Source organism: Methanospirillum stamsii (genome assembly GCF_003173335.1).
GTDB lineage: Archaea > Halobacteriota > Methanomicrobia > Methanomicrobiales > Methanospirillaceae > Methanospirillum > Methanospirillum stamsii.
In genome coordinates this window covers 1-41,755 of the sequence record NZ_QGMZ01000013.1, presented here as the reverse complement: position 1 = coordinate 41,755, position 41,755 = coordinate 1, and the positions used below count along the sequence as shown (strand labels likewise).

At 45.3% G+C, this 41,755-nt stretch carries 44 protein-coding genes and 1 tRNA gene; 8 read left to right on the top strand and 37 right to left on the bottom strand.

The features are described 5' to 3' along the window. Window positions 1-57: 57 nt before the first annotated feature. The 17 genes from DLD82_RS06565 to DLD82_RS06485 form a co-directional block, all read right to left on the bottom strand. Window positions 58-801, bottom strand: a complete 744-nt coding sequence (locus DLD82_RS06565; protein WP_109940316.1) for a Fic family protein — start codon at window positions 799-801, stop codon at window positions 58-60. Between the two features lie 177 nt (window positions 802-978). Then, window positions 979-1,227 carry a hypothetical protein gene (locus DLD82_RS06560; protein WP_281267992.1) on the bottom strand — a complete coding sequence of 83 codons (249 nt, stop codon included), beginning with the start codon at window positions 1,225-1,227 and terminating at the stop codon, window positions 979-981. Between the two features lie 223 nt (window positions 1,228-1,450). Continuing rightward, window positions 1,451-1,591 carry a type I restriction-modification enzyme R subunit C-terminal domain-containing protein gene (locus DLD82_RS06555; protein WP_181391291.1) on the bottom strand — a complete coding sequence of 47 codons (141 nt, stop codon included), beginning with the start codon at window positions 1,589-1,591 and terminating at the stop codon, window positions 1,451-1,453. Between the two features lie 160 nt (window positions 1,592-1,751). Further along, window positions 1,752-1,823, bottom strand: a tRNA-Arg gene (locus DLD82_RS06550). Window positions 1,824-1,867: 44 nt separating this feature from the next. Beyond that, window positions 1,868-2,665, bottom strand: coding sequence for a response regulator (locus DLD82_RS06545; RefSeq protein WP_109940313.1), 798 nt, complete (start codon window positions 2,663-2,665; stop codon window positions 1,868-1,870). An 86-nt stretch (window positions 2,666-2,751) separates the two neighbouring features. Further along, on the bottom strand, window positions 2,752-3,450 hold the full coding sequence (locus tag DLD82_RS06540; protein WP_109940312.1) for a glycosyltransferase: 699 nt from the start codon (window positions 3,448-3,450) through the stop codon (window positions 2,752-2,754). Next, window positions 3,447-4,424: a glycosyltransferase family 4 protein gene (locus DLD82_RS06535; RefSeq protein ID WP_109940311.1), complete on the bottom strand. Its 978-nt coding sequence runs from the start codon at window positions 4,422-4,424 to the stop codon at window positions 3,447-3,449. The genes DLD82_RS06540 and DLD82_RS06535 overlap by 4 nt, the downstream gene beginning before the upstream one ends. Before the next feature lies 1 nt (window position 4,425). Next, window positions 4,426-5,730: a protoporphyrinogen/coproporphyrinogen oxidase gene (locus DLD82_RS06530; RefSeq protein WP_109940310.1), complete on the bottom strand. Its 1,305-nt coding sequence runs from the start codon at window positions 5,728-5,730 to the stop codon at window positions 4,426-4,428. 135 nt (window positions 5,731-5,865) lie between these two features. After that, window positions 5,866-6,462 carry an MBL fold metallo-hydrolase gene (locus DLD82_RS06525; RefSeq protein WP_109940309.1) on the bottom strand — a complete coding sequence of 199 codons (597 nt, stop codon included), beginning with the start codon at window positions 6,460-6,462 and terminating at the stop codon, window positions 5,866-5,868. Between the two features lie 3 nt (window positions 6,463-6,465). Continuing rightward, a complete protein-coding gene (locus DLD82_RS06520) occupies window positions 6,466-7,065 on the bottom strand; it encodes an MBL fold metallo-hydrolase (RefSeq protein ID WP_109940308.1) in 600 nt (199 codons plus the stop codon). Between the two features lie 6 nt (window positions 7,066-7,071). Further along, window positions 7,072-7,677: a CheR family methyltransferase gene (locus DLD82_RS06515; RefSeq protein WP_109940307.1), complete on the bottom strand. Its 606-nt coding sequence runs from the start codon at window positions 7,675-7,677 to the stop codon at window positions 7,072-7,074. Window positions 7,678-7,731: 54 nt separating this feature from the next. Beyond that, window positions 7,732-8,685, bottom strand: a complete 954-nt coding sequence (locus DLD82_RS06510; protein WP_109940306.1) for a methyltransferase domain-containing protein — start codon at window positions 8,683-8,685, stop codon at window positions 7,732-7,734. Window positions 8,686-8,716: 31 nt separating this feature from the next. Next, window positions 8,717-9,079 carry a response regulator gene (locus tag DLD82_RS06505; RefSeq protein WP_109940305.1) on the bottom strand — a complete coding sequence of 121 codons (363 nt, stop codon included), beginning with the start codon at window positions 9,077-9,079 and terminating at the stop codon, window positions 8,717-8,719. Between the two features lie 66 nt (window positions 9,080-9,145). Continuing rightward, window positions 9,146-10,285: a molecular chaperone DnaJ gene (gene dnaJ / locus DLD82_RS06500; protein ID WP_109940304.1), complete on the bottom strand. Its 1,140-nt coding sequence runs from the start codon at window positions 10,283-10,285 to the stop codon at window positions 9,146-9,148. Between the two features lie 10 nt (window positions 10,286-10,295). Then, window positions 10,296-12,131: a molecular chaperone DnaK gene (gene dnaK / locus DLD82_RS06495; RefSeq protein WP_109940303.1), complete on the bottom strand. Its 1,836-nt coding sequence runs from the start codon at window positions 12,129-12,131 to the stop codon at window positions 10,296-10,298. Window positions 12,132-12,155: 24 nt separating this feature from the next. After that, complete coding sequence (locus tag DLD82_RS06490; RefSeq protein ID WP_109940302.1) at window positions 12,156-12,707, bottom strand: nucleotide exchange factor GrpE; 552 nt, start codon at window positions 12,705-12,707, stop codon at window positions 12,156-12,158. Between the two features lie 513 nt (window positions 12,708-13,220). Beyond that, window positions 13,221-15,173: a M3 family metallopeptidase gene (locus DLD82_RS06485; RefSeq protein ID WP_109940301.1), complete on the bottom strand. Its 1,953-nt coding sequence runs from the start codon at window positions 15,171-15,173 to the stop codon at window positions 13,221-13,223. A 274-nt stretch (window positions 15,174-15,447) separates the two neighbouring features. Here DLD82_RS06485 and DLD82_RS06480 point away from each other — a divergent pair, with 274 nt between their 5' ends. Then, on the top strand, window positions 15,448-16,701 hold the full coding sequence (locus tag DLD82_RS06480; protein ID WP_109940300.1) for a PEGA domain-containing protein: 1,254 nt from the start codon (window positions 15,448-15,450) through the stop codon (window positions 16,699-16,701). Window positions 16,702-16,784: 83 nt separating this feature from the next. Beyond that, window positions 16,785-16,997: a hypothetical protein gene (locus DLD82_RS18220; RefSeq protein WP_146199713.1), complete on the top strand. Its 213-nt coding sequence runs from the start codon at window positions 16,785-16,787 to the stop codon at window positions 16,995-16,997. Between the two features lie 7 nt (window positions 16,998-17,004). Here the strand turns inward: DLD82_RS18220 and DLD82_RS06475 are convergent, their stop codons facing one another. The 5 genes from DLD82_RS06475 to ilvD form a co-directional block, all read right to left on the bottom strand. Continuing rightward, a complete protein-coding gene (locus DLD82_RS06475; protein ID WP_109940299.1) occupies window positions 17,005-17,463 on the bottom strand; it encodes a YbhB/YbcL family Raf kinase inhibitor-like protein in 459 nt (152 codons plus the stop codon). 13 nt (window positions 17,464-17,476) lie between these two features. Then, window positions 17,477-18,208: a UPF0280 family protein gene (locus tag DLD82_RS06470; RefSeq protein ID WP_109940298.1), complete on the bottom strand. Its 732-nt coding sequence runs from the start codon at window positions 18,206-18,208 to the stop codon at window positions 17,477-17,479. A gap of 3 nt (window positions 18,209-18,211) precedes the next feature. Beyond that, complete coding sequence (locus DLD82_RS06465; RefSeq protein ID WP_109940297.1) at window positions 18,212-18,595, bottom strand: 4Fe-4S dicluster domain-containing protein; 384 nt, start codon at window positions 18,593-18,595, stop codon at window positions 18,212-18,214. Continuing rightward, the gene (locus DLD82_RS06460) at window positions 18,592-20,103 is read right to left on the bottom strand and encodes a homocysteine biosynthesis protein (protein WP_109940296.1); all 1,512 of its coding nucleotides are present in this window, start codon (window positions 20,101-20,103) and stop codon (window positions 18,592-18,594) included. Before DLD82_RS06460 ends, DLD82_RS06465 begins: the two co-directional genes overlap by 4 nt. Before the next feature lie 106 nt (window positions 20,104-20,209). Beyond that, entirely contained in the window at window positions 20,210-21,859 is a 1,650-nt protein-coding gene (ilvD, locus tag DLD82_RS06455; RefSeq protein WP_109940295.1) for a dihydroxy-acid dehydratase, read from the bottom strand. A gap of 7 nt (window positions 21,860-21,866) precedes the next feature. Here ilvD and DLD82_RS06450 point away from each other — a divergent pair, with 7 nt between their 5' ends. Beyond that, complete coding sequence (locus DLD82_RS06450; RefSeq protein WP_245920387.1) at window positions 21,867-22,463, top strand: YkgJ family cysteine cluster protein; 597 nt, start codon at window positions 21,867-21,869, stop codon at window positions 22,461-22,463. A gap of 5 nt (window positions 22,464-22,468) precedes the next feature. On the opposite strand, the gene DLD82_RS06445 is transcribed toward DLD82_RS06450, so the two are convergent. Beyond that, window positions 22,469-23,041: a cysteine hydrolase family protein gene (locus DLD82_RS06445; RefSeq protein WP_109940318.1), complete on the bottom strand. Its 573-nt coding sequence runs from the start codon at window positions 23,039-23,041 to the stop codon at window positions 22,469-22,471. Window positions 23,042-23,119: 78 nt separating this feature from the next. On the opposite strand from DLD82_RS06445, the gene DLD82_RS06440 reads away from it, so the two are divergent. Together DLD82_RS06440 and DLD82_RS06435 are read left to right on the top strand one after the other, a co-directional pair. Beyond that, complete coding sequence (locus DLD82_RS06440; RefSeq protein WP_109940294.1) at window positions 23,120-23,551, top strand: hypothetical protein; 432 nt, start codon at window positions 23,120-23,122, stop codon at window positions 23,549-23,551. A gap of 47 nt (window positions 23,552-23,598) precedes the next feature. After that, the gene (locus tag DLD82_RS06435) at window positions 23,599-23,931 is read left to right on the top strand and encodes a nucleotidyltransferase family protein (protein WP_219968308.1); all 333 of its coding nucleotides are present in this window, start codon (window positions 23,599-23,601) and stop codon (window positions 23,929-23,931) included. 21 nt (window positions 23,932-23,952) lie between these two features. On the opposite strand, the gene DLD82_RS06430 is transcribed toward DLD82_RS06435, so the two are convergent. The 8 genes from DLD82_RS06430 to DLD82_RS06395 all read right to left on the bottom strand — a co-directional run bounded on the left by DLD82_RS06430 (window position 23,953) and on the right by DLD82_RS06395 (window position 32,522). Continuing rightward, window positions 23,953-25,074 (bottom strand): ATP-binding protein, encoded by a 1,122-nt coding sequence (locus DLD82_RS06430; RefSeq protein WP_281267991.1) that lies wholly within the window; start codon window positions 25,072-25,074, stop codon window positions 23,953-23,955. Window positions 25,075-25,358: 284 nt separating this feature from the next. Next, complete coding sequence (locus tag DLD82_RS06425) at window positions 25,359-27,131, bottom strand: thiamine pyrophosphate-dependent enzyme (RefSeq protein ID WP_109940292.1); 1,773 nt, start codon at window positions 27,129-27,131, stop codon at window positions 25,359-25,361. Window positions 27,132-27,199: 68 nt separating this feature from the next. Further along, window positions 27,200-28,408: an NAD(P)-dependent malic enzyme gene (locus DLD82_RS06420; protein WP_109940291.1), complete on the bottom strand. Its 1,209-nt coding sequence runs from the start codon at window positions 28,406-28,408 to the stop codon at window positions 27,200-27,202. Window positions 28,409-28,825: 417 nt separating this feature from the next. Then, complete coding sequence (locus DLD82_RS06415; protein WP_109940290.1) at window positions 28,826-29,215, bottom strand: Zn-ribbon domain-containing OB-fold protein; 390 nt, start codon at window positions 29,213-29,215, stop codon at window positions 28,826-28,828. 1 nt (window position 29,216) lies between these two features. Then, window positions 29,217-30,380: a thiolase domain-containing protein gene (locus DLD82_RS06410; RefSeq protein ID WP_109940289.1), complete on the bottom strand. Its 1,164-nt coding sequence runs from the start codon at window positions 30,378-30,380 to the stop codon at window positions 29,217-29,219. Continuing rightward, window positions 30,377-31,429 (bottom strand): hydroxymethylglutaryl-CoA synthase, encoded by a 1,053-nt coding sequence (locus tag DLD82_RS06405; RefSeq protein WP_109940288.1) that lies wholly within the window; start codon window positions 31,427-31,429, stop codon window positions 30,377-30,379. Before DLD82_RS06405 ends, DLD82_RS06410 begins: the two co-directional genes overlap by 4 nt. After that, window positions 31,423-32,133, bottom strand: a complete 711-nt coding sequence (locus DLD82_RS06400; RefSeq protein ID WP_109940287.1) for a helix-turn-helix domain-containing protein — start codon at window positions 32,131-32,133, stop codon at window positions 31,423-31,425. Before DLD82_RS06400 ends, DLD82_RS06405 begins: the two co-directional genes overlap by 7 nt. A 74-nt stretch (window positions 32,134-32,207) precedes the next feature. Beyond that, window positions 32,208-32,522, bottom strand: coding sequence for a DUF3795 domain-containing protein (locus DLD82_RS06395; protein WP_109940286.1), 315 nt, complete (start codon window positions 32,520-32,522; stop codon window positions 32,208-32,210). Between the two features lie 173 nt (window positions 32,523-32,695). Here DLD82_RS06395 and DLD82_RS06390 point away from each other — a divergent pair, with 173 nt between their 5' ends. Next, a complete protein-coding gene (locus tag DLD82_RS06390; protein ID WP_109940285.1) occupies window positions 32,696-33,166 on the top strand; it encodes an Hsp20/alpha crystallin family protein in 471 nt (156 codons plus the stop codon). Here the strand turns inward: DLD82_RS06390 and budA are convergent. Continuing rightward, window positions 33,163-33,861, bottom strand: a complete 699-nt coding sequence (budA, locus tag DLD82_RS06385; RefSeq protein WP_181391290.1) for an acetolactate decarboxylase — start codon at window positions 33,859-33,861, stop codon at window positions 33,163-33,165. The genes DLD82_RS06390 and budA overlap by 4 nt on opposite strands. A 110-nt stretch (window positions 33,862-33,971) precedes the next feature. After that, window positions 33,972-34,682, bottom strand: coding sequence for a hypothetical protein (locus DLD82_RS06380; RefSeq protein ID WP_146199712.1), 711 nt, complete (start codon window positions 34,680-34,682; stop codon window positions 33,972-33,974). Between the two features lie 158 nt (window positions 34,683-34,840). On the opposite strand from DLD82_RS06380, the gene DLD82_RS06375 reads away from it, so the two are divergent. Next, a complete protein-coding gene (locus tag DLD82_RS06375; RefSeq protein ID WP_109940282.1) occupies window positions 34,841-35,626 on the top strand; it encodes a hypothetical protein in 786 nt (261 codons plus the stop codon). Between the two features lie 66 nt (window positions 35,627-35,692). On the opposite strand, the gene DLD82_RS06370 is transcribed toward DLD82_RS06375, so the two are convergent. Continuing rightward, window positions 35,693-36,913 (bottom strand): serine hydrolase domain-containing protein, encoded by a 1,221-nt coding sequence (locus tag DLD82_RS06370; protein ID WP_109940281.1) that lies wholly within the window; start codon window positions 36,911-36,913, stop codon window positions 35,693-35,695. A gap of 186 nt (window positions 36,914-37,099) precedes the next feature. Next, entirely contained in the window at window positions 37,100-38,401 is a 1,302-nt protein-coding gene (locus tag DLD82_RS06365; protein ID WP_109940280.1) for a condensation domain-containing protein, read from the bottom strand. A gap of 363 nt (window positions 38,402-38,764) precedes the next feature. On the opposite strand from DLD82_RS06365, the gene DLD82_RS06360 reads away from it, so the two are divergent. After that, complete coding sequence (locus DLD82_RS06360; RefSeq protein WP_109940279.1) at window positions 38,765-41,044, top strand: outer membrane protein assembly factor BamB family protein; 2,280 nt, start codon at window positions 38,765-38,767, stop codon at window positions 41,042-41,044. A gap of 76 nt (window positions 41,045-41,120) precedes the next feature. Here DLD82_RS06360 and DLD82_RS06355 read toward each other — a convergent pair whose 3' ends face one another. Further along, complete coding sequence (locus tag DLD82_RS06355; protein ID WP_109940278.1) at window positions 41,121-41,342, bottom strand: helix-turn-helix transcriptional regulator; 222 nt, start codon at window positions 41,340-41,342, stop codon at window positions 41,121-41,123. Between the two features lie 12 nt (window positions 41,343-41,354). Then, on the bottom strand, window positions 41,355-41,755 hold a 401-nt coding region (locus DLD82_RS18890; RefSeq protein WP_219968307.1), incomplete at its 5' end, for a hypothetical protein.

The window sequence follows — 41,755 nt, the reverse complement described above, 5'->3', positions numbered from 1 at the left end:
CAAAAAATTGTTTGAAGAAAAGCGAATTAGTCATTTGTAAGTTATAAATTCATAAACTTAGGTCAAGTAAAGACTTAGATAAAGCAGAGGTTTATGGAGTACTTCCTTTTCACACAGATAGAGTATGATTAGAAGTCTACCTAATCTCCCATTTCCATCCAGAAAAGGATGTATTGTTTCAAATTGTGCATGTATGAGAGATGCTTTAATGAGCGGAGGTAAGGAATCCTCACTATTCCAGAATAATAAGAGATCTCCAAGTAATGAAGTCACTTTTTCAGGAGGTGGAGGAACAAAAACGGCTTCGTATATTGTAGAACCTGGCGGTCCGATATAATTTTGAATATCCCGGAGTATTCCTGGTTTTTTTGATGCCCCTCTTGTACCAGTGATGAGAATTTTATGAAGTAAAAGGATGAGAGAAATGTCTATATCAGAAACTCGGTTTAATCCCTGTTCCATTGCAGAAATATAGTTAATTACTTCGATGATCTCCTTAGGATCATCAGAAGAGGGGAGATCGGCTTCGTATGCAAGAACTCCTTTCAGGGTAGCCTGGGTTCCTTCAATCTGAGTAGAAAGAAGAGCTTCTTTCCGTATGTACATTCGAAGAAAAAGGTCCGGACTAGGAAGAACATAGGTAATACCATCAAGACGAGCAAGAGCTCGATCTGCATGAGAGAGGAGGAAGAGTAATTTGCTACTAAGTTCAAGAGGAGGTTCTGGTGGGAGTGGTTTTGGTATAAAAGCCATGTAGCCCTCTTTTTGCCGAACTGTTACGCCTGCTCTGCTTTCAATCATTCATATGCTCCATATTTGAATTTCTTTTAAGTCCGGAATTCCTGACTTAGAGAGACCTGTAGTAATATGTGTCAGGTTTTCCTGATTAACGTACTGTAATACTATCCATGTTATATGGCGAAAGTGAATAGTAACAAATTAAAAAATAAAAAACATATGAACTTTTTTTAAAACATTTCAAACAGTCCCAAAAACTGCCTGATGCGGTCCGGATAATGCACTCTCCAGAACACTCGATCTGGTCTTCATCCGTTCGTACTCTTCCGGAGTATAACAGAGATAATCAATTGAGTACTCAGTTCTGATTCTTTTTCTGACCAGGGGAAATCGCTCATGCTGGAGAACATCCCGGAAAGACTCTGATACTACTATTCCATCAAGATCTGATTCATCATGAGCAGTTCCCTGCATCCGTGAACCAAACAGGATAACTTCTTCAGGCTAAAAGAGTTCAATCAGTCTTGGAAGTATCTCTGACCGGAATACATCAATGACCGGATCATTCATTCAGAAACTACCCGCCCGATTGAAAGATTCTTTACAGCAATCTGGAGATCATGGACTGCCTGCTTAGTCCACCTGTCTCCAATCTCATCGTAATCTGTCATAGTTCTCCTCCCTGCTGTATTTACTCATTGTTTTTCTGTTCTCAAAGGAATACCTGAAGATTATCCAGATCATCTATCTCAATGCTGAGAGAAGTTCCAATATGGTCCCGGATAATCTCCAGCCACAGGGCCTGCTCATCTGAAAAAACATGACCATTCCCAGCTTTCCATAATTGTATCAATAATCTCTCCGGAACCGGGTTTCTGGATCTATCAATCAGAATAATCCTGCGTTATTCCATGAAAGACAAATTCCGAGATTGGTCTACCCGGAGGTATGAAAAAACGTAACCGTCGTAATAAAATATTATTTTAGAAAAGAAAGCGAAAAAACCGCTCCAACGTCCCGGCTGGGACTTGAACCCAGGTCAAAAGCTCCGCAGGCTTCTAGGATATCCACTACCCTACCGGGACTAACCGTGCCTGCATATGTTATCCCTAATCAGATATGAAGGTATTCATATCTCACTTTTCGTCTTCATATGAAGCCGGACCATCATTCCGATAGTCTCATTTTCAGAGTCCCGGATTGAGGTTGACTGAAGAACAACATGCCGGTAGGAATTATCACTCATCTTCACCGCGATATGGTGCCGGATACCAAGAACCAGACTTTCCCTGATAACATCGTTGAATGTATCCGAAAAAACCGTATTCTGTCTGGTATCATAAAATGTCAGGTATTTACCGATTGGTTTTAAGATGGCATCATTCCGGTCAACATTCAGGAGATGCTCTCCGTAGGGATTGACGAACATGATCCTTCCCCTTTTGTCAAGGATGAAGTACGCATCAAGTTCTGACAATGCAGCCCGTGCAATGCGCCGGATTTTACTCGGCTGGTAATCTTTTGATTTTTTCAGAATCCGGTCATTGTGAAGGGCAATATCGATATTGGAATAGAGATCCTTTGCATTAAAAGGTTTGATGATAAAACTTGCCGGTTCAGCCAGAGTAGCCCTTTCAAGGGTGGTCTCATCATCCTGTCCGGACAGGAATATGACCGGAATCTGAAACATTGCCGTGATAAATTTGGTTGCAGTAATCCCGTCAATCTTTCCTGCAAGATTGATATCCATGAGGACAATATCAGGCAGGTGTTCTGCTGCTTTGTATATGGCTTCTTCTCCTGATGCAACCTTGCCACACACTACATAATCATGCTGAGTGAGAAATCGTTCTATCAGTGTTGCAATGATCTCATCGTCTTCAACAATGAGAATCTCATGCAAAGGATTTTTGTGTGACTCAAACATTATTTTCCTGCCGGATGGAGATATCTGCCAGTCGCGATATTATCTCTATGCGTATTTGGGTTTATTTATTTCCCGGTTATTGAATTTTACCGGTACTCACGTTTCGTATACTGATACTTATCAGCATCTCCTCCGTGAAAAACAATATAAAACCATTCATAAATTGACTTAAGTGCTCCAAACTGGTCATACCTTCGCATTGAAAACCAGACAAACAGTTTACGGTCAAATCTTACCTTTCCGAGAGTTCTCATCCGGTGTGCAACTTCGAGGTCGTCCCCTGCATCAGATACCCGGTACATACCGGCTTTTTTGAAAACATCTGCCCTGAATGCACTGTTGCATCCGAGAGTAAAGAGGACAGTTCCGGTCAGGTACCCGATATGGGCAAAACTGTTTGCCAGGAATAGGTAAAGCCGGTTTTTTATCGTTGCTTCAACCGGTTTTACCGGACCATAGAGCAGTACGACATCAGGGTTTTCAAATCCTTTTTTAATTCTTGACAGCCAGTCAGGCGGAAGGATGGTATCAGCGTCGGTGGTGGCAATTATTGTTCCTTTTGCGCGTAGGGCTCCGTCATTTCTGGCACCTCCGACCTTCGGGCTGGTCTGGATAAAAACCAGATCTGCATACTTCTCTGCAATTTCCCGGGTTTTATCTTTTGATCCGCCATCCACCACGATAATCTCGTACTCGTCTTTGGGCAGGTTCTGTTTTGTAAGTGATATAAGACAACGTTCAATTCGTTCTTCTTCGTTAAATGAGGGAATAACTACAGAAATCATGATGAAATAAGCTCCTTGTAAAGGGAAAGATGGTCGAAGCACACATCTCTGATATCATACCGTGACGAATACTCCCGTGCTTGAGCGGCACAGGTCCGGAGTGACTGATCATCGTGTAACTGTGCATCTGCATCAGAAACAGATGAAAAGTACCTGATGGAATCTTCGTACACTTCGTGGAATTCAGGAATACTCCGGGCAATAACCGGAAGACCGCAGGACTGTGCTTCAAGGACGGATAAGCCGAATGTTTCAGCATAGGTTGGCATTAAAAATACATCCGCTGCATTGTATGCCTCGGCAATATCCCTGACAAACCCGGTAAACAGGATATTATCCGGAAGACTCTGCTTCTTCATCTTTATCTTCAGGTAATCCTTTGAAACCGGACCATACGGAAATCCGCCGACCCAGATAAACCGGGTGTCCGGGTTTTTAAGTGCAAGGTCCAAAAAAGTGTAAATTCCTTTCCGGGGACTTATCTGGGCGACGGTCAGGACAACCTTCTCATCAGGTGAAATATTCCACAAATCCCTGAAATCCTCGCGTTTTTTCTTCGACGGGGAAAAATAATCCCGATCAATCCCATTTGGAATTCTCGTGACCGGAACGTCAGGTACCATCTCTTTTATCTCATCCTCACAGGTCTTTGAAATGGTGACGATATGGTCAAATTTCCGGTAGATCTCCGGATACTTCTTATTGATGGTATTGGTCAGAGCAAGGTTTCCGACATTGACCCGGGGAGTGGAATGAGCGGTCAGGAGTTTCTTACCTGATGCAAATCTTCGGTTTAACAGTGCTATCGGCCCGAATGTATGATAATGAGAGATATCTGCATCGAATTTGTACCGCTCCCAACTGATATTGATCCCATTACTATTCTTCAGCCCACGGTACAGCGATCTAGCAACCGTTGAACACCCGATGTATTTAAAGACAAACATGTCTTCAACGACAAAGTTTACTTTCATGTCAATCCTTGAGAAAATTAAAGACCGAGCGAATAATCCCGTCCATATTCAGATATTCAAACTGCGAAAACCGTCCGACAAGAGAGATGCTCGTATCTTTGAAATAATCCCTGATTATTGCAATGTTATCAAGATATGCAAGATCATAGACGACATATGCAAAGGTATTCCTGGTAACACAGGTTGCCTGTACCTGGTCCGGAGAGAAAAGCCCGATTTTTGTGAGTGACGCAAGGATATGGTCAAGAATCTGTTCGTCTGACATCTGTGAGACCTTGTCACCGTCATTGTAGGTAATCTCTGCAAGAACCGAAGAGCAGCCTTCAGGAGACACCGAATCTGAAAAATTGGATGGGAATGAGATCCGGTTTGCATACGTTGCATCTGCATCCGGAATATATGCCCAGGAATATGGTGGCATCTCTCCTTTTATGCCTACACCCACAGAAACGACTGAGTTGTATCTGAGGTCTGCTACCGCCTTTCGAACATTCTCCGGAACACTTTCAAGGCAGGGAAGCAGGTTCTGGAGCGGGATGGTACTGATAATCCGGTCTCCTGTGTATGTGTCTCTTCCATTACTGACCTTAAATTCCTCATCATGTCTGGTGATGGAAGTAACCGTAAATCCGGTGATAATCCGGTCCCGGACTGGTTCTGCCATGGCATGGATAAGCGATTCTATTCCGCCGGTTACCGGATAGGAAAATATTGCCTGATGGGTGTATCCCTCGGTTGGAATGCCCACCGCAGATTTTAATATGTCTTCAACGGGGGGCCGGGGAACCCTGCCTTCCATCCAGTGTGCAGACATCAGTTCCGGAGGATAATTCCATATCTTTGTATTGTAAGGAATCAGGTAGGCATCAGCAATCCCTCTGCCGAATGTCTGGACTATCCAGTCGTGAAAGTTTTTTGGGTCTGAAAACTCCCCTTTCTCTGATGCAATGAGGGTTTTTATATATTCGTGGAGGCAGTGGTAACAGTCCTCCGGAGGGAGCTCTGCAAGGGCATTTTCAAAGGGGTATTTTACATATTTTCCTTTGTATAAAATCTTGGTATTTCGTGCCCGCTCTGCCCGGTTCGTGCCGAGTACTTCGTGAATAAAGGATAAGACTTCAGTGTCCCGTGAAAAGATGATGTGGGATCCGCCGGTATCAAAGGTGAATCCCTGTATCTCCTGTGATCTGCACAGGCCACCGGGAATCCTCTCCTGCTCAAGAACGACAGTTTCCTCGCCCCGCTTTGAGAGGAGACGGGCAAGAGTGATTCCGGTAAGTCCTCCTCCGAGAATAATCGTTTTCATAATGTGAATGGAAGGGAAATGATGGTAAACCTGCTATGCTTTCTGGATAGTATCATAGTATAAATTCCGGGTTTGCGTTTACATGTTTGGCCGGCTAACACAAAAATGTCTGCAGGCAAAATCAGAAAATTACTCTCAAAAGATTCGGCTGTTTTTCAGGTTTTCCAAAGATTGACGCATAATGGCAGGGATTTCATTATATATAACCTCTCCATGGCCCGGATATATGGCCTTGATTTTTTTCACGGCGATGTATTCAAACCCCTTGACAAATGATTTTTCATAGGTATTTTCGGTGCCCCAGATAATGACCGGTGTATCGCCGGAAAAAAGAATCTCTTCTTCTGGACAATAAATGCAGACCGAATCTGATGTATGCCCGGGTATTGCGATTATCTCAAAGTGACAGTTCCCACACTCAATAACATCACCATCACCAAGGATATGATCTACTCCGGCAGTGTATTGGGATGATGCATGGATTACCGGTTCGTACTCCTCCTTTACCGGTCCGAGGAGTCGTGAATGATCATAATGATTATGAGTCAGGATGATGTGATCCACCGGCGTTCTTCCGCTTCTAATCTTAATTTCCCTGAGGATATCAAGAATTGCTGGATCGCATCCGGTATCAATGAGGATTTTGCATCGTGTATCCGGTGAATTACACGAACACAGCCAGGCATTTGATGTATAGATGATACTCTCTTCTGTAAGGTTTTTGATATGCATGTCTTATACAATTTGACTGTGGTGGATATTCCGAAGTGATTCGTCGATGAGATGGGGAACATTATACGTGATTGGATCCCCGTGTCCCGGATACACTACCTTGAGTTCTGAAGCTGCAAAGAGTTCAAATGCATCAACAAAGAGCCGGGTAAAGGTGCTATCATCAGAATATACCCGGATTGGAATATCACCGGAGAAAAGCAGGTGTTCTTCCTCACAAAGAACACAAATCGAATCCTCACTATGCCCCGGAGTGAATACAATGGTGCATTCCTGTTCACCCACCTGTATCTTCATCCGGTCAGAAAGGGGGATAATACCCTCAATTCTGCTTGCCGGATGGGCATAGACGTTGGGATGATAGGAATTGACAAGTGCAGATAACATACCTGCATGGTCAAAATGTGAATGAGTCAGGATTATCTGTTCAACGATATGTTTTCCAAGACCGCACCTTGCTGAAGTGAGCAAATTCAGGATCTCCGGGTCCCTTCCGGTATCAATGAGAGTATTACAATCAGTCATTGTATTGTACTGCCCGCAGATGTGCCATACATTTGAGGTATAATACTCACTTTGTTCAGTAAGGTTATGAATGATCATGGATTTTTAAATTTTCCTGAATATCTGTGCATTCATCACTATCCGGGTAAAGCAATCATTCAGTTCTTCCGGAAGTTTTTGTGTGTGCTCATGAAGCATAAAACCGCCGGCCTCAAGTGAATCATAGAACATCTTCCAGACCTTCAGCCGCTCTTCTGCGGAAAAATGAAGGAGCACATTTTTACAAATAATCATATGAACTCCGGTCCGGATTGGCTCAAACGTGAGTAGATCATGCTTTTTGAACACAACTGACGTTCTTATTTCATCGGAAATATATACATATCCGGGATCGGCTGGATCTGTTCTGAAGTATTGGCTGAAGATCTCCGGGGGTATTCGCTGCAGATCTTTCTCCGGGTACCGTCCGGTTCCGATTACCTGGACGTACTGGTTGTAGGTATCAATATCGGTTGCATAAATCTTTACGTTCCGAAAGAGGTTTGGTCCCATACGTTCCCGGAGGAGAATTGCAAACGTGTATGGTTCCTGGCCCATGGCACAGCCTGCACTCCAGATGGTAATGGTCCGCCTGCTTTGGATAAAGGGAAGAAAGTGGTCGATGGCAAGATCCAATGTCTGGGCATCCCGGAAAAAGAAGGTAAAAGCCATGGTGTCTTCTCTTTGTAGAGATTTCTTTTCTTGCTTAAAGAGTATACCTGATACTTATTGGACGATCAGGACTCTTCTGGTCAGGCTTTTATGAACTCGTTGTTCATAAAATCCGGCAATGGAGAAAAATCGTTCAGCCAGGGGCCGGATGTCCTGGTGAGTCACCAGAACTGACTTTTTACCTGGTTTTACTATTCTTTTAATCTCCCTCAGTGAGTCAAGATACAGGTCGGTGAGTCCGGACCCGATAATGACCACCGATTGCCCGTATGGAAGGTCGGATACCACGTGATCAATACTCCCATCAGGGAACGGGAGATGGCGTGCATCTGCCACTCCTGCCATTGCGGCCGGAAGGTTCATTCTGCACCCGGTGATCATCTCATGATCTGCATCGGTTCCAATCCCATGGCACCCGATTATCGCGGCTTCGATGAGCGTTCCCCCGGTCCCGCAGAAGGGATCCAGTATCCATTCCCCGGGCAGTGCTCCGGAGATATTGACAAGGGCCCGGATCATTCTCGGCATCATGACACCCGGATGAAAAAAGGGGCGGTTTCCGGGTTTTCTCATGTGGTACGGGTTCCGGTCTATCTCCCAGAGCACCTCTCCCAGATAACAGCGCCCTTCTGCTATGATTACTCTGAACACCCGTTCCGGCGATGAGACAGAGACCTGCCCGGAGATGTGGTATCCGATAAGTCGTTCAAGATCAGCAGACGGGGTATTCATCCCATGATCTACCATCTTTTTTATCCTGCCGCAGAATGGTCTGTCACTGTGTAATGCAAGCCCTTCAAGCATCCGGACAAATGAGTCTTTGTCTGCATCACACTCCCCGATATACCGCATGGCAAGATGGGTGTATGAAAACCTGTCAATGATTGTAGTGTCCGGAGCTTCAGTAATCAAAACCTGGGTGCTGTGATGAGAAACCGGCAGAATTGCTGCTACTTCAGCATAGGGGATCTCCGGATGCTCACCTGACAATTCCAGAATGAGTTTCAAGCAGTCTCCTTAAAAAAATGAAATAAAAGAATCAGTCAGTAAAAGCTTTCTCGATTGTACTCAGGATTGCTTCTTTTGTGAAAGGTTTCACAATATACCCCTTTGCACCAAGAGAGAGTGCTTCCTGTACATGCGATGACTGTTCTGAAGCGGTGCACATGAGAACCCGTGCATCCGGGTCCATCTCTCTTATCTTTCTTAATGCTTCAAGCCCGTTCATATCAGGCATCAGGATATCAAGAATTACCAGATCGGGTTTGGTCGTCTTATAGAGATCTATTGCAATCTGACCGGTTTCGGCTTCTCCAACTATTTCGTGACCTCCTTTGGTGGCCATGATACCAACAAGCCGCCTCATGTAACCTGCATCATCAACAAGGAGGATCCGCGCCATGTACTTTGTACATTTCCTGCAAAAACAATTAAGTGTTGTGTTACTGTACGGAGGGGGGTAAAAAAATCACCCTCCCAGGATGGATTCAAAAAACCCTTTCTTTTCATTATTTCCCTGTCCTGATGCGGATTTTCCGCCTTCCAGTTCAAGGATTTTTTCATAGAGTTCTTTTATCTCTCCGGATACATGCTTCGGGATGACGACTTCCACTTCAACGAGGAGATCTCCTGGTCGTCCCCGCTTTCTGACACCCTCACCGGCAACCCGCAGTTTCTTTCCTCCCTGTGTTCCGGCAGGGACTTTTATTTCAAGGTGTCTGGTGTCTATGGTGATGACTTCCACGGTTGTTCCAAGGATTGCCTGGGCTGGTGTCACATGTATCTTTGTCAGGAGGGTATCCCCGTCACGGCGGAACCTAGGTTCTGGTTTGACATGGATTTCGATGTAGAGGTCACCGTTCGGAGCACCATGATCTCCCGCTTCTCCATATCCCTCAAGACGAAGTCGCATTCCGGTGTCAACGCCGGGTGGAATGTGAACCGATACCTTTCGTTTTATCTTTTCATGGCCGGTTCCCTTACATTTTCCACAGGGCTTCTCGGCAACTTTTCCCTTGCCATGGCACATATCACAGGTGGACTGTCTGACAAAATTTCCAAAGGGGGTCTGTGTTGCCTGCCTTACCTGGCCGGACCCCCCGCATTTCGGGCAGTTTTTTGTCTTCTTCGTCTCTGATCCGGTGCCGTCACAGGTGGAACATGCTTCGGCATGCATCACTTCGATATCACGGTCTGCACCAAACACGGCATCTTTGAGAGTTATCTCAAACCGCATGAGAAGATCGTCGCCGCGTCTCGGGCCGCGTTGTCTCCCAAAACCCCCAAAGATATCTCCTGCGAAATCGAAAATGTCTCCGAATCCGGAGAAGTCAGCGTTGAACCCGCCGCCATACCCGCCTCCGCCGTAGGATCCTTTTGAAGCATTTGTGAAGGCATCATGTCCCATATGATCATACTGCTGCCTCTTCTGTGCATCAGAAAGGACACTATATGCCTCGTTTATCTCTTTGAACTTGTCTTCTGCTCCCGGATCCTTATTGACGTCTGGGTGAAATTTTCTCGCAAGGCCCCGATATGCTTTCTTTATCTCGGTATCATCGGCATTGCGGGACACGCCAAGGATATCGTAGTAATCTCCCGCAGCCATTCGTTAAATCTCACTCCTTCTTCTCGGTAAAGTCAGCATCAACGACATTGTCATCCGGTGCAGAGGATGAATCTGCACCTTCAGTCTTCTGTGCTGCCTGTTCTGCCTGGACCTTCTGATAGATCTTGGTAGTTACTTTGAACACCGCTTCAGTGAGTTCTTCCATCTGCTTCTTGATTGCCTCTGAATCGGTTCCTTCAAGAGCAGTCTTCATCTTGGTAATCTGGTCCTGGATGTTGGTCTTGTCTTCTTCTTCTATCTTGTCTTCACTCTCTTTCAGAAGTTTTTCAGCGGAGAAGACTGCCATATCTGCGTTGTTTCTGATCTCAATCTCTTCTTTCTTCTTGTTGTCTTCTTCCTCAAACTTCTTGGCGTCGTCAACCATCCGGTTAATCTCATCATCGGAGAGTTTCTTGCTTCCCTTGATGGTGATGGTCTGTTCGTTTCCGGTTCCAAGGTCTTTTGCCGCCACATGGATGATACCGTTTGCATCGATATCAAAGGTAACCTCAATCTGCGGAATACCCCGGGGTGCCGGAGGAATACCAGTCAGCATGAACTTTCCAAGGGTAAAGTTATCATTTGCGAGTTTTCTCTCACCCTGGACAACATGGATCTCAACAGAGGTCTGGTTGTCTGCGGCGGTAGAGAAGATCTGGCTCTTCTTGGTTGGGATGGTTGTGTTCCGGTCGATGATGGGGGTTGCAATGCCTCCGAGCGTCTCAATTGAGAGGGTCAGCGGGGCTACATCAAGGAGCACAATATCGCTTGTGTCACCGGCAAGCACTCCTCCCTGGATAGCTGCACCGACTGCGACGCATTCGTCAGGGTTAATTCCCTTATCCGGTTCCTTTCCAAGCAAATCTTTTACTTTCTGCTGGACGAGGGGGACTCTTGTCGATCCACCGACGAGAAGAACCCGGTCAATCTCGGATGCTTTCATTCCGGAATCGGAGAGTGCCTGCTTTACCGGCCCGATGGTGTTCTCAACAAGGTCAGATACCAGTTGTTCGAACTGTGACCTGGTAAGGTCAATGTCCAGGAACTTCGGACCTGACTGGTCGGTGGTGATGTATGGCAGGTTGACATTTGTCTTCTGCTTTTGTGAAAGTTCGATTTTTGCGTTTTCCGCTGCATCACGAAGACGCTGCATTGCCATCGGATCTTTTGTGAGATCTATGCCCTCTTTCTTCTTGAACTCGGTGACCAGGAAATCGATGATACGCTTGTCAAAGTCATCTCCACCAAGATGGTTGTTACCGGAGGTTGCTTTTACTTCAAAGACTCCGTCTCCAAGAGTCAGGATGGAAACATCAAAGGTTCCGCCACCAAGGTCATAGACCAGAACGGTGTGATCCTCTTCTTTGTCAATACCATATGCAAGGGCGGATGCGGTTGGTTCATTGATGATACGAAGAACTTCAAGTCCCGCGATGGTTCCTGCATCCTTGGTTGCCTGACGCTGTGCATCGTTAAAGTATGCCGGAACGGTGATGACTGCTTTTTTTATCTCCTCTCCAAGGTATGCTTCGGCATCCGTCTTCATCTTCTGCAGGATCATTGCAGAGATTTCCTGGGGAGTAAAGTTCTTTCCTGAGATCTCAATCTTTTTTGCAGTTCCCATATCACGTTTTACTGATATGACGGTATTCTGATGATTGGTAATTGCCTGACGTTTTGCAAGGCTTCCGACAAGCCGCTCTCCTTCTTTAGTAAACGCAACTACTGAAGGGGTTGTCCGGCCACCCTCAGCATTCGGGATGACGACTGCCTTTCCTCCTTCCATAATTGCCATACAGGAGTTCGTTGTTCCAAGATCGATACCAAGAATTTTTTCGCTAGCCATGATTTTAGTTCCTTAATATGAATGTTAATGTCGTTCTTCTGAAACGCTACCCTGGGAGACTACTACCTGGGCCGGACGGATTATCTTGTCCTTCAGGCAGTATCCTCTGCAGACCTGATCGCAGATGATGCCCTCTTCTTTAGGAGACGGAATCATTGCAATCGCTTCGTGACGGGTCGGGTCAAATTTTTCCCCTACTGATTCGTAAGATTCAATTCCCTGTCTTTTCATCACCTGGACCAGTAGTTTCTGAATCTGGGTCAGCCCCTCATGAGATCCGCCCTCGGCCTGGATGGCACGGTCAAGGCTGTCAGCAACTTCCAGCATGTCTTTGGCAAACTGGCCAAGGGACTGTGTGATTCGTTGCTCAACATCCCGGACAGATCGTTTTCGAAAGTTTTCAAAGTCAGCTGCAAGCCGCAGATATTTTTCATTGAGTTCATCATATTCTGCTTTTAACAGTTCTAATGGGGATTTTTCTTCTTCCGGAGGTGATCCTTCCGGAATCAGGTTTCCTCCATCTTCCTGATTCATTTCTGATTTCTGCTCATTCGGAGTATCTGCGGAGTCGTTCATAGAGGTTCACCATTATTGTTGTAATGTGGTTCTATATATATTTTATCCAAATGCAACATCCGCCTCTAATTAAACTATCACCTTATCCGTTAAAATAATTCTCTATTCGGCGTTAAAAATAAATTTTATGCCGAATAATTTGGTTTACCGTTCTGCTCCTTTTAGTAACTTCAGGTTAGTGTTGTGTCAGGGATCGGATCAAAACGGGTACCGCTTAACGCGCAGGATTGAACCCAAAAAACCGGTTATCTTTTTTCCAAAGGAATTTTATTCTGAAAATCAGCCATAATAGTTTTAATCTGCGGTGAGAGTGAGCAGATATGTGGCACCCGTATACTCCGGATTTTCTATAGATAAATGATTCGATTTGATTTTTGTAAATCCCGAAATTAGTTGTTTAAATTTGAATTATCCTCTGAAATTATTCGCGCTCCAGTGGAAATAAAGGGGTTCAGAACAATATCGGAACACTCAAAAAGGTACGTGCAGGTAAACTGATACCGATGTTATGGGTTATAAGATACACCGGGGAACGTAACGCCATTTATAAACTGGTGAATTCTCAATCTGCGAGTCTCGAATATTCTCTATTTCTCCTCTCTCTTTAGAAAAATTCCTGATTCTTTCTTCCGCTGTCATGTCCTGGTTTTCCGGCCGGATAACCTTTGATATGAAATCATTCCATGTGGTTTTGTTCAGAAAACCCTCCTCCTGAAACCTCTGATATATATCTCTGGCAAACATATCACCCGCCGGATAGATCCAGTACGTGCCTGCTGTACTACCGGAGAAATGTGGGTGCGTGAGCAGGTATCCTCCCTGGTCACTGGGGGGTATTCCGGTAGTATTGGTATAGATATCAGTATACCATTCCCCGAATCGCACGTTATCTGATGCTCCGGCTATTTTAAAGTCGAGTGCTGCTATGATGGTATCCCTGGCAAGAAACCATTGATACTCATAAGACTTGGGATCATGTGCTGAAGGGGGCGAATAGCCATTCCTGGAGATTTTTCTTACCGAAGTACCCCCTTCCGGATTGAACAGAAGTGAGTGGAACTCCGGAGTCCATGGAAGGAGTTCAAAGAACCGTGACTGGGTCTCGGTGAGTTCAACCGGAAGTACTGCCGGTATATCTGATGTACTGGTCCCGGCCAGCATACGGGTATAGAGGTGACCTAACTCGTGGAAGAAGAGGGTCAGTTCTTCATCGCCGAATTCGGGTCCGGCAGAGGTATTTCTGAGTGTCCCGCTCAGAATGAAGACCGGATCCGCTGCTGCCTCACTCTTCCATCCGGTGTGAATAAGAACAGTAAGCCATTGGCTGCTTTTTCCCGGACGGTCTGAAAGATCCAGGTAAAACCATCCGATGGTCTGGTCTGTTCCGGGCAAAAAGACCTGGTATAATGTGACATCCGGTGCATAGGTAACGGCTTCTTGTATCTTTTCTGTTTTTACTCCAAGCAGACAGGATATTGTGGCAAGTGTCCGGGTGAAGAGTAATTCTGCAGGTATGGAATGAGTCCGGTCCTCCCCGGACAGAGCAGGTTCTCCGTGTTTTTTGATCAACTGCCCGATTTCAAAATCATAGACTCTGCTGGCATCCGGGTATGTCTCCTGTTTCAGGGTCAGGAGTTCAGCCATCATGGGTTTTACCACCTCCTGAACCTGGGGGGTGGTGGTGTTCAGGAAATTATTAATTTCAAAATTCATCATGCCTGATCCCTGGCTTTCGGTGACCAGGTTTGTCCAGGTATCATAGCCTGAACGGTTCGCAATAGTACTGCGGATTACTGCAGATTTTGTTAGTATCTGCAGGTTTTCACTGACCGGCCTATTATCCCTGATATTTTCCAGGTACTGTCCGTCCAGTAATTCAAGCTCCTGATGCAGATGTTTCAGTTCTTCTTTTTCTTCCGGAGTTTTTCCGACGCCGCCCAGTCTGAAGAAGGTTAATTCCTGTTCATACAGCCATCTGCCATATGTGGTCGCCGGCTTTGTCTTTTTGATACACTGATACAGGTATTCATCCTCTGCAATGGTTCTGATAAGGTCATTTCGTTTTTGTGCTGCAGTTTCAGCAGCCGTCCGGAGGTCATCATCCGGGTACAGCCCCAAAAGAGCCTGGTATTTAAGCAAATGTGTGTCCATCTCTGAAAGGGCAGAATCAAATGCGATGATGGTGTTTGTTTCATTCCGGTCATCTTCTGGAACATCGCATATCTCCTGGATCAATCCATTTGTCCGGTCTATGGTGTCATTTACATCATCTTCGATTGATTCCCTGGTGAAGGGGATGAAATATGAAGGTAGAGAGTTGCTTTTATTCTCTGTTTCATCGACGTCATCCCCATAACATGCAATGCACAAGGGAATCATCAGCACAAAAAGAAGTACTATGGAGGTCGTCTGCTTGAAAGAAATCATGTGCCAGGATTTTTGATGACTTTCGCGGTATCTGATCATTCCTTTGGTCCGGTGAGAATTACCCGCCAGATTTTACTATGAGATAGGATGGACGAAAATCTTGTCGACATAGACATAACCTCGGTTTTACCCCTCAATCTGTGACATTGCTGATATGGTGTCTCTTTCGTATTTCACTGATTATGAACTGTACCTTTTTTCTCTTTTTCCCTGAGATCAAGACCATTATAGTGATTGAAGTCTATCATATTGTTATTTCATTCTTCGGGTCATGGAGGCATGGCCTGACTAATTAAGGGGAGGTCTGGTGACCATGAAACAAATATTTCATATAATCGGGTTTTTTATCTGCATCGGTATCCTTGCCGGATTAGCCTGTGCACAAAATCCCGGCGACGGAGGTCAGATGAACATGATGGGTATGCAGGACTATGGGGCAGCAGAGCCTTTTTACCCGACAAATATCCCGCTGGTGGAGGAAAATTCGGAGACAGGGAGAGAAATGATTCAGATAGGCCCCGGGTCCGGACCGGTGCAGATTCCGGTCTCACCTGACAACCAGGAAATTTCTGTCTCTCCTTCGAACAATCCACCCATATCAATTGGAAATAACGAGATTGTCGGGAGTTATCAGGATCCGGGAACTGCAGAGCCATATTATCCGTCCAATCCTCCTTCCCCTGCTCCCTATCCGACCGGAAACCCGGTGGTGATAACACCGGTCAGTCCGCAGGATCCTGGGACTGCAGAGCCGTATTATCCTATCTATACTCCTGCTCCTGAACCAACTCCAACTCAACAGCCCCGGGTTTATTATCCCGAGCCCCGGTACCAGGAACCATCTGTGGTCTACCATTATTATGATCACCGTGACCGTGATTATGACGACCGGTATTACTACGATAAAAAGTATTATCGTCCGTCATATTATGACCCTGATGATTATGACTGCCGGTATTCTTCATATTATTACGTTGATGGAGTACTGAAGATTGCAAGTACTCCCCATCAGGCAGAAATCTACGTGGATAATTCCTTCAGGGGCTACACCCCCTACTCCGGGTACCGGACTCTCGAAAACATCAGGCCCGGAACCTATACGATTCGTCTCAAATACTCCGGATATTACGACTATTATGAAGATGTCTATGTATCGAGAGGCAGGACGGTCTATATTGATGCAGATATGGTCAGGATTGGAGAAACCTACTCGAAATCCGGATCAATATCAGTCCAGTCTGAACCTTCAGGAGCCGGGGTTTACCTTGATAATGAATACCGGGGGGTATCACCGGTTGTGCTGAGCACCGTTTCAGCCGGAACCCATTCTCTTCTGGTAAGAAAGGAGGGGTATACAGATTATGTCTGCAAGGTTGATATCTCTCAAAAGCAGGCGGTAAGTATCTCAGCCGTGCTTTCTCCTGCTCCTCCCCTGACTCAGGTCATAACGCCCAATCCTACTCAGCCACCTCAGCCTGAACCGACCAGAGCCGGGCTTTCAGGTGGGATTCTTTGTATTGCTCTTCTTATCGGAGGGATACTAGTACTGAAATCTCGTCCCAATTAAAAAATTTTTCGATTGAATTATTCGTAACTTCTAAAAGCCCTGAAAAAAATATACTACTGATAACTGTAGGAAGTCGGTGTATTGTGACAGGAACCACTGGGAAGCACTCTAACAGGCCACACTGCCTGTACCTCTGGTACATACATGGAATGCCGGTATGTTCAGAAGAGAAAAGTAATCGTGAATGCCCGTATCCGTTCTGGAAATGTCCGGTAAGAGATCTCCAGAATACTGGAATTAATGGGAATGTTTCTGCATCTTCAGTAAAAGTTCCGAAAATTTCAGTAAAAATTTAACCAACTCTCATCGTGCCAGGGCAACCGTCTCCCCATACTGGACGACGTGACCCTGCATTGCATGAATAAGGTCATCCTTTCTCGATCCTGGAGGAAGGTCCAGAAATGTATCCAGTCCATAGACTCTGAACTGGTACCGATGCATCTCTCCATCCAACGGGCATGGTCCGTGATACCCGATGGTTCCATAATCATTTTTTCCCTGTACTGCTGAAACCGGTCTGGTAACGACAGGCTCTTTTGGAAAACCCTCCGGAATTCTTGCCATTGCAGGGATATTCCATATAAGCCAGGTCGAAAAAGAACAGCAGGATTTAATAAACGGATTGAAAACCATGATTGCAAGGGACTTTGCAGTGAGGTTTGAAATATTTAGTGCCGGTGTCCTGTCTTCTCCCCTGCAGGTATATCCCGGGGGGAATTCAAGAAAGTCCAGGGTGACGACAATAGGGGTTATTACTGGCATACCAGATGTCTCATTATGATTCCCTGGTAAAAAAACCTAAGCCTCCGGTGGTGATGAGATCATCCCTTTTTTCTGCCCGGACCAGGGGCGGGACCTCACCCCAGATTATACTGGTATCATTAAATATCGCATAAACTCCGTCAATTTCAGTATCAAGTTCATCCAGGCAGGATTTATCTGAAATGGTCAGGACATTACATACCGCTGTTGCCACAGCGTCTGCAAGGATGGGATCAGAAGAAAAAACCGTGACGCTGTCTGCTGTGCCAAAAGAAAAAGAATGACCGACCGTGGCAGATGATGTGCAGATCCCATAAATCTCATCAGTTGGTCTGATAACAAAGGCATATTTTCCGGATAACGGAGATTCTCCTGCATATATTCCTATCCGGACTGGACGGTCGGTTATCAGGGCAATATCTCCTCCGTTGTCAATAACACAAAATGAGGCACCGCTTTTTTGTGCTGCTGCAACACCATGTTCTGCAACAGCTCCGGCAACCGCTGCCATCGGCCCCACTCCTGCCTTTTCTGCTGCTTGTGCCATTCTTCGTGCAATAATGGGATGGTCCGGAACCTGTACCGGTTCATAACTGGTACCAAAAAAGGGATCCCGGACAAGATAACGTTCGAGTTCAGACCTTGCAGTTCTCATCCCCATGGATGCTGCCTGAATAACCTCTTCGTTATCGGCGAGAATTGTTGCGATTGTTTCCCTGAGTTCAAAATGGTAACGGATGGTCATCCCTTAATAACTGAGGGAGAGGGCCGAGTGCGGACAACTGATAATACATCTGCCACAGAGAATGCATTTTTTCGTATTGACCTGCAGTTTCCATTCATCATCAAAATAAAAGACCCCTTTGGGGCAGATGGAGATACAGGCTCCGCAGTCTACACACTCATCATCATCATGCCTGATTCCTTCTTCAAGGATCCTGACCTCCGCACCAAGGCTTCGCATCCGTTCACTTATCAGTATGCAATGTTCATCCGGCACATCAACCAGGGCTTCTTCTCCTTCGTGAGCATCAGATCGTGCCCGGTCTACATTGATAAGAATGCCGGTATCCTTTACTACCTGGGCAATTATCGGTCTGCTCTCATGGTACAGTCTGACAAGAAGTTTCATGGCCGGCTGCCTCCGGGTTTGAACAGTTTCCCTAAATCGCTTGCATGGAGTATTGCAATACACTGGTTTTGTGCATCGACTACCGGAAGGGCACTAATCCGGTGATGTTCCATCTTTTGTGCAGCAATATCAATCGGTTCATCAACCAGTGTGGTAATCACGTTTCTTGTCATGACATCCTGAACCTTTACCTTTCGTTCCGGACGTGCAACTGCTTTTGCGATGTCAAATGTCGTAACAACACCGGTCAGTCTTCCCTCTTCATTGAGGACCGGCAGATGGTTCGTTTCTCCTTTCAGGAGTTTTTTTGCTGCATCCGTGATATCCTGATCTTCCTTGATAGTGACCACCCGTCGCTGCATAATCTCCTGAACAAGAACCATTTTCCTGGTTTCCCTCATAGGTTTTGCCTGTTTTGACGGGTCAATATACCTGGTCGGGAGACACATGGTCATATGACCCTCTTCAATCCAGTTTTTCAGGGTATTTGCGACCATTTTTGCCCGGCGGTATGAAGAGAGAGAGGATGTTTTAACCTCCTCGTCATTCAGTTCGATGGTTCCGGATTTCAGTTCCGCATAACTTACCTGCCTGATAACCGGTCTGCTCCGTGACGGAACACCATAGTCCCTGATACTAACCGTGATATCTTCGTCCCTTACTGCAGTCTTCCTGACGGTCTCAATGTCAAGAACCGGCAGAGGAATTCCAATCCCGAGATACAGGGTAGGCCCGTACCTGTACATGAACCCTGCCCGGAGGAAGTCGGTATTCATTTCTGTCATATCTGCAGTGGTCATCAGGGTTGCAAAGTTCCCTGCTGACGAGTGCTGTGTTCCTTCACCCACAACCATTCCCTGTGCACCACCGAGAAGGATTGGGACACCACTTCCAATAAGCCGGAGGTTTGGATCATTAGATATCGGATTTAATGTTCCGGCCCCTGAAAATGAAACATTTCCACTGTGAGGCAGCAGGGTTCCCATGTACGTGTACAGGGTATCTTCTGAGGTGTTCACTGCTGCATCGTATCGCTGGTAGGCATTTCGCGGATTGACCATGATGGCCTGGTTTAAATCTTCCAGCCTGATTTCGGTGGTGATACTTCTCCGGGGATAACAGTCAGATCCTGAAGACTGGGCACGAAGTTCAACAGACTTTCCTGAAATAAAGTCCTCGATAACATGGGCACCCCCGTAACTTTCCATCCTGGTAACTGACTTGTTTGTCGCACCGATGTAGGTATCCACTGCTGCAATGCCGCCGTATGCTTCAACATCGTTGAGCCAGAGCCGTTCCATCTTTATCGGTGGTTCGGCATGACCAAAGTTTAAAAATGCTCCGGAGGAACACATAGCCCCGAATGTTCCGGTGGTTACAACATCCACCTCTCTCAGTGCTCCTTCCTCTCCGAGCTCGGCAACGATGTCCGGCATCTCATCGGCAGTGACCACCCGGGCTGAACCGTCACGTATACGCCGGTTGATCTCATCGATGGACTTTTCCATAATGATCACCTGTTAGGAGGTGAAAGAAATTATAGATGTGGGTTTTGACACCGGAGTGGTTCTTCTCCGGATTATTTAAAAAAAGAAAGAAGTGTAAATACCCGATTTACTTCTGCAGTAGTACTGCACCAACATCTGCCTGACCTACTGCTGCAGCATACCGTGAAAGGACACTGGTGAGTGGTCTTTGTGTCGGTTTCCATCCAGCCTTTCTCTTTTCAAGTTCGTCCGGACTGACCCCGAGTTCGATACTCTTTGTATGGAGATCGATTGAGATGCTGTCTCCCTCTTTGACAAAGGCAATGGGGCCTCCTACTGCAGCTTCCGGAGATACGTGTCCGATACAGGGCCCTCTGGTACCACCTGAAAACCGCCCGTCGGTGATGAGGGCAACTCTGCTGTATCCAAGACCGACAAGAGCGGAGGTTGGAGAGAGCATTTCCGGCATACCTGGTCCGCCTTTTGGTCCTTCGTACCTGATAATCACTACGTCTCCTTCGGTTATCTGCCGTTCAAGGATGGCTTTCATGGCATCGGCTTCACCATCAAAGACCCGTGCCGGACCGGTGTGTTTCCACATCTCGTCCTGGACCGCACCACTTTTTATGACCGCACCGCCTGGAGCCAGGTTTCCGGTCAGAATCATAAGGCCGCCGCTTGCATGAACCGGTGATTCAGGTGGTCTGATAACCTCTTTATTCACATACCTGACTGCATTGGCGATAGAATATGTGTCCATTCCGGAAACCGTCTCACAATTCTCCAGATACTTTTTAATCTGTCTGAAAACCGCCGGGATTCCTCCGGCATGATGCAGGGTTTCCATTGAATGCGGGCCTCCGGGCATCATGGAGGCGATATGGGGCACCTGGCCGGATATGACGTTAAATTCCTGCAGAGAAAAGGGAACGCCTGCTTCGGTTGCGATGGCCATCAGATGGAGGACGGTGTTTGTGGATCCGCCAAGAGCCATGTCCACCCTGATGGCATTGCGAAGACTTGCCGGAGTGATAATATCACGGGGAAGGACCTGCTTTTTCACCAGATCACAGATACGTTTTCCTGATCGGTATGCAAGCCGGAGTTTTTCTGCATAAACTGCCGGTGTTGCTGCACATCCGGGAAGAGACATGCCGACTGCCTCGGTCATACAGGCCATCGTGTTTGCGGTATAAAGGCCCTGACATGATCCGCATCCTGGCATTGCTGCAGCTTCCAGTTCATGTAGTTCCTCCTCGGTCATTTTTCCACCGGCAACCTTTCCGACTCCCTCAAATACATCGGTCAGGGATAGTTCGCAGCCATGATAATGACCGGGGAGCATGTTTCCACCGGTAACCACTATTGCCGGAATATTGCACCTTGCCGCTGCCATGAGCATTCCGGGAACAATCTTGTCACAGGTGCATACACAGACAATACCGTCGAATTTGTGTGCCTGGATCATGAGTTCCACAGAATCTGCAATATTTTCCCGTGAAGGGAGTGAATACCGCATTCCTTCGTGTCCCATGGCGATACCGTCGCATATCCCGATGGTATTAAATTCAAATGCCGTCCCGCCTCCGGCAGCAATTCCCTCGCGAACCCTCTCTCCCAGGTTTCGAAGGTGCATGTGACCGGGGACGATGGTATTCCAGGAGTTTGCAATCCCGATGAACGGCTGGTTCATCTCACTCTCATCAATCCCGAGAGATCTGATAAGCGACCGGTTCGGTGCCCGGGCGTATCCGGTTTTGACCTCATCACTCCGCATGATACTCATGAACAGATTGGGCCGACCAGAAGATAAAGGAAAGGATGGTGGTGCAAAAAATTTCATCACCTGCACCACCTATCCGGATACGTACAACCACATGGTGCATAAACCGGTGCGACCAATACTGATCATGGTCTTTACCTGCACACAATGTGGTCAATGTTGCATATACTTAGGTGACTATATCGTTATCGAGGAGCAGACCGGACCATACACCTACGCCTGTTCCTGTGTTTCCACCAATACTCCGTTTCAGGCTGTTGTGGATGAGGACAAACGGAATATATTTAATAATCGGGATTTCTCCGCTTTACATCCCCATGCCTGTCCTTTTTTGCGTCCGGCAGGAGATGACCGGATCGTCTGCACCATCCATAACACAAGTCCTGCCCAGTGTAAGATTTACCGGTGTGTAGCGGTCAGAGTTTATTCCGGTGATACCATGGTCGGGTATATCACCGGGATGGGAGCTCTTCATTCGAACGATTCCGGACTTCGTGCGTTGTATGAATCATGTGTATCAGATCTTCCTGCGAGTGATGAAGAGCGTGATTCATGGCTCTCCGGGTTTTTTAAAACCCACGGGTACCGGACAGAATAACCTGTCTATATAGAATCGAGCCAGTTAGCCAGGTCCGGTGCGTTGATGACTGTAACGCCAATATTTTTCATGTCAAGGACATTTGCCTCATGGATCTCCCTGGTCTGTGCCCCTGTTGCATCATTTACAAGGACCGTCTCGTAATTATATGCCATGGCATCAAATACCGTGGTCCTGATACAGTTCGGGGTCTGGATTCCTGCAATGACAACAATCTCTATTCCAAGAGTCCGGAGGGTCAGGTCCAGTCCGGTTCCGATGAATGCACTCATCCGGGTTTTTTCAAGCAGGTATTCTCCGGGCTTTGGCTTTAGTTCGTCAATGACATCGGCTCCGGGTGTCCTTCTTACTGCAAATGGCGTAGATTTGAATTTTTCAGCCCTGAACCATTCCACGTCAGATCCATCCGGGTGGTGGACCCGGACAACGTGAAAGATTGGAAGGTTTCGGGCTCTGAATTCTGAAAGAACCTGCGTTAATGGGCTAATGACATTTTCTGCTCCGGCAACCGGGAGGACTGCTTTTTTGGATGCAAAGTCATTTTGCATGTCGATGATGAGGAGAGCTGGTTTTTTCATGGTATATCGGTTAGGTTCCATCCATATAATGGCTATTCTCTCAGCAATCTTACATACTTACGATGAGAAATACTGAGTATGGTTTCCCTCAGGATCGGTACGATCCTTTTATTTTTCATCATCATTACAACCCCGATAACCGCAGAGCGGGTATTCTTTTCAGATGGTACCCTCTATAGTTCCTCTCTCTCAAAAGATGAAATCCTGGAACGGTTTGAAGAATATCCCAAAACCGGATCGGTAATCGTATTTCATGACACTATCTGTGAAACCTGCGAGGATGCGATGAAATATCTTGGTGATTTTGAAAAAAAATATCCGGAGATTGATATTGAGTACTATGATCTCCATCTTAATACAACAAATAAACTGATGTTCGAGGATTATATGAAAGAATATAAGCAGAAAAACCTGATGGCCCCGACCGCTTTTATTGGTCCGGCAGGGCTTGAAGGGGTTGAGAGTATAAAACTACTGTTTGAGCCGTTTACCCTGTTATATAATGAGTAATGTAGGTTCAAACGATTAGGTTTTCGATACTGTAATATGGATGGAGAATGATGAATATCATAATGAACGAGAGTTCTCATTCTTCTCTTCCATTTGTTCTTTCAAAACTAAATTCTCACATAGAAGAGATGAAGAGAAATTATGGAGTGACAAGGCTCGGCATCTTTGGTTCTGTCAGCCGGAGAGAAGATACATCTGATAGTGACATAGATATCCTCGTGGATTTAACTCCTGAAAAAGGGATATATCGGAGATATATTAACCTTGCAGATGAATTGGAGGAGATTTTCGGTCGCTTTGTAGATCTTGTAACTGTAAAGGGACTCTCTCTACACATGAGACCCTATGTAGAGCGTGAGGTGATATGGGTTTATGGATGATACAACATTTCTCTCTCAAACTCACTGTTCAAGTATCCATTTCCAGACCGGCATTACCCTGATATTTTCAGCTGGTTGTTCTTCCTGATGGAGTGTCAATATATAGCCATTTGAACCTGGAAACATATTATATGCCTCAATAACTCCATCGTACTCCCTTTTTTTATTTTCATCAGAGAGGTGCCAGCATACCTGGATTGCCATACATACTCTCCCTTGCTCGACGACGATAAAATCACATTCGTATTGTCCTTTAAGCCAGTATAATTCATACCCTCTTCTGCATAGTTCCAGCCACACGATGTTTTCAAGGAGAAGGCCATAGTCGTCTGAAAATCTGAATGCTACGGCATTACGAAGTGCTGTATCAATCCCATAATATTTTTGGTTCCGTGAGAGTTGTTTCTTCATTGAGTATTCAAAAGGAGAAAGACTTCCGATAAGATAACTATCTTCAAGATATCCAATCCAGTTTTTTAGGGAAACCGGGCTTTTCATCTGAACAATTGAAGCCAGCGACGTAAGACTTGCTTCTCTTGTCATGTTCGTATACAAGTATCTGCATAACAAACGAAATGCCTTGATTTCACGAATGGCATATCTGGCGATGATATCACGAAACAGAATGTCGTCAAAGGTTCTTCGTAATATTTCGGGATCAGGATCTTTTAGAAATTCCGGAAATCCCCCGTCTTCAATGAACTGATAAAAAAGACGGAGAGCTGCAGCAGATTCAATGGTGGTATGGATGCCGGTTTTATTCCAGGTAAATTGATGAAAGGTACAATATTCATCAAATCCGAAAGGGTATAATTCAATTCTTACATATCTCCCGGTCAGATGGGTTCCCAGTTCTTTACTCAGCATCTGTGCATTTGATCCGGTCAGAAAAATCCGGTATCCTTCATCATGCATCCTTCGAACAACCCGTTCCCATCCGGGAATATTCTGGATTTCATCTAAAAATACCGTTCTTACTCCGGGAAATAATTCCTCCCAGATAAGGAGCAGAGATCCTAAGTCATCATTGGTGGCTCCGATTAGCCGGTCATCATCAGCATTCAGATATAAAAACGAAGGGAATCCAAGTGATAATTGTTTTATGAAGGTGGATTTCCCGGATCTGCGAACTCCTGAGATGATTACAATTCTGTTTCTGCTCCGGAACTGTTCAGGGTCAATTCTCCGGGGTATGCCGGGATCCTGATTAAGAAACCGTTAATGTTGATCTCCAATTACTTCTTTAAGGATATGATAAGCTATCATATATTATCAATAAACAAAAATCTTTTTTTGTTTATTAGTAATAAAAGTATGGTGGAATTGCCTTACGACAAATCACCAGATTGTCCAGTTGGCTTTTATTTAGGGTGGGTTTTGAACCGTTTGCATTACTCTTCAATGAATAGGGAAAAATCTGGGATTTTCTAAAACCTGTTCGGATCTGTCATAACATCAATAATAACCGGACAATCCTGACTTAGTGCCCATTTTATCGCTGGTGCAAGTTCATGCGGATTTTTCACCAAAATTCCTTCACCTCCACAGGATTTGGCATACATGGCAAAATCAGGATTATGAAGAGTTGTTGCATAGTTCGGATATTGCTCAATCTGTTGTTCAACCCGGATCATTCCAAGTTCATGATTATTTAAAATGATCACGACCATAGGAAGGTGGTATTTTACAGCAGTAACAAAATCCCCCATTGCCATAGCAAATCCGCCGTCGCCTGTGATACAAAACACTGGTTTATCTGGGCATGCGATTTTTCCTGCGATGGCTCCAGGAAATCCAAACCCCATTGTTGCAAGGTATCCGGACATGATAAATTTCTGGCCGTTCATTCTGAAATTTCTGCCAAACCACCATCCATTTTCACCAACATCAAGGGATATTATCGCTCCTGCCGGGATCTCCTGAGAAAGGACTTCCATGATATAGGGAGGGCGGAGAGGGACTGATGTGTCACTGGCTTCAGATCTACGGGCTGTTTCCCACGGTGTTTTTGTTATGCTGGTCCGTTCCATGGCAGTAGAGTGGGATGATTGTGGTATTTTTGAAAGCAGATCTGATAGGACCTGTCCAACATCTCCAAAAACCGGGAGAGAATTTTTTCCTTTTCCCAGACGTATAGGATCATTATCAACCTGAATAATTCTGAGATTTTCAGGAACCCTGGTCATTTTAGAGAAACCAACACCAAGTGTTATAAGAAGGTCGGTGTGTTCCACCATTTCACGAGCTTGTGCTGATCCGACTGTTCCTAAAATGCCTGCATACAATGGATGATTCTCAGGTAGTATTCCTTTTGCACGGAATGTAGAAAGAATTGGTGCATCAATTCTTGCGGCAAATGACACCAGCAATTCCTGGTATTGAAATGCTCCCCATCCGGCAAGAATTACTGGTAATTTTGCTGAATGAATCTCCTTAATTACTATATCCATGGTATTTTTATCCGGCCGGATTATCAAAGACGGGATTGTTCCCCTGATATCAGTATACTCAGGGTCAACCGTTTCTTTCTGAATATCATTTGGAACAGATATCTGGGCTACTCCTTTTCTGACAACAGCATGTTGTACTGCCATTGTTAATATCCTGGCTGCCATTTTTTTATCATATATTGTATTGTTGAAAACTGTGATAGGTCTGAAAAAGCCATCCTGATCTATCTCCTGAAAACCCCCAGGACCTGCATATTGCATCTCAACCTGCCCGTTTAATGAAAGAACAGATGCCCTGTCTTCTTTAGCATCATACAGGCCGGTTGCCAGATTGGTAGCCCCGGGTCCTGCAATCGTCACACATGCTGCGATTTTTCCCGTTAGTTTATTGTACGCAGAAGCTGCCATTGCAGCATTCTCTTCATGACGGAACAGAAAAAACCGGGTATTATTGTTTTTACGAATGGCATCAATAATTCCAAGACTACTGGTTCCAGGAACTCCAAAATAATCAGTGATGCCAAAATGGACAAGATTTTGAATTAATACTTCTGATACGGTGGGAAGAGAGGATGTTTCCTGTTCGATAGGCTGCATTAGTTCAAATGCACGTTTTTCTGCATGGCATACCGGACAAAGCCATGTTTCTGGAAGTTTGGTGAATGGTGTCTCCGGGGGGACATTTGTCTGAGGATCCCCGTATTTTTCCTGATAGAGATATCCGCAGATTTTGCATTTCCATATGGCCATGATCTCCTCATTATCAATACAGTTGTTTCAATGTTGTGATCCAGGAAAACTCCGTCTCTACCGGGTAATTAAATCTTCCTTACACACCCACATTTCCTCGCCATTTCAGCAACCTTTGTCGCAACTGCCTGTGCAACCCCCCGGTCAAGTGGGTCCGGAAGAATCCTGTCCGGAGTCGGATCATTAATGTACTCGGCAATTGCATACGCTGCAGCAACTTTCATCTCTTCAGTTATCCTTGTTGCCCCGGCATCCAGAGCCCCCCTGAACACTCCCGGAAATACAAGAACATTATTGACCTGGTTCGGATAATCTGACCGCCCGGTTCCGATGATGGCTGCACCACCTGCTTTTGCTTCGTCCGGCATTATCTCCGGAGTCGGGTTTGCAAGGGCCAACACAATTGGATCCTTGTTCATGGTCCGGACCATCTCTCTTGTCACCAGGTTCCCGCTCGAAACACCGATAAAGACATCAGCACCTATTAATGCATCAGCCAGAGTTCCTTTCCGGAGATCCTGGTTTGTTTCATCTCCGAGGAGGTATTTGTAGATGTTATGGTACAAACCCGGTCTTCCCCGGTAAATAATACCGGTCCGGTCACAGACCGTGAGTTCTTTTACTGCATGGCATTCTTCTCCCTCGTACCCGATACACTTGAGCAGCCTGCAAACGGCATATCCGGCAGCTCCTGCCCCGGACACAACAACGGAGAGTTCTTTGTATTTTTTATCGGTCACTCTGCAGGAATTAAGAAGAGCAGCCATAACTGCGATAGCTGCACCGTGCTGGTCATCATGCATGACCGGAATACCAAGGTCCTGAAGTTCCTCTTCTATCTCAAAACAATGGGGAGCCGCGATATCTTCCAGGTTAATCCCTCCGAATACCGGAGCAATGCTTCTGATATGGCTGATAAGATCATCATGGTCTCCTTTGATACAGATGGGAAATGCATCTATTCCGGCAAATTCCTTGAAAAGAATTGCCTTTCCTTCCATGACCGGAATTGCAGCGTACGGGCCGATATTTCCAAGACCCAGAACCGCGGTACCATCGGTGACGATTGCGATACTGTTATGCTTTAACGTGCAGGAAAAAGCCCTTCTTTCATCTTCCGCAATATACCTGCATACATGAGCAACTCCCGGGGTGTATGCTGTTGACAGATCCTCCCTGGTCTTTACCGGCACCTTTGAAGAGATTGCCAGTTTCCCATGATTATCCAGGTGGAGAGCGAGTGATTTTTGCGCAATTTCCTCGCGGTCAATATCCATAGCAAGAAAGTCTCACCGGCCGGATATGAATCTTTGGGAATGGAAAAAAAGGGGAAAATCCGGGGTTCTGGTACGGATTTACCTTGAATGGTTTGCTCATGATAATTGTCGATGAAAAACAGCAATCTGGTGCTACGTAATTAAATGACTGAAAGAAGAGAGCGTTGCATGAAAACCGGGGAATTCCCCGGAAAGAGGAGGATGTTATGAACGCTATAAGTTCGGAGGTAGTTATCCGGAAACAATCCGGAAATTCTCCTGCCATCCCGGGGGGTGGCGGTGTGATAAGTAATACTACCATCCAGGGGGTTATATAATTAACGTAGTGTCCATCGACAGATACAAAGCGTGCCTATAAATCCGATGCTATGGACAACGTGGGAAAAACTGAAAAACGAAGAAAAACAGATAAAAAAGTTAGGCCGGGACAAATTTTGTCCCATAATGGATTGCGCCGCTGGATCCTTCTTCTCCGAGTTTCCTGAAGACCCTCTTTACCGGCATGCCGATTTTTACCTTATCAATGTCGCATATCAGGTGAGTGGTAAGCCGTGACCCCTCGTCAAGTTCGATGATTGCGAGGACATATGGAGTCAGGAGTTTGAAGTCGCCTGATGAACTCCGGATGATGGAGTACGTAACAACCTTTCCGGTTCCCTTGAACTGGTGATCAACAATCTTACCGTCTCTTCTGCAGTCCGGACAGAATGCACGGGGCGGGTAGAAATATTTCCCGCAGGTTGTGCAGTGTGTTCCGATAAGGTTGTACCGGTTCTGCTGTTTTCTCCAGAAACGTGCAACTGACATCTTATACCCTCCCGAATATGTGGCAGACAACCGTGGCTCCGGTACCCCCAACATTATGGGTCATTCCAATCTCGGTATCAATCTGCCGGCCTTTTGCATCGCCCCGGAGTTGTTTGACGGTTTCATAGACCTGTTTGACACCGGTTGCACCAACCGGATGACCACAGGCCTTAAGGCCTCCACTTGGATTGATTGGGATCTTTCCGCCGATTGCGGTCTGTCCATCTTCGGTCAGCTTACCTGCCTCACCCTTCTTACAGAACCCGAGATCCTCGATTGCACAGATCTCGGCAATAGTGAAACAGTCATGGACCTCGACAAACCCGATATCCTTCCGCTCAACACCTGCCATCTGAAATGCCCGGTTTCCTGCTGCAACGGTTGCATCAAGAGTGCAGATATCTTTCCTGTCATGAAGAGCAATACTGCTAGAAGCCTGTCCACAACCAAGCACTTTAACCGGAGTGTCGGTAAATTCACGTGCCCGCTCAAGCGGTGCAAGGATAACTGCTGCTGCTCCGTCGGTAACCGGAGAACAGTCAAACAGGCGGAGAGGATCTGCAACGAGAGTTGAATTGAGAACGGTATCCAGGGTTATCGGTTTTCTGAACTGTGCATTCGGGTTTTTTGCACCGTTTTCGTGGTTCTTTACCGCAACCTGTGCAAGTTGTTCACGGGTCAAACCGTACCGGTTCATGTAGTCGGTTGCAATCATTGCATACAGACCGGGGAAGGTAACTCCTGCAATACCCTCCCACTCTCTATCTGCTGCGGCTGCAAGAACATCGGTGGTGACCTCGGTTCCTACATCGGTCATCTTTTCGACACCTGCTGCAACCACGATATCAGACATCCCCGATGCAACAGCGGTATATGCCTGTTTGAATGAGAGACCTCCGGATGCACAGGCTGCTTCCACACGGGTTGCCGGAATATTATTTGTTGCAAGTCCGGCGTAGTCGGCAATAAGAGCACCAATGTGTTCCTGCTCGACAAACCGCCCTGCACTCATGTTCCCGACAAAAATCTCGTCTATCTGTTCACCGGAGATGTTTGCATCCTCGAGAGCAAGGGCTCCTGCTTCAACAAAGAGGTTCCTGAATGAACTCTCCCATTTCTCTCCGAATTTTGTACAGCCTACACCGATTACTGCAACTTCTCTCATTCCATCATCACCACTTTACCTTTGTGTTTTGCATAGACTGCATAGTCCACTAACTTCTTGTCTGCAAGGAGAGCAGACACAGTTGGTGCCGCATTCCGGTCAAAAACATCAGAATCAATTACGTCAGTGACGGTAAGGTCAAATGAATCGCTTCCGGAACCAGATCCGTAACTGGTCATAAAAATCCTCTCGCCCGGTTTTGCAACGTCAAGGACGGCAGAAAGACCAACCATCGAGGCACCGGAGTAGGTGTTTCCGAGATAAGTGACTGCAAGGCCAGCTTTTAACTGGTCCTTGGTGAATCCGAGCATGGAGGCTGCCTGCACCGGGAATTTGCCGTTTGGCTGGTGGAAGACTGCATAGTTATAGTCGGATGGTTTTGTTCCCATCTTCTCAAGCATCATCTTTGATGCTCCGATAACATGCTTGAAATATGCCGGTTCTCCGGTGAACCTTCCGCCATGTCTTGGATATGGCTTGTTTTCACGTCTCCAGAAGTCCGGGGTATCAGTGGTGAATGAACAGGTATGGTTGATTTCTGCAATCGGGTCTTTGTTCCCGATAATCATGGCCGCTCCACCTGCTGCTGCGGTATATTCGAGTGCATCGCCAGGTTCTCCCTGGGCAACATCTGCACCTATTGCAACCGAATAGGTGACCATATCAGATTTTACAAGGCCCATTGAGGTCTGGATTGCTGCAGTTCCTGCTTTACATGCAAACTCATAGTCTGCTGCTGTCATAACAGGAGTTGCACCGATTGCTTCACCAACCGTTACTGCTGAAGGTTTCACCGCATAAGGGTGTGACTCGGACCCGACATAAATAGCACCAATCTCTACCGGATCTATCTTCCGTCTTGCCATCGCAGCCCGAGCAGCTTCAACGGAGATGGTTATCGTGTCTTCATCCATGTCAGGCAGTGCCTTTTCATAAACGCCAAGGCCACGGGAGATCTCAGTGCCGTTTGCACCCCACACCCGGGCAATCTCTTCTACTTTTATACGGTAGCGTGGAATGTATGCACCGTACGAGATGATTCCTACCATTTTTCTTCCCTCAGTCTTTCCACGATGTCTTCGATTTCGTGTGTTGTGCACATCAGGGTAATGTTATCCTTTTCTGCCATTTTTGGCACAATTGGATGAACTTTCTCTGAATCAATACCATGGAGAACTACGCACCGGGGCTTGAAGGGAGTAACCCGGATTGCCACCATCGGTGACTTTCCGTTTGAAACTCCGGTAAAAATGAGCGCCCGCTCAGTGCTCCATCCGTATATCCGGTTAAATTCGCTTGCGGTAAGGTTCATAATTGCCTTGAGGCTGTCAATTACCGTATACCCGTAAATGCTCAGATTTACCTGGCCGGAAATAACCTCGGCACCAATTACGTTTGCGAATGTTGACAGGTCGATGGGATTTTTGTAATCGTGAAGGTCGTAGATTACCCCGTCTCCAATTTCAGCAAAGAGGAGAGATGCATACTTGTGAATGTACCTCCCACCCTTTCCTTCATCAATGGCAAGAATACTGTCAACAATCCGGCCGATAATTGCAGTGCCCGGACTTTTCCTCCTTCCGCTCTCGTAGTCACTTATGACAGACGGCGATACGCCAAGATATTCGGAGAGCTGACCCTGGGAAATGTCAAAACTCAGTCGCCATTTCTTCAGGGTTTTTCCCGGAGAATCAGAAAGAGTTATCTCCCCCGCCATCTTCTCCGCGAGCCGATGACGAAGTCCCGATTCCATGTTAGTACACTAGGATGCAGGGGAGTTATATAATTAACGAAGGTTCAATCGACAAAGAGCGTAATACGATCCGGTTACAATTGCCCTTCCTCTTTGGCTCTCCTTGTTAAACAGGCTTTCATCTTCTCCAGCACTTGTTTAGCCTCTTCCTCAGTTACACCGGGATCGCGGAATCTGAAATACCGTTCACAGGGCATTTCATCACACTGACCACAATGGTCCAGATGTTTCATGTTAACACAGCAATCATAAACCGGACAGGTTTCAATATCAACATATTCTGCCCAGAATATTGCCCCCTCTGATTCATCGCATCCCTGGCAGTCTTTTTCGTAATGGTCGCATTCATCACAATACAAACCACATACGGTTGGAATTAATCCGGACATGGATAATAGTCTGGTCCGGAAGTGAATTAATCTCTTTGTCAGGATATTTTAAATGCGAAATTTTGCATATTTTATAAAAAACAACCAATAATTTTTAGCTTTTTGTTCAATAATTTTATGGTATGGAACATCGATAGAACATTTGTCTGATAGTCAGACAAGAGGAGATAGACATGGCAATCATCAAACGTGATCCATTCAATGTGTTCAGAGGTGAACTGGATAATATGTTTGCAGAGATGGAAAACCGTTTTCAGTCATTTTTTCCTACATTTCCTGCATATTCCCAGGGAGGACGTGAACTGGCTCCGGTCTTCTCCGGCGGTTTTACGATTGATGTGAAGCAGCAGGATGATCAGGTTATTGCGAAAGCCGACCTTCCGGGTTGTAACAAAGACAATGTCAAAATCCGGCTTGTCAGACCCAACCTTCTTCAGATCTCCTGTGAACGATCTGATGAGATGGAGCAGGAAGAAAAGGACTTTTTTATTCGGGAACGGTTCTTTGGTTCGGTCAGCCGGAGTGTCCCCCTGCCTTCAGATGTGACTGATGAAGGTGCCAGTGCAACCTTTGAAAATGGTGTGCTGGAGGTAAAATTTAAAAAATCAGAAAAGGAATCCGGAGGGGATATTCCTATCAGTTAATCCTCTTTTTTATCCGGAAGTATCATAGTGAATGTGTATATCGGCTGAATAGAGACGCTTGCATTTTCTGTGGTCATATCCAGGACATGACCACCTGCATCCCGAGCATCAGTGATGAAATGGGTATGGAATCCTGCATAGTTGACTCCCTGCATCCACTCCGGGAACCAGAACCCGCTCACTGTTCCGGAGATATTCTGAAGGTGAAATACTGACTGGTCTTCGATAACTTCACTGAGCGAAGGGTATGGTTCTTCCTGGGGTGGAACGCTCCGAACCGTGATTTCCGGAAATTCTCCGTCAATTCTGAAGGCGTATATGACATTTTCATCCGGAAATGAATCATGGATATTTGCAAGCAGGGTATCTTCATTCATGGTTTCATTTAGATTGATGAGATATTCCGGGTCAAATGTGATGGTATTTGCAAAACATATTCCGGTATCTCCCTCAGGCTTTAGGACTGATCCGTCATGTTTTATCTGATAGATATCTCCGTTTATCTGGGTCAGTTCTCCATCAAGGTCTTTAAATCCGCCAACTCCGAAATTTCCAAAGGATTTCATCTCATCAACGGTGATAACCTCTGAATAATTTCCGGATTCTACCATGGCGTAGGTGGATGCCTGGTACATGACTGGTGAATCAGAAATAATATCAGAATAAGCCGGGATTATCAGAATGGCTATGATCATTACAAAAAACAGAAAATGCAGCTTTATTGAAGATGTGTACATAGTATCATATAGTCGCTCATTGTTTTTGATGGTATTTTTCAGGGGAAAAAAGAAAATTATTTTATTTCTTAATATCCGGGTTCAGGATATGGATGAAAACCTATGGCAAAGTAGGATCGGTCTCCGATTTTTCCACCAAACCTTCCAAATGACATTTTAGTAAGTGTCACCATGTGTTCCTCATCAGGAGTTATACCCGTGTTTTCGTAACCATACTCCTGGATTAACATCTTGTTCTCATTTGGATAAATTGTCAGGCGCCATTGGGAAGGATAATTAATAAATTCGTCATCACCTAAGAGAATATTATTCAAATAAAATCCATATTTGTTGTTTTTCTCTCCAATAATTTGATCCGTTGTTGCGCTATAGCCTAGCGTCCCGGATGATGCCGTCATAAAGCGACCCTCGGTAGAAGATATCCAATACTGAATTGAATGCGAAGGATCTGCTACATAATCAGCGTATTGTCGTATAGTCCAATTATAGTTATCCCTTCGTGCAGATAAATCAGATGATAAAGTCTCCATAATGGTGATATTTTGTTGAGCTTGATTCATTACCGATTTATTCTGGATGATTGCTTTTCCATCAAATAATGTTAAACCCACATTACCTTTATTTACCAACTTATTTTCTATCAGATAGTCATTTTCATCTTTATTGAGATTTTTTACGCTTTTTTCTGTTATTGCCGCAGAAGCAGATATTATACAACATAGGAATACAGCAATTATAACAAGGATAACCGGGTTTGAGTATCTTATTTTTCTTGCCATGTAACTTGCATTCATTTACACTATAATTAAGATATGCCATGCAATAACAGACCTAAATTTTATAAAATTTGGATATTTCCAATCCTTTGCAGAAATGTTGAAAGCACTGTTACTTCTTCATGGCAAATTTTATCGTTTCCCACATCCTTTCCTAGTTCATGAATTCTAAATATGTACCTTATATCCTCATTTTGGGACTTTTTTTCCTCATACTCCATGTATCAGTATTCGCCGCAAAAATCCCGGTTAGTACCACAATTTCAGACATAAATGTATCTACAGATTCAGGACAATTAAAAGCAACCGATCAAAAAAGTACTCAATCTGCACCGATTAAGGTGAATGAAACAAAGACAAGTGGTCTTGTTGGAAAAAGTGCGATTAATACCCTGGCAAAGGAAGAAAGTATAGACGAAATCAGTCAGAAACAGGGAGTTGCAGCACAATCACTTCTGGATATGATGCAACTCACAGAGGATGAAATTAAATCTGGTCCGTATGAATATTCACAATGGGTAGTAATAGGAGGAACGGCTGCAAGTATTGATGAGTTTGATCAGAAGGAATTTTTATCCCCTGGACACCAGCATCACCATGATCTCGGACTTGGCGGAGCATTATTGCCTGGAGCAACCGTCAAGTTTTATATCTCGGTTCCGATAAATCCGGATGCACATATCAGGTACGTACGACTTACCGATCATGGTTCTTCCTGTACTATTGAAAAAATCCTTGTGAAAAGCGGTCTTATGAATATTTACGAATCGGATAATGTTATCCGTCCAGAACCTGTTGAAACACTTCGTACTTATTATTTTGATTTAGGGGAATACAGGACATTTGATCAGGGGATGGAAGTAATTATTCATGTAAAATGCCCCGAAACAACAATTGGCTGGGCAGGTTATGATTTAGTGAATGCTGGGGCATTCATGGAGTGGTAATGGAGAAATAATCCCCAATTAATTTTTACTCGAAGCTACTCAGCACAAACCATGTATTCTTTTGTATCATCCTGGCAATCCCCTCTGGTTATTAAGATTTTTCACTTGCATTCGTTCGAGAAGGGCAATCGCATTGTCGATGACATGGGTGCCGGTGATGGTTGCGGTATCTGAAAGTATTACCACTCCTACCTGAAGATCAGGATTCCAGGCGATTGCTGCCTGGTGTGCATTTGTTTCTCCGGCTTTTTTAATAATGGTCGTCCCATCACTATTGTAGATGATTTCCCAGAAGAGGCCTATTTCACTTCTTGGTGGGCCTTCATACATCTCTGCAACCGGAATATGGGATTTTTCTATGGCACCGGATAGTGATGTATCCAAAAGGCCCATTTGTGCAGCGAGGAATACAGCCATATCCTCCGCATTTGAATGGATACCTCCGGTAGCGGTCCAAAAATCATTAAATCTGATAAGGTGAGCCTCATCTGTCGGGTATTCATATCCCCGGTACCCTTGGGCTCTCCGGTCAAGGTCGTCAAGGGTCCAGATAGCCCCGGTGCTGGTCATTCCAAGGGGCGTCAGGATTTGCTTCGATAACAACTCCGGATACGAAACGCCCTGAGAAAGGGCAATCGTATCTCCGGCGATTGCTGCCCCGAGGTTTGAGTACAAAAACTGGTATCCGGGGGGAGCAAGCAGTGAACTATTGCTTACCGAGGTGTAAGTATCATCGGCAGTCATGGTCTGAAAATGCTGCATTGAATGTTCAATCTGGTCAGCATAAGATAACAATGAATCATATTCAGAAAACTTGTCCGGAGAAGCTGGTAGTCCTGACCGGTGGGTTGCCAGGTCAAAACCGGTGATCTCCAGTCCTTCATAATCCGGAAGTCTGTATCCTCCGGAAAGCCAGGTGTTTGTCGGGGATGAGAGATTATACACTCCCCTAATCTCGCCGTCTGCCATGAGGATTCCGGTCATGACCTTTGAGAGTGATCCAATATCAAAAAGTGTCTCGTTTGACGGTGTGTCCGGTGATTTTGGTTTTATATTGCCATATGGGTGGATGGCATATCCGTTATGGTCTACCATGACCACCATGAGACCATTACTCAGGTTATACTCAATAAGGGGAGTAATATACGGATCAATTTCTTCTTTTGTCATGGCAGAGAAGTGGTCACGTGTGGATTCTCTCCAATCGTCCGGTGTAGGTACTGCAGCTCCGTGAAGACAGAAAGCCAGGATTATGATGAGAGCGGATATGGAATGAAAACCAGTCATTCTAATAAGTCATCTATTGGCTCAATCTCATTTTTATATGTTTATGAGATTATCAGGATCAAAAACAAGTGATGGTTCTCTGACATCGGAATAGTATAAAACCGGTTCAAGTCTTTATAATCTTAAGTTATACCCGGAGAGCAATCACATCCTTCCGAATGGCAGATTTCAAACAAAAAACCGAAATCAGGGAAGATGGCTATCCATGAGTTTGAGAAATTCCTCTATCGTATCTTTTGAATATGGCCCTTCTTCATACGCAATCATCAGAGTCAGCCGGTTATTGCATGTTGATACAACGGTAAGGAAACAATATGGCCAGCATACACAGGGGATTAACCATGCATCCTTCAGATTGAGAGTATTATTATCCGAATTTCCTGCTGGATTGACCCATTCCAGATCAATGACTCCGATGTTTGAGAGGACCGGATTTTTCTGACCGGTTGATGCATATTTGGTCTTCATACCCTCGAAAAACGATCTGACCTCCGGCATTCCTTTCTTATGCAGATCTTCAAACATGGTAAAACAGGATGGTCCAAGACCTCCATTTATTCGGGCTTTTAGTTTTTTTACTACATCACTGATGATATCCGGCAGTGTCTCTTCTTCAAGAATCCGGAGCTGTATTTCAAATGCAATCGAGTAATTCATGGGATTGCTGGTTTCAGATACGGGGAGCAGCCGTCTCATATCAGCGGTTGTCAAAATACCTAAGGTTGAATTATAATCCTGTGGATTGTCTCGTATCCGGATCATTGCCATGAAAAATGCCGCAATGAGTATATCATGGACACTTGCCCCATGAGATCTTCCAAATGCTTTGATAGTTTTCAGCCGGTCTTCAGGGAATGTCAGGTATGCAAGTTTTGGAATTCCCTGATTGGTGTTTTCATGGGGAAAACGCCAGTAATCCTCGAATATCTCCGTATCTGTCTCGGCATTTTTTAGTTCCTCCTCCGAATAGGTAGCCAGTAGAGCCTGTGATGTCCGGTCATATGGTTCCAAGGGCTCCGGAGTGTAATCCGGATCTCCTGCTAACCGGCGGTAAATATCGAAGAGTTCTCTGGATAGGAAAAGGATCGCTCTCGCATCACAAAATCCATGATGGCAGGTTACACATATTTTGTTCGTTTCCTCTCGCTGATACAGGGTGACCCGTATCTGTGGTCCGGCATAGACATCCAGAGGGAGGGGCATGTAGTCCGGAGGTGTCAGTCCTGGTTCTGAATCAATGACAAAGGCCTGTTCCCATAAATTTTCCGATAATTCTTCCCAGAATGGGGTATCGTTAATGATGGTGAATTTCGCATGAAGGTAAGGGTTTGCCGCTACCATCCGGAGGGTTGCAGTTTTAAGGCGTTCGATGGAAATTTCACCCGAGATTTCAAAGACAACATGCATTGAGGGTTCATAGATACATTCGTATAAGACATTGAAGACGTCAAAAGCAGATGCCGGGTATCTTTTCGGTATTTGGGTCATTAATTCGTATTATGTTTATTCTCCGGTGCGATTACCCTATCGTTTTATATGGATAATTCTGTCTGAAATCTGGATTTCAGGATTGGTTTTTGTCCTCTTCAAGGACTATCATTTCTGCTTTAGGTCGTCCATATTTTCAATAAATAAGCTCTGTTTATCTGTTGTTTAATCGCCGGTACCTGGATAATATATCCGGATAAACCGGATAGTATTAATCAACAAGGCTTTCTTTGTCAAAGAATATGATCATATCTGATAAAAGATCCCCTCACCTGGCATACAGATGATGTGAGTTGCATAAATTTTATAATCGATAATACCCGGAGTTGAAGAGAAACGAGTAATTATTCAGGATCACAGGGATTGAAAAAACTGCTTTCTTATCTGGTCATTCTCCTGTTTCTTATTTCTTTTTTCATTCCGGTAATGGGAGACAGACTTCCCCCGCCTATACCGGAAGTGTATTACTTCACGTTTGATGGATATCCAATTCCAACCCTGCCGGAAGAAAAAGAAAAACCCGATGCAAACAAGTGGAGAATCATTGGGTTTTCGAATAACGGAATCGGTTCTTCCTTTCTGGTCCATGAAGACGATGAATTATATTTTTTCAACCGGACATTGAACAATCAGTCTGATCTGGATTCTCGCCCGGAAAGGCATTCTCATGATATCTTCTTCCCTGATTCAGGAAATACGACGTACGATTCGATTTCTTACCTGTTCCGGAATAGGTCAGAGGTCCGGATTGATCCAGGGTTTTTATATCAGATAACAATCAGTAATCATCCGGACATAGAGAATACTTCTCCAGGTTCTTCATCTCGTCAGGGGACTGTGCTTTTCTCCGGAGAATCTGAACATCTGGTTAATATGACCGATCCTGTCTCCGAGTTCTGGGTCAGTTCAGGCAGGCAGTTTGGGGTGAATGTCTCTTTCTCCCTCATTGGACCGGCCGGATATCACCTGAAAATCTTCAATGAGACCGATGACCTGATATTTAATATCACCGACTGGCAAAATCTCCCCTCCGGATTCTCATTGAAATCCGATTCACATCAGGTGACTATAGATCCTCATATATTGCCAGATAAACCTCTGAGATTTGTCCTGAATCAGGTTCTTTCAGTGTCCGGAATCGATCCCCGTTCATCCGTTCCTGACAGCAATACCGTGTTCCGGATTACCGGGACCGGATTTCATCAGGGAGACGAGGTTTTTCTCATGAAAACGGGAGAGTACTCACAGGCGGGATTGAATGTTACAATCACCTCTCCCGTATCTCTCACTTGCCAGTTTCCTCTGTCAGACATAACACCAGGGTTCTGGGATCTTGGCATGAGGAAGGGAGATGAGAGTTTTATTCTCCCTGATGCTCTATTCATTAAAAAACCGATAGTTATTCCTGTTATCACCGATCTGGATCACGTTATCTCGGATTCCCTCTCTGCTATATCGGCTCCGTTCTCGAAATTCATCGGAGATGTCATCCAAACAGTAGATGAAGATACCGGTCATGGTGATTTTGGGATTACTCAACTATCAGATCCTTTTCACCTGACAATTAAACTCAAAGCTATGAATCCGAACATGGATAGTCCCAAAGATGGGAAATATCGATCAGATCTGCATAATTCAGGTGTCTATGATGATGGTGGCATCCGGCCGGACATTGATGAATTTTGGAGTTTTGAAGTTGATACAGATACTGGATCTGGTCCGGTTGTCGTCAACAAGACGGTTTACTTTGGCAGCGGACCGGGTGTGTACGCTCTTGATGCCCTGACAGGTCATAAAGAATGGCAGTTCCTGACAGATGATAAGGTCTATTCCACTCCTGCAGTGAATAACAATACCCTCTATGTTGGAAGTTCCGATTCCTGTCTTTATGCCCTTGATGCTTTATCCGGCCAGATGAAATGGAAAATGAAAACCGGAGAGGCTATCTATACCTCGCCGGCAGTAATAAATAGAACAGTCATTTTCGGAAGTTCTGATTCCTATGTCTATGCCATTTCGGTAGATGATGGTCATATTCTATGGAGTCGGGAAATTCCGGGATCAACCAGTCCGGCAATTGATAACGATCTTGCATATGTAGGGAGCATCGATTCATTCGTATATGCTCTGGATACTGATACCGGAGAAATTGTATGGAGATATCAAACCGGTGGGCCCATCCAGTCTACTCCGGCGATTGGATATGGCATGGTTTATATCGGAAGTGATGATAACCTGGTCCATGCCATTGATGCCAGGTTGGGTATTGAAAAATGGCGTTTTCAGACCGGGAGTTATGTGATGTCAAGTCCGGCGGTATCAGATGGAGTAGTCTATATCGGAAGTGGTGATACCTGGGTATATGCCATTGATGCCCTGACCGGAGAGCGGAGATGGATGTGTGAGACGGGAAAAGATGTGCGGTCTTCTCCCATTTTTTCGAATGGTATCGTGTATGTGAAAAGTGATGATTCCCGCCTTTATGCCCTCAATACCAAAAATGGTCCAAGAATCAGATGGATGTTAAAAACAGATGATTCCTATGATATTTCAGGTCTGGCTATTGGGTATGGATTATTATATCTCCGCGATGGTGGCACGATGAAAGCTCTTGGGAATTCTCCGGAATTTCGTATATTTTGATAATTTTTCCGGATTATTCTCCTGTTTAATCCGGATTATTCCGGTCGGCAGGTAGGCAGACTTAGGTAAAACAAAGTTATCCTTCGGTTCCAGGTCCGTCTTTTTCTTCTTCATAGAAAAAAACATCTTCAAGCCCCACACCGAATACTCTCGCAATCCTAAATCCAACCTTCATCGACGGGCAGTACTTGTCTTTTTCAATAGAAATTATGGTATTTCTGGTCACCCCGATGAGGTTTGCGAGTTCTTCCTGGGTCATGTCACGCTCGGCTCTCAGTACCTTAATCCTGTTTTTCATGAACTGGACCCTTTAGTATTTACGGAGGTAATAGAGGTTAAAGACTCCGAAGAGTAGTAATAACGCAGCAACGCTCAAACCGAGTGTCATTCCGATAGTTCCTTTTCGCTCATTATCCCGGAAACTCTCCCGCCGGAACTGGCAGTATTCCATTGCTTCATACTCATCCATAGAATCTATTTCAGAAATTGTCGTTGAGCGGATAACAGAATCCGGATTCCCACATAAACCCGACTGATACACTGTTATTTCCATTGATCTTGTCCCGTTATCATCTGTCTGATATTGGCCGGTGATTTTCGGGGAAAGGGGGTCACTTATCACGGATGCATAAAGTATTACGGCAGTAATAGAGGCTGTTGCATAGATGGTAAAAAAAAATCGTTTGTGATCCATTAGACTTTTGTGTATGA

Excerpts from the sequence above, each read along its gene's own strand:
- DLD82_RS06565 (WP_109940316.1), bottom strand. The coding sequence starts at position 801 with ATGATTGAAAGCAGAGCAGGCGTAACAGTTCGGCAAAAAGAGGGCTAC.
- DLD82_RS06545 (WP_109940313.1), bottom strand. The coding sequence starts at position 2,665 with ATGTTTGAGTCACACAAAAATCCTTTGCATGAGATTCTCATTGTTGAA.
- DLD82_RS06540 (WP_109940312.1), bottom strand. The coding sequence starts at position 3,450 with ATGATTTCTGTAGTTATTCCCTCATTTAACGAAGAAGAACGAATTGAA.
- DLD82_RS06535 (WP_109940311.1), bottom strand. The coding sequence starts at position 4,424 with ATGAAAGTAAACTTTGTCGTTGAAGACATGTTTGTCTTTAAATACATC.
- DLD82_RS06530 (WP_109940310.1), bottom strand. The coding sequence starts at position 5,730 with ATGAAAACGATTATTCTCGGAGGAGGACTTACCGGAATCACTCTTGCC.
- DLD82_RS06525 (WP_109940309.1), bottom strand. The coding sequence starts at position 6,462 with ATGCATATCAAAAACCTTACAGAAGAGAGTATCATCTATACATCAAAT.
- DLD82_RS06520 (WP_109940308.1), bottom strand. The coding sequence starts at position 7,065 with ATGATCATTCATAACCTTACTGAACAAAGTGAGTATTATACCTCAAAT.
- DLD82_RS06515 (WP_109940307.1), bottom strand. The coding sequence starts at position 7,677 with ATGGCTTTTACCTTCTTTTTCCGGGATGCCCAGACATTGGATCTTGCC.
- DLD82_RS06505 (WP_109940305.1), bottom strand. The coding sequence starts at position 9,079 with ATGGCGCGGATCCTCCTTGTTGATGATGCAGGTTACATGAGGCGGCTT.
- dnaJ (WP_109940304.1), bottom strand. The coding sequence starts at position 10,285 with ATGGCTGCGGGAGATTACTACGATATCCTTGGCGTGTCCCGCAATGCC.
- dnaK (WP_109940303.1), bottom strand. The coding sequence starts at position 12,131 with ATGGCTAGCGAAAAAATTCTTGGTATCGATCTTGGAACAACGAACTCC.
- DLD82_RS06490 (WP_109940302.1), bottom strand. The coding sequence starts at position 12,707 with ATGAACGACTCCGCAGATACTCCGAATGAGCAGAAATCAGAAATGAAT.
- DLD82_RS06485 (WP_109940301.1), bottom strand. The coding sequence starts at position 15,173 with ATGATCAGATACCGCGAAAGTCATCAAAAATCCTGGCACATGATTTCT.
- DLD82_RS06480 (WP_109940300.1), top strand. The coding sequence starts at position 15,448 with ATGAAACAAATATTTCATATAATCGGGTTTTTTATCTGCATCGGTATC.
- DLD82_RS06475 (WP_109940299.1), bottom strand. The coding sequence starts at position 17,463 with ATGCCAGTAATAACCCCTATTGTCGTCACCCTGGACTTTCTTGAATTC.
- DLD82_RS06470 (WP_109940298.1), bottom strand. The coding sequence starts at position 18,208 with ATGACCATCCGTTACCATTTTGAACTCAGGGAAACAATCGCAACAATT.
- DLD82_RS06465 (WP_109940297.1), bottom strand. The coding sequence starts at position 18,595 with ATGAAACTTCTTGTCAGACTGTACCATGAGAGCAGACCGATAATTGCC.
- DLD82_RS06460 (WP_109940296.1), bottom strand. The coding sequence starts at position 20,103 with ATGGAAAAGTCCATCGATGAGATCAACCGGCGTATACGTGACGGTTCA.
- ilvD (WP_109940295.1), bottom strand. The coding sequence starts at position 21,859 with ATGCGGAGTGATGAGGTCAAAACCGGATACGCCCGGGCACCGAACCGG.
- DLD82_RS06450 (WP_245920387.1), top strand. The coding sequence starts at position 21,867 with ATGAACAGATTGGGCCGACCAGAAGATAAAGGAAAGGATGGTGGTGCA.
- DLD82_RS06445 (WP_109940318.1), bottom strand. The coding sequence starts at position 23,041 with ATGAAAAAACCAGCTCTCCTCATCATCGACATGCAAAATGACTTTGCA.
- DLD82_RS06440 (WP_109940294.1), top strand. The coding sequence starts at position 23,120 with ATGGTTTCCCTCAGGATCGGTACGATCCTTTTATTTTTCATCATCATT.
- DLD82_RS06435 (WP_219968308.1), top strand. The coding sequence starts at position 23,599 with ATGATGAATATCATAATGAACGAGAGTTCTCATTCTTCTCTTCCATTT.
- DLD82_RS06425 (WP_109940292.1), bottom strand. The coding sequence starts at position 27,131 with ATGGCCATATGGAAATGCAAAATCTGCGGATATCTCTATCAGGAAAAA.
- DLD82_RS06420 (WP_109940291.1), bottom strand. The coding sequence starts at position 28,408 with ATGGATATTGACCGCGAGGAAATTGCGCAAAAATCACTCGCTCTCCAC.
- DLD82_RS06415 (WP_109940290.1), bottom strand. The coding sequence starts at position 29,215 with ATGTCAGTTGCACGTTTCTGGAGAAAACAGCAGAACCGGTACAACCTT.
- DLD82_RS06410 (WP_109940289.1), bottom strand. The coding sequence starts at position 30,380 with ATGAGAGAAGTTGCAGTAATCGGTGTAGGCTGTACAAAATTCGGAGAG.
- DLD82_RS06405 (WP_109940288.1), bottom strand. The coding sequence starts at position 31,429 with ATGGTAGGAATCATCTCGTACGGTGCATACATTCCACGCTACCGTATA.
- DLD82_RS06400 (WP_109940287.1), bottom strand. The coding sequence starts at position 32,133 with ATGGAATCGGGACTTCGTCATCGGCTCGCGGAGAAGATGGCGGGGGAG.
- DLD82_RS06395 (WP_109940286.1), bottom strand. The coding sequence starts at position 32,522 with ATGTCCGGATTAATTCCAACCGTATGTGGTTTGTATTGTGATGAATGC.
- DLD82_RS06390 (WP_109940285.1), top strand. The coding sequence starts at position 32,696 with ATGGCAATCATCAAACGTGATCCATTCAATGTGTTCAGAGGTGAACTG.
- budA (WP_181391290.1), bottom strand. The coding sequence starts at position 33,861 with ATGATCATAGCCATTCTGATAATCCCGGCTTATTCTGATATTATTTCT.
- DLD82_RS06380 (WP_146199712.1), bottom strand. The coding sequence starts at position 34,682 with ATGGCAAGAAAAATAAGATACTCAAACCCGGTTATCCTTGTTATAATT.
- DLD82_RS06375 (WP_109940282.1), top strand. The coding sequence starts at position 34,841 with ATGAATTCTAAATATGTACCTTATATCCTCATTTTGGGACTTTTTTTC.
- DLD82_RS06370 (WP_109940281.1), bottom strand. The coding sequence starts at position 36,913 with ATGACTGGTTTTCATTCCATATCCGCTCTCATCATAATCCTGGCTTTC.
- DLD82_RS06365 (WP_109940280.1), bottom strand. The coding sequence starts at position 38,401 with ATGACCCAAATACCGAAAAGATACCCGGCATCTGCTTTTGACGTCTTC.
- DLD82_RS06355 (WP_109940278.1), bottom strand. The coding sequence starts at position 41,342 with ATGAAAAACAGGATTAAGGTACTGAGAGCCGAGCGTGACATGACCCAG.